The organism is Breznakia sp. PF5-3 (assembly GCF_029504745.1).
In the GTDB taxonomy this organism is placed as follows: Bacteria; Bacillota_I; Bacilli_A; order Erysipelotrichales; family Erysipelotrichaceae; genus Breznakia.
The window spans coordinates 1-47,539 of the sequence record NZ_JAQFIQ010000015.1; the positions used below are offsets into that span (position 1 = coordinate 1).

The window sequence follows — 47,539 nt, forward strand, 5'->3', positions numbered from 1 at the left end:
TAAAAAGAAAGGCTCGCAAACGTGGCGGGCCTTCAAGATTTAGAGGATTATCTCATGAACAAGTATGTATCGTCACCACAACAGATAGAAATGGCCATGAGATATATAAAGTAGTTGGATTTGGTAAACCAACTACTAATAGTATACTAGAAAACTTCAATGGAATGCTAGTAGAAAAATCAATTGTATATACAGATGGAGCATTCTGCTATGATCAATTAGTAGAAAAGCATAAATGTAGGTTAGTTCAACTAAAGACATATACAGCATATAACCAAGTTGAACATTTAAATACATTGAACAGTGTTCATTCACTTATAAAAACACAATTAGCAGTATTTCGAGGTGTGGCAACAAAATATATGAATCGTTATATGAGTTTATTTGTATTTATTCGTAGATTTTTAGATATGGATGATAACGAAAAACTTCCACTTATACTGAGGAAGTTCAAAGTCTTACATTTTAACATTTCAAGACAAACCTTAAAGAAGCTCAATTTATTACCTGTTTGTAACGTTTTTTAATACTTTAGGTATTCCTTAGTTGAATTAAGCGTATTTGTTTTAAAATGAATTTAAATATAATATAAGAGTCGTTCTTTGAAGAACGGCTTTTTATTAATCAGGTTTTACACTGGTTTTATACATGCTATAATAGGTTAAGAATGGAGTGTACCATAATTGAAAAAACTATTTATTTGTGAGTCTTGCAAACAACCTGTGCCAAGTAAAGGGATTCGTGGATTTTCGCATATTACTTGCCCACACTGCAAAAGTGAATATGAATTATCAAGTATGTCGTTAAAGTACTATGCACTGTTTCCTTTCTTTGCTGTGGGAATAAGTGTTTTCTTAAGTATTCAGTTTATTAAGACAAATGATATTTTTCTAAAAGGGTTGTTTATTTTTTCAATATCATATATGATTTATTACCTATTATGTATTATAATGATACACATACATAGACTTCAATATGTAAAGCGTTAGGAGGTTTCTATGGCCGATAATTTAGAGCAAAAGAAAAAAAGGTTTCGTGGGAAGTTAAAAAACAGATCTTTAGAATATAATCGTTATGGACGTTACTTAGTGAAAGATTTCGATTTTAAAACATTGATTTTACGGTTTTTGGGACAATGTGGAGATATCATTCTAATGTTGTTGCCAATGTGGCTTTGGCTAATTTTATTTTTATTAGCTGCTAGTGGATTGATTAAAATTGAACTTTTTTATGCATCGACGTTTGTAATAGGTATTTTAATCTTGCTTTTTGTGGTTATAGGAAATACTTATTTATCAGTGCTTTTTAGAGGTCAGTCTTTTGGGAAATTGGCATTGCGAATGAAGGTTGTAGATGAAGATAACGGAGAATTGGATCGTAATACTATAATTATTCGTGAAGCAGTGGGAAAAGAAATTCCACTTATTTTGTTGTATATTTTCTTTGGTGTATTAGGAGTGTTAGGGTTCTTATGCTTAAATGGACTTGTTGTATTAATCGATAGAAAACATCGAAGTATTATTGATATATTATTGAAAACCAAAGTAGTGGTTTTGAGTGAAAAAGGGCGTAAACCAGTTGAAGAAAAAGTAAAAGAACAAACGATTGAAGTTCCTAAAACGGAGAATAAAATTGATTTACATATTGTTTCTTCTTTCTCCCATGATGGAGAGTATGGAGTTGAAGATTTATTTCAAAAGGCACAAAAGGCAGGATTACAGACGGTATCAATATGTGATCACAATAGTGTGAAAGCAAATTTGATTGCCAAACGAGCTGCACCACTCTATAACATAAACTATGTTCCTGGAATTAATATAGATTGTAACTATAATGGTAAACATGTTCGTTTGTTGGGATACTATATAAATTCTAATGATCAACGTTTTGCAACAATTGAATATGAGAATCTAGCTAAAGAGAAAGCAGTTTCAATGCGTCGTATTCAATTGTTTGAAGAATTTACAGGAATTATGATTAATAGTGATAATTTAGTTAAGCATAGCCGTTTCCAAGTAATTTCTCCAGCACTTATAGCACGCTACGTATTAACGAATGTAGAAAATAGAAATGAGAAAATATTACAACCGTATTTAAAAGGAAATAAACGAGATCAACCGATTAAACATTTTGTTCAAGATTTCTTTGCCGAAGGAAAGCCAGCCTATGTTCCAATCGTACATCCAACATTGAAAGATATGATTGCTGCGATAAAGGCAGCTGGTGGAGTATGTGTATTGGCACATCCGATGTATTCTTTCCATAAAGACATAGGATTGATTGAAGAAGTTATAAAAGAAAACAGGGATGGATTAAGTGGGATTGAAGTATTTAATCCACGTCATACATTAGCGGATGAAAAGCAACTATTAGAGTTGGCGAAGAAATATCATTTGGATATTACAGCAGGAAGTGAATACCACGGAGAAAATAAAAAAACTTTTGCCTTGGGCCAAACAACTTGTCCTGTAGATGTGGAAGTGGTTATTCAGAACTTTGTAGATAAGTATAAAACACACAGTGCATAATGTGTGTTTTATTTTGACGTTCAAAGAAAATTGAAGTAAATATGTGAAACTTTGGGATAAGGTTGAGGCATAAAGTCTAATATGCTAAAATAAATATTGCAAATGTAAAATCAAAGGAGTGAGAAAATGGATTCTGAGAAAAAATTCATAGATCTAGTCAATGATTTTAAAAACAAAGGGATAAATAAAATCAATGATATTATGAAATATCTAAGTATTAAGTTAACAAAGGGAACTGAAGTTTTAATAAAAATTTCAAAAGCATGTTTAATTAAAGCAATGGTTGGCTATAAAGTTGCAGAACCAATCTTCATAAGTATAGCAAATGCTTGTCGAGTAAAAGCGGCTGTAGCTTATAAAGAACTTGAACCAGTAGTTATTAGAGCTGCAAAAAACTTTGCAACTGTAATGGAAACTGGAGCAAGAAATATTGTAAGTCGTGTGGAAGAAAGATTTGGGAAGATACATTTCGACTTCCGTCACTTTGTAATGACAAGTGGTGTAGCAGTAGTTGTATTTGCATTGACATTCACTGTAACGGGTATGAATCGTTCAAAAGTAAGTGCTGCTGTATTAGAACCACAAGAAGTGGAAACTTACAATGAGGAAGTAATTAATATCAACTATGGTGATGACAGTGCAATTGTAGATGTTGTGAAAGACATCTTGGCAGATGACACAGGAAATGTGAATGAAGCAAAAGCTGTTACATTAAATGATGGTAGCTTAGGTTATGAAATTGGTAACTATATTGTAGAAGTTGACCAAGAACCTACAAGAGAATTGAAAAAAGATGAAATTACCATCAAGGCTCAAACAAAAGAAACATATGAAGCTGATGAATTCGGGAAAGTAGAAGTTACAGATCCTGAAGTAGCTAGTGAAAAAGTAGATGGAGCAGTATATACATATAAGTTAGATGTACAATATGTAGATACACAAGCACCAGCAGTGATGTTGAAAACAAATGAAGTAAAAATTGAAGATGTAGATAACTTTAATCCAAAGAAGTTTGTAAGTTCAATTGTAGATAACTATGATGGAGAAATTGCAAACTACACAATCGATGGAGAAGTAGAAATCAAAGACGAAGACAGATGGGAACCAGGTGAATATACATTAGTATATAAAGCAAAGGACTCAAATGGAAACGTTGGAGAAGCAAAATTAAAAGTTATTGTTAAAGAAACAAAAGACGAAGATGAAGATGAAAGTGTAGAATCTTCTGATAGCGATACTGAAGAAGAAGTAAAAGAAGAAGCACCAGCAAGTACATATGGTAACGCAATTGCAGATGCTGCTATGGCACAGTTAGGTGTTTACCAAGATTGTACAATGTTAGTAACAAATTCATTAGCAGCTGTAGGAATTTATCACCATGGCTGGCCAGTAAGTTACTTATCATTGGGTACAGTTGTATCGGCAGCTGAAGCACAACCTGGAGATATCATCTACTATGCAGATGGTGGAACAGGAATGGCTCATGTGGCAGTATATATTGGTGGAGGACAAGCAGTTCATGGTGGATGGCTTGGAAACCAAACCGTTGTATACTCAGCTTACGTTGGATCAGGACCAGTATTTATTCGAGTACAATAATTTATAAGTCAACACATAGTGTTGGCTTTTTTATTGTTTTCATATGAAAACCCCGTTATTGGTTTTACCAATTAACGGGGTTATTTTAAATGATGTATTCTTTATGTAGCTTATTTTCGTTTGTTTAAAAAATTTTCAATGCGGTCCAATGCAATTTTGATTTCATCGATACTGTAAGCATAGGAAACCCGAATGAATCCTTCACCAGCTTCACCGAATGCAGTTCCTGGCACACAAGCAACTTTCTGATCTTTTAATAGTTCCTCACAAAACTGCTCAGAAGTAAGTCCTGTGGAACGAATATCAGGGAAAATATAGAAAGCACCTTTAGGCATGTGTGTATTTAATCCTAATTTATTAAATCCTTCAACAATAAAATTTCTACGGCCTTTATAAGCTATTCGCATTTCTTCTACGTTATTTTCACCACTTTTAAATCCTTCAATTGCTGCATATTGTGACATAATTGGAGCACACATAATTGTATATTGATGAATTTTAGTGATGGCTTGGATAAAGGTTTTGTTACCTAGTATATAACCTAAACGCCATCCCGTCATTGCAAAGGCTTTACTACAACCACTAATAATAATAACTTGTTCCTTGATTTCATCAAAACATGCTAAGGAAGTATGTTTTCCCTCATATATTAAATCAGCATAAATTTCATCACTGATAACAATCAATTCATGTTCTTTGATGATAGGAACCAGTTCTGCATAGTCTTGCTTGCTCATTGTTCCACCAGTAGGGTTAGAAGGATAATTTAATAGAATTGCTTTGGTTTTATCACTGATACAAGATAATAGCATTTCTTTTGTAATCTTAAATTCATGTTCACTTGTCAATTCCAAATGTTTACATACACCGCCAGCTAAAATGACAGCGGGTTCATAAGCTACATAACTTGGCATTGGAACAATTACCTCATCACCTGGATTTAAGATTGCTCGAAAACAAGTATCAATAGCTTCACTTCCACCAACGGTGACCAGAGCTTCATTTTGTGGGTCATAGGTTAGTCCAAAACGACGTTCTTGATATTTACAGATTTCTTCTCTTAGTTCCAAAAGACCAGCATTTTCTGTGTAAGTAGTCTTGCCTGTTTCAATTGCATAAATGGCAGCTTCACGGATATGCCATGGAGTATCAAAGTCAGGTTCTCCAACACCTAGTGATATTGCCCCCTCTACTTGCTTGGCAACATCAAAAAATTTTCGTATCCCACTTGGTTTAATTGTATTTACTAACGTACTTAATTTTTTTGAATTGTCCATTATGGTGTAATCAATAACCTTTCATTTGGTTTTTCTTCTTCACACATAATGACTCCATTATATTTGTACGTTTGTAAAACAAAGAGGGTTGAAGTGGATGTAACACCATCAATACATGCAAGTTTAGTGGCAATAAAATTTGCAATTTCTTTCATTGTTTTTCCATGTACAGTAAGGATAAAATCACTTTTACCACTTGTCAGATACATGGATTCCACTTCTGGGTAATTGTATATCTTTCTAGCAATTGCATCATATCCACTATCTCTTTGTGGGATAGCATCCACATAAATGATAGAAGTTACTTTTTCATTATGTGTTTTATCCCAATTGATAATAGTGTGATAGCCACAAATTATTTTATCTTTCTCAAAGGCGGCGAGTTTATCCAAAACTTCTTTTTCATCAGTTTGTAAAATTACAGCCAAATCTTTTGTCTCATATCTAGCATTGGTTTCTAAAAAACTTAATAATTCCATATCGTTCATAATTTCGCCTCCATTTTTTTGTTTATATTGTACCGCTTTGTGAAAGAATAGTAAATCTTTTTCTTATACAAGAGTTGTTAGGAAATGATATTGAAAAGTTGAATATAAGAATGGTGATGGTTTTGGAGTGTAAAAGATGTGGCGCAAGAGATAAACAATATTTTTATACCTTTAAACAACAGACATATTGTCGACGATGTATTCAATTTGGGAAAATGAATATAGGCGAAGAGGTGAAAGCACAAAAACTTTCACAGAAATCATTAAACGTACAGTATACACTCGCATATGATCTGACAACAGAACAAGAAAAAATTGTACATTTAATTAGAAAAAACCGAAAAGAACAACAGAAGATATTAATTTATGCAGCGTGTGGTGCAGGGAAAACAGAAATCACAATGGAAAGTATTGAAACATATTTATGTGAAGGGAAGAAAGTTGGTTATGCAATTGCAAGACGACAGGTTGTATTGGAAATTGCTGAGCGCTTTCGTCAGGCTTTTCCTAATATAAAAGTAACGCAGGTTTGTGCAGGATATACAAGTGAAATTGATGGTGATATTATCGTCTGTACAATGCATCAATTATATCGTTATCCAAAAGTATTTGATTTGTTGATTTTAGATGAGATAGATGCTTTTCCATATGCTGGCAATCCTTTGTTGGAAAGAATTGCTGAGCAAGCGTGTAGAGGAGAGATGTTATTGCTTACAGCAACACCGGATCAAAAATTGAAGCAGCAAGTGCAACAAAAAGAGATTCTTCAATTTACGTTGTTTAAAAGACCACATGGATATCCATTAGTTGAGCCAAAGGTAAAAGTAAGACCAACTACATTTCAGTATTTTAGTATGTTTTTGGTTTTATGGAAATTTAGAAAACAAAAATGGATTGTATTTGTTCCTACGATACGATTGGCTAAGGGGTTATATATGCTTTTTAAACATGCTGTAAAATGTAATTATATTACCTCAAAAACGTTGAATAACGAGAAAACGATGTTAGATTTTAAAGATGGTAGGTATAATCTTTTGATTGCTACCACAATTTTAGAAAGGGGAATTACAATTAGCGGGGTAAATGTTTTAATCTTACATGGGGAACATATTGTGTATCAGGAATCGAGTTTGATTCAAATGGTAGGGCGTGTAGGACGTAAGATAGAAGCACCGACTGGATATGCATATATTTTGTCAACAAAGCGCACAAAGGCAATTCGTGCATGTGTGAAAACAATTAGAGAGATGAATCAGCATGAAGGATAAATGTTTACTTTGCTTTGGAGATATTCAAAACGGTTTGACACTATATGAGTATGTTATGAAGCAAGACTGCATTTGTGGAACATGTAGAAAACAATTTGAACTTTGTAATCAAATAGTTAAAATAGGAGAAATTGAAGTATACGCACTTTATTTTTATAATGATTTTTTTGAAAATAGTATGTTTAATTATAAAGAAAATCATGATGTAGTGTTAGCAAAAATATTTTTGTTTCCTCACCTTAAACGCTTGAAAAAGATGTATGAGGATTATGTTTTTGTTTTTGCACCATCCAGTAAAGGGAAAGAAGAGGAAAGAGGCTTTTCTAGTTTACCACTGTTATTTGCTGATCTTAAAGTTGAAAAGCAATACTTGTTTGAAAAAACAAAAGAATATAAGCAATCATCACAACCTTATCAAAAACGATATCAGGTTAAAGATATCATTGTTCGTAATAAGCATATGCTTCCAACAAAAAAAATATTATTAGTTGATGATATGTGTACGAGTGGGGCTACATTAAAACGGATGTATGAACTTGTAAAAAATCACGAGTTTGAAGTTGCATTGCTTACCATTGGAATTAATAAAAAACTAACTACTTTGCAATAAAAAACATGGAGTTTTTACGTTTTTACTTCCATGTTTTATTTTTTTATAAATGTTTGATTGTGAGGAATCTCAATTCCTTCTTTATCAAAACGTTTTTTTATAGTAAAACGCAAGTCAGATAGCATTTCAAATCCTTTGAAACTATTGGCTGAATTAATTGTACATCTTAGCATCATTCCAATTTGTCCAAAATCAATGCAACGAACAACAACAGGTTTTACATTTTGTTGTTTCTCTTGAGGAGTTCGTACATCGATAAAATCTGGATGTTTCTCGCATTCTTCCTCAATAATTTTTACTGCTAAATCAATGTCGGATGAATAAGCGACAGGAATTGAAAAGTAATTACCTTTGGTCGAATCAACTAAATTGGCATTTTCAATGGTTGCTTTGCTTATTTCGTTGTTAGGGACAATAATTCGGTTGCTTTCGTAAGTGCGAATAATTGTATGTCTCAGTGTAATTTCTTCCACAAAACCAATGAGTTGCTCTCCATTGATTTTGATTAGGTCGCCAACAATAAATGGTTTTGATATTACAACCATGATTCCACTTACTAAGTTACCAATCGTATCTTGTGCTGCTACTCCAACAATTAAAGCGATAATTCCAGAACTGGCAATTAATGCAGTAGCGATTCCTTCAAACATTTTAAATCGTGATAAAAGTGATAATACCAAAACGATAATCATCAAACCACGAATAATATTTAGTATACTTTGTCGGTTTTCAATGGTTTTGCTTTTCATAAATCTCTCTAATACTTTATATATAGCATAGAGGATGAGTGTTAAAATTGTAATTGTAATGATGGAACCAACGAGCCCGTCATATAGAACAGATTCTCCAAATGAGAAAATGGTTTCTTCGCTTATTGTGTTATTCATAATAGTCACCTTCTACAAAAGTATTATACTACAACTTATTAAATAGACAAGGAATAGGATGGAACAAAAAGCTTTAAAACGTATATTAAGTCGGCAAAAAGTTGCCTTTTCTAAGAAATAATAGTAAAATATGTTTATGTAGTATAGTTATTGCATAGAAAGGTCATAGGTTTATAGTTTAATGCAAGGAAAAGTGAAAATGTTTAACCCTGAAAAGGGTTATGGTTTCATCACTATTGAAGATGGTAGTGACGTTTTCTTCCACTATTCTCAGTTAATGATGGAAGGATTCAAAACAATCGAAGCAGATACTGAGGTTGAATTTGAAGTAATTGAAACTGACCGTGGATTACAAGCGCAAGATATCAAACCAGCCGCTTAATTCACAAATAAGAGTAAGAAAAAATCTTACTCTTATTTTTTTGTTTTTCTCAAACAAATGCGTTATAATGTTGTATGGTATATTATATTACCTGGAGGTACGATAATGGGTATATTAAATAAGCTATTTAATGGAGAAACAAAGCGTTTATCAAAGCTTGAAAAAGTTGCATCTGAGGTAGAATCATTAGCTACTCAAATGGAGAGTTTGAGCGATGAGGCTTTAAAAGATAAAACAACGGAATTTAAGGATCGTTATCAAGCTGGTGAGACGCTTGATGATTTGATGGTAGAAGCTTTTGCTACTTCACGTGAAGCAGCACGCAGAGTAATTGGTGAGTATCCTTACCCTGTGCAAATTATGGGGGCAGCAGTAATGCATGGTGGAGATATTGCCGAAATGAAAACAGGTGAAGGTAAAACCCTTACATCTACAATGGCTGTGTATCTTAATGCATTAGCTGGTGAAGGAGTCCATGTAGTTACAGTAAATGAATACTTGGCATCACGTGATGCGGAGTGGATGGGACAAATTTATCAATTTTTAGGATTAAGTGTGGGTGTTAACATGAGAGCATTGACAGCTTCTGAAAAAAGAGAAGCATATAATTGTGATATCATGTATACAACAAACTCAGAATTGGGGTTTGATTATCTTCGTGATAACATGGTTACAGATAAGAAAGATCGTGTTATGCGTGGATTGAAAACAGCACTTGTCGATGAGGTCGATTCTATTTTGGTCGATGAATCAAGAACACCACTTATTATTTCAGGTGGAGCTAAAAAGACTGCAAACTTATATCAGACAGCAGATCGTTTTGCGAAATCATTAAAACCTAGTGATTATGAAGTAGATGTGAAAACGCGTCAAGTTAGTTTAAATGAGAGCGGAGTTGCAAGAGCAGAACGTTCTTATAAAGTAAAAAATTTATATGATGTAGAACATACACAATTGGTGCATCATATTACAATGGCATTGCGAGCAAATTACATTATGCAAAAAGATGTTGAATATGTGGTAAGTGAAGGTGAGATTGTTATCGTTGACCAATTTACGGGACGTTTGATGAAAGGACGTGCATATTCAGATGGGTTGCATCAAGCGATTGAAGCCAAAGAAGGCGTTGAAATCAAGGAAGAAACAGCTACATTAGCTACAATTACATACCAAAATTTCTTCCGTCTTTATGACAAATTGGCAGGTATGACAGGAACAGCGAAAACAGAGGAAGAGGAATTCTTATCAATTTATAATATGTATGTTGTAGAAATTCCTACCAATCGTCCAGTTGTTAGAACCGATTATCCTGATGCAATATTTTCATCCCCAGAATACAAATATTTAGCACTTATTGAAGAAGTTAAAATGTTACATGAAAAAGGACAACCAGTACTTGTTGGTACAATTTCGGTTGAAGTATCAGAATTGCTTTCGAAAATGATGAAAAAAGAACGTATTAAACATGAAGTGTTAAATGCGAAAAATCATGAACGAGAAGCAGATATTATTAAAAAGGCTGGGCAAGTAGGTGCTGTTACAATTGCAACGAACATGGCTGGTCGTGGGACCGATATTAAATTGTCAGATGAATCAAGAGTACTTGGTGGTTTGGCTGTATTAGGTAGTGAACGTCATGAGTCAAGACGTATTGATAATCAGTTGCGTGGACGTTCAGGGCGTCAAGGAGACCCAGGGTTTTCTAGATTCTATGTATCATTAAAAGATAGTTTAATGGTTCGTTTTGGTAAAGAAGGCTTACTGGATAGTGCATTTGCGTCACTTGAAGGCGAAGCAATTGAATCAAAAATGGTTACTAAAGCAATCGGAAATGCTCAAAAACGAGTAGAGGGACAAAACTTTGATATTCGTAAACAATTGCTTGAATATGATGATGTATTACGTCAACAACGTGAAATTATTTATGATTTAAGAAATCATATTCTTGAAAATGAAAATGTGCATGATATCGTGAAAGATATGTTTACAAAAGTTACAGAAAATGTAGTAAATGCAAACATTGATAACAATGGTGATGTTGACGCAGTTTCATTGGTAAAAGGGTTTGATGTTCTTGGATTTGAAGAAGGTAGTGTCAACACAGGCTTGTTTGATGGAAAATCAGTAGATGAAGTGAAAGAAGCAGCTTTCGATTATGCATGGAATTTCTATGATTCTAAATTGGATGGGATTATGGATCAATATGCGAAGTTTGAACGTAATGTAGTACTTCGTACCATTGACCGCAACTGGATTGAACATATTGATACAATGAGTAAATTGCGTGATGGTATTCATTTACGTAGCTATGCACAAGGAAATCCTTTACAACAGTATGTAGAAGAAGGATTTGAAATGTTTGATGATATGACACAAAACATAGCTAGAGAAATCGTATTTTTTGCGATTAAGATAAAAATCGAAAGAAAAGAGGCCTAATATGGAGTTGTATGAGATAAAAGCTCATTTACAAACATATCGTGAGAAGCTAAAACAGCTTGGTGATTCACTTTGACTTAGCTGCGAAAAGTCAAAGAATTGAGATACTTGAAAAAGAACAGTTAGCAGAAGGATTCTGGGATAATTATAAAAAAGCACAGAATGTGGTTCGTGAACTGAAGATTTTAAAAGATTATGTACAAAGCTATGAACATTTAAAAACATCTTTTCAGGAGTTAGAAGATGTTTATGAAATGTTGAAAGTAGATGCAGATGATGAAATGCAGATAATCTTAGAAGAAGATTTTAAACAATTTGAAAAAGAAATGGAGGATTTTGAAATAAAAGTCCTTCTTTCTAATGAATATGACCAATCTAATTGTGTTTTAGAACTTCACCCAGGAGCTGGTGGAACGGAGTCATGTGATTGGTGTGAAATGCTTTATCGAATGTATACAAAATATGCAGAAAATAAAGGTTTTAAAGTTACTGTATTAGATTATCTTCCAGGAGAAGTAGCTGGAATAAAATCGGTTACTGTGTTAGTGGAAGGTGAAATGGCATACGGGTATTTAAAAGGTGAAAAGGGTGTCCATCGTTTGGTGAGAATATCACCTTTTGATTCAGGTGGCAGAAGACATACATCATTTGCCTCTGTGGATGTAATTCCTGAATTTAATGATGATGTGGAAATTGACTTAGAAGATAAAGATTTAGAGATTGATACAATGCGTTCTAGTGGAGCTGGAGGGCAACATGTCAATAAAACGGATTCTGCTGTGCGGATTACGCATATTCCAACAGGGATTAGTGTAAAATGTCAAAGTGGTCGTAGTCAACACGATAATAAAGAACAAGCAATGTTACTTTTAAAAAGTAAATTGTATCAATTACAAGTAGAAGAACAGATGAAGAAGGTCGCTGAAATAAAAGGAGATCAGAAATTGATTGAATGGGGTTCACAAATTCGTTCTTATGTTTTTCAACCATATAAATTGGTAAAAGATAATCGTACAAACTATGAAACAACAGATGTACAAGGTGTAATGGATGGAAAACTAGATGATTTTATTTTTGCTTATTTAAAATCGTTAGTGAAGTAGGTGGTTTATGATAAAGAAGGATTTAGTAAAAGACTTAGGTATTGTAGTTTTAGGTAATATTATATTAGCTATTGGTGTAGCTTTCTTTTTAGTACCAAATGCAATTTTATCTGGTGGTGTTGCAGGGATTGCAATTGCAATTGAACCCATTGTTCATCTCCATCCAAATACAATGATTTATATTTTGACAATTTGTTTGTTTATCATAGGGGCAATTTTCCTAGGAAAAGGTTTTATGATTAAAACAGCATTGTCGAGTGTTTTGTATCCTACTTTTGTTTCCCTTTTTGGGGAAATGGCAGAAAAAGTTTATATCACTGATGATCCACTTTTAGCTTCTATCTATGGTGGGATTTTTATCGGTTTTGGTTTAGGTCTTGTTTTTCGAACAGGAGCATCAACAGGTGGAATGGATATTCCGCCATTGATTATTCATAAATATACACATATTCCTGTGCATACATTGGTTTTGATTGTAGATGGGCTTACGGTATTGTTAGGGATGGCAATCCATGGTATTGAGCCTGCTCTGATTGGGATTATTTCAGTATGGGTTTCATCTTATATGGTAAATAAGGCAATGATGATTGGCTTACGAGAAGCACAATCAATCATGATTATTTCTGAGAAATATGAAGAAATTCTAGATGAAATTTCTAAGAATCTTGATCGTGGTGCTACCTTGATTGATGCAAAAGGTGTTTATACAAGACAAGAGCGTCCTGTTATTATGGTCGTTATTTTTAGGAAGCAATTTCCAATTTTGAATAGAATCGTACAAGCAATTGATCCAAGTGCATTTGTAATTGTATATGATGTAAATGAAGTTCAAGGTGAAGGTTTTACATTTGATGAATTGGATAATGGAGGAAGCTATGAGATTTAGTGAACTATCAAAAACAGAGTATCGAGAATTTCAGTTGCGTCATCCATATTCAAACTTTCTAAATAGTACAGAATCTATGGATTTAGAAGAAGCTATCAATTTAAAGGTAACATATGTAGGTTTGAAGATAGATGACAAGGTTGTGTGCGCTACAGCATTAGTTAAAATGCCAGCAATGAAAAAGTTTTTTTATTATTATTCTCCTAGAGGAATGCTAGTTAATTATGAACAGATGGAGCAACTCTCTTTTTTCGCAAAAGAACTTGAGCATTATGGGAAAAAACAAGGTGCTATGTATATTGTTGTGGATCCATATGTGCTATATCAACAACGCGATATCGATGGTAATCCAGTTGCTGGAGGTTTTTACAACCAATCAGTAATTGATACTTTAGAAAAGGTAGGATTCCAACATACCGGATTTACTCGCGGTTATGGAAAGAATATGCAATATATTAGATGGATGTTTGCTTTATCTTTAAATGGGAAAACAGAAGAAGAGATATGGAAAAATTTGCATCAACAAACACGTTGGAGTATTAATAAGACTTTAAAGTATAGTATGCAAGTAAGAGAAATAGCATATGATGAGATGAATATTTTCTATGAAATTATGAAACATACTGGAGAACGTAGACACTTCGCTAATCGCGATGTAACGTTCTATCAAAAGCAATATAAAGCATATGGTGAACATCTAAAAGTGTTATTGGCATATTTGGATGTGGATAAATATTTATCGAGTATTAATATAGAATATGATAAATCTTTAAAGGATAAAGAACATGTTGAACAAGAATTGGAGAAAACGCCAAATAATAAGAAGTTTATCAAACGTAAAAAAGTGATTGATGAAGCAATACAAGTGGCAGAAAAAAGACGCAAGGAAGCATTGGAGTTACAGGAAAAACATGGAAGTATAATTCCAATGGCTGCAAGTATGTTTATGTTTTATGGAGATGAAGTAACCTATCTTACAAGTGGTTCTTATGATGAATTTAAAGGTTTTTATGCCTCTTATGCATTGCAGTGGGAAATCATTCAAAGAGCATTGAAAGAAGGCTATAAAACATATAATTTTTATGGAATCAGTGGTGAATTTGATGAGACGTCACCAGACTTTGGTGTTTATAAATTCAAACGTGGGTTTGATGGCCAAGTAGAAGAATTGATTGGTGATTTTATAATGGTAACAAAACCTATATTATATAAGGTTTATAAGACTTTGAAAAAAGGAAATATTTAAAGCATAAAGTCTATAAGATAGAGTACTATCTGGATAGACTTTTTATTTGTGAAAATGCTGTGAATTATCGATTCATCTCGTTGTGGTTTTATATAAAGTTTGTTATAATTACTTAAGTTGGGAGTGATATCAATGATTAATTTGGTTGGTGTATCAAAAATTTATGATAATGGTGTACATGCAATAAAAAATATGACTCTTCATATTGATGAAGGAGAGTTTGTTTATATAATAGGTCCGACAGGATCTGGGAAATCAACATTTATTAAATTGTTAGATGGAGAAGAAATCCCTGATGCTGGGACAGTTGAAGTGGCAGGTATTGATGTAGGAAAATTAAAATTTAAGAAAGTACCGTATTATCGTCGGAATATTGGAGTTGTATTTCAAGATTATCGGTTGTTACCAAATCTGACGATTTTTGAAAATATTGCATTCGCTTTAGAGGCAATTGGTGAAAATAAGGTAAAGATTAGAAGACGTGTAAGAGAAGTGCTAGAATTGGTTTCATTAGAAGAAAAGGCTCGTTGTTTTCCACGAGAACTTAGTGGTGGTCAACAACAAAGGGCTACAATTGGTAGAGCAATTGCAAACAAACCGAAAGTTTTGATTGCAGATGAACCAACAGGAAACCTAGATCCAGAAAAATCAAATGATATTATGCGACTTTTAGAAAAAATTAACACAGAAGAAAAAACTACGATTGTAATGGTTACTCATGATCAAAATCTAGTTGATAATTTCAAGAAAAGAACAATAGCTTTAGATGAAGGATATATTGTTGCAGATATGATGAAGGGTGGCTATATTCAGCATGATTGAGTTTTTTAAAACTTTACCAATGCACTTCAAAAGAGCATGGAACAGTGTAAGAAGAAATTTTGCCGAAACATTATCTAGTGTATTTGCTGTAACTGTAACATCAATTCTAATTGCTATTTTTGTGATTGTCGGATTTAATATTGGAGGTTTCACACAAAATGTTGAAGATAGTGTGAGAGTAGTTGCTCAAATTGATCTTTCTGTTGAAGGAGATAAAATCAAAGAGCTTCAAAAAGAAATTGAAAATCTTCCCCATGTCACAAGTGTAATTTATTCAGATAAGGAAGAACAACTTGAGAAACTTATTGATAATCCTCAAGGGGGAGAAGGGTATGTGGACTTCAGAGATGATAACCCACTTAGTGCTGTTTTCTATGTAGAACCAACGAGTGGAGACTATTTAAATCAAATTGAAACTAGAGTATCTCAGATAGACGGTATTGATAAAGTTTTTTTTGGTGGAGAGAGCGTAGCACAGATGGTTTCAGCATTTAATTCAGCTAGATTAGGTGGTGGAATATTTATAGGAGCATTGTGTTTATTAGCGATTTTCTTAATTTCAAATACAATTAAAATTAATATCCAAAATCGTAAAGAAGAAATTGCAATCATGCGAAATGTTGGTGCTAGTAATTTATTTATTAAGATGCCATTTTTGATTGAAGGGGTTATTATAGGCGCTATAGGTGCAATTATACCAATCCTTGTATCAATTTTTGGTTATGGTTTCTTATATGACTCCATGAATGGACAATTCTTTACAATCCTCTTTAAAATGTATGCACCGATGCCGTTTATTTATTTAGTTAGTTTATTTTTGCTTGCGGTTGGTATGATTGTTGGATTGATTGGAAGTTTTGTATCCGTTACAAGATATTTACGTTGGAAAAGATAATATTATGTTTGAAAAGGTTGAGGGGCACTCAGCCTTTTTTTGTGGGGATATGATACAATAAATGAAATGAAGGTGATAGTATGAGAAGAACAAGAATATTTGAGGCTTATTTAGATGATTTTAACCTTATACGCATTTATCGTAAGAAGGATACGTATGCAGAAGATAAAGCTTTCTTTTATATGGAAGATTGTGATAATAAAATGTATTCTATTCATGTTTTAAAAACATATGAACAGAATGAATATTGTTGTTTTGAGTGTTTCTTTAATGGTGATATACAATTTGGGAAACAATACGAAATTATAAATGAGCATGGAAGAAAAACATCATTAATATTTGCTGATATTGTAAAAAGTGAGCGCTTTGATCAAATGTTTTATTATAAAGGTAGTGATTTAGGATGTACATACATGGGAGAGCAGAGTGTTTTTAAAGTATGGGCACCAACCGCATATGATATGTACTTAGAAGTATATGATCACGGCGTTCAAATATTTCCTATGGAGCGTAGTGAGAATGGTGTTTATACGATTTGTGTTAAACAAGATTTAAAAAATAAAAAGTATCTATATTTGGTAAGTGTAAATGGAGAAATTCATAGAGCACTTGACCCTTATGCTAAAGCAGTGGACATTAATTCGAAACATAGCGTAGTTATAGATGTACCAAACATAAGGAGAGACTACGATCTTCCGACTTTAAAAACTTATTGTGATGCCATTATATATGAAGCGAGTGTTCGTGATTTTACATTGGGAAAAACATTTAAAAGTTTTACAGAAGAGAATAATGAAGGAACAGGCTTTTCATATGTTAAGAACTTAGGAATTACGCATATACAATTGCTTCCAACCTTTGATTTTAGTGGAGTAAATGAAAGTAATCCATCACTTATGTATAATTGGGGATACGATGTAAATCAGTGGATGGCCTTAGAAAATTCTTATAGTAGTAATCTGTTGGAACCTATACAAGGAATCTTAGATTTGCAAAACCTAGTAAATAAGTGTCACGAAGTAGGGATAAGAGTAAATTTAGATGTTGTTTATAATCATGTGTTTGAACTTGAAACATCTTGTTTACAACAGTTAGTCCCTTTCTACTATTTTCAACTACATTCTGATCACACATTTTCTAATGCAACAATGTGTGGAAATGATATTGATTCTAAACGATTGATGTGTCGCAAGTTAATTGTTGATTCTTGCATGTACTTAATAGACACCTTTAATATTGATGGATTACGATTTGATTTAATGGGGATCTTGGATATTGAAACAATGAATAAGATTGTTGCAGAAGCAAAGCTTAGAAAGTTAGATTTCATGATATATGGAGAAGGGTGGAATATGCCTTCAACTTTACCAGAAAAGGAAAGAGCAACAATTGATAACAATTGGGAAATGCCACAAGTGGCACACTTCTCAGATGTTTTTAGAGATGTTATAAAAGGGAAGCAGATTGATAAATATTTGGAATATGGATATGCATTGGGAAATACGGGGATGATTTATCAAGCTATGAATGTATTGAGTGCAAGTGTCGGTGATTTTGGATATCGTAAAGTGTTTACAACCCCAATGAATGTTATTAATTATGTAGAATGCCATGATAATATGACAAGTTGGGATCAAATCGATGCTGCGATGGATGAAACAGAGGAAGATAAGGTAAAACGTCATAAAATGCTATTAGCATTCGTATTGCTAGCACAAGGAATTCCATTTCTACAAAGTGGGCAGGAATTTTTGCGTACAAAATATGGACATAATAATACATATAATTTAGGAGATGATATCAATCACATTGATTATAATCGTAAAGATAAATATATTGATGTTGTCAATTATACAAAAGACTTAATAGCGATACGTAAACAACATATGTTATTTCGAATGAATGATGTTGATAAGATTTATCATAATATATATTATGAACATATCAGTGAAAGAGTATTATTTTATATTTTAGAAGGTAAAGACTATAAATTGCAGGTAGTTTTTAATCCAACGCGTGAAAAATACACAAAAGTTTTAGATGAAGAGTGGGAAATTATTTTCTATAATGGGAAAATAAATGGCAGAATAGTGAAAAAATTTGATATTTTTCCATTAGATGTTATAATTTTAAAGGTTAAAAAGGAGGAGACTGAATGATTCAAAAGAAAAGTATTGTAACGAGCGTTATTTTAGGAATCGTTACATGTGGAATTTATAATCTATACTGGATGAGTCAAATTACTAACAATGTTGCAGATATTAAACGCGATAATAGCTATCGTACAGGTAGTAGTGTAGTGTTATTGACAATCGTAACTTGTGGTATTTATGGGTACTATTGGGTATATGTAACAAGCCGTGATATTTTCTATCTTGAGCAAGATTATAATATGCGTACAAGTGATAATAGTGTTATCAATGTTATTTTTGCAATTTTCACTATGCAACTTGTACCGTTGGCAATTATGCAATCATCGATTAATAACTTAAGCGATGAAATTTATTCAGCTTAAAAATATTATATTTGGATGTTTGGCTATTGCATTGTTGATATTTGTAGTGGATGTGTATTGTCCATTAGAAACAATATTTGGAATACCATGTCCAGGCTGTGGAATGAGTACGGCATTGTATTATGTGCTACGCTTAGACTTTGCTACAGCGATTTATTTTCATCCAATGGTATTGGTTTGCATTTTATATTTTATGGGTATTGGAATTGTATATTTGAAATATCATACATTTCAAGTAAAGATAGTGAAGATATTTACCATAATCTTTGTAGGCTTGTTAATCATTACTTATATTTATCGAATGATTAATATATTTCCAGAATATCCAATGCTATATAATGAAGACAGTATATTAGGGAGAATAATAAAGTAGAGATGGGGAAACCCATCTCTATTTTATTTCTATTAGTTTTACTTCACCTTTTTTGAAAGGTAAAAATAAAGTATTTTGATTTTGTACAGGAGGTATTGGATTATCAGCTGTAGAATATATTTCTTTGATACTTTTTATTTGTTGTTTGGTTTTATTTGTTAATACCTCAAGGTTACTAGTATATTCATGTTCGTTATTTAAATCTGTATTTGCAACGATTAATAGAGTTTTATCTTTATTGATTAAATAAGAACCAAGAGCATAAATATCGTCACTTTGAAAACTGGCCGCAATATGTCTATTTCTTGTGGAAATCGCAACAAGATATTCCTTACGTATATCTTTTAATATTTTCAACATATTAATTAGTCTTGGATCATAATCATTATAAGTAAAATAGAATGGATCAAAAAGAGCAAGCTTATTATAGCGAGGGTCATCCTTAGGGAGATTGTAGCGTTCGCTTTCTTCGCAATCTAGTCCAAGATTCATCGGTTGTACTTCAAAGAGTTCTTGTCCAGAGTTTATAAAAGCAACGCCGTTAGGTAAGAAAAGGTTTAGTGCGCTGAGCATGATATTTAATTCTTTTTTTCCTGTTTTTGCACTTACTCGAGAAGTGTCATGAGATTCGCTTAATGCAAATACAGGACAAGCAAGATTAGGAACACGACGATAAAAGGCTTGTAGTTTTCCTTGTTGAATACGGCTTTCTTCACTGAAACCATTGCCTAAAATCATATTATATCCTTGCTTCTTCAAAGTTTTCGCATTTGAAATGTCTAACTCCTCTGCGATAAAACAAATATCAGAATCTATTTTTTTGGCTTCTTTAATAATTCCATCGACTAAAGCAAGCGGTAGGGCATGCCCCATGTCAATTCTTACACCATCAAGTCCCAATTCTTTTTGATAGAAAGGAACAATGTTTGTTAGTTTATTCCATAACTCAGTATTTATTTTTAGGCAGGGATGCATACTTGATTTAGCACTGTCAAAAAACAAATATGGAGGATGTCCTTCTTCAATATGACACATGGCTAATTCATTGTTATCTAAATACATTCTAGTGTATGTTACATCACTCCAAACGGGTTGTGGATCATTGATCCAATCTGAAAATGCAGGAGCGACAATAACTCCAAATTCTTTTTCAATAGCTTCTAATAAGTTTTCATTCGTTGCTTCGCATTGTTTTACTAAATTTGTATATTTTTCAGAATCACTCGTTTTGGGATCATAACAGAAGTGACTTAAGAATTTTTTGGTACTAGGATCTTGATATACAAGTTCCATATTTTTTTTGTTTGGTGGTACTAGTTGCTTGATATGTTTATAGTAAGGTAACTTGTAATCATCTTTGAATGCAGCATCAATCCAATAAAACCAATCAGGATTTTCTTTTATTAACGTTGAATCAATAGCAGCAGTTCTTGGGATGATATCAATGATTACTCGCATATCAAGAATATGGCAAGCTTCAAAGAATGCTTTTGCTTGTTCTAATAATGTCAATTCATCTAATAGTGGATCATACAATGTATCATCAAGAGTAAAAATGTTTCGAATCGCATAACAAGATCCGAATTCACCTTTTTTGAATTCTTTACTGTTTTCAAAAAATGGCAGTAGATAAATCGTATCAATCCCCATATCTTTTAGATAGGAAAGAATGAAAATCTGCTTTAAAAAGGTTCCACTTTCTTTAAATCCGTCATCATTACAAAGTTTTATTTGTCCATCTTGATCATGGTCATAACTACTGCTACTGCGAATCATAGATGAATAAACAAAAGCTTGCTTAATCCAATCCCCATTTTTACTTTTTATTTGTTTCAATTGTGATAAAGACTGTAGATAGTCTTTATTTGGTTTATTTTTTATAATTGCTTTTAATCCTTCTGCATAAAAAGCATAAGGATTTACATTCATTTGGTTATGTTTAAATTCCTTGTAATCCTCATAATTGAAAAAGTTAAAATTATAAGGAAGGATATAATTTTTATCCAGTTTACAATTCACTTTCTTTTTTTCTAAATTTTTAATTGCTTTTTTAATATATTTCATACGTTGCCCCTTACTACTATTATAGAATATTGTGCGTTTAAAATAAATAAATATGATATAATTGCAACGATGAGGTGATGTACATGGATATCGAGGCAATTGTCCAAGAAGAAAAAGAAAAAGAATATTTTAAAAAATTGGCAAAATATATAAATAGTCGCTATATTAATTCTACGGTATATCCACCAAAAGAAAAGCTATTTGCCTGTTTAAAAGAGTGTGATATGAATGATGTGAAAGTGGTTATCTTGGGGCAGGATCCATATCATCAAAAAGGGCAAGCTATGGGCTTATCTTTTTCGGTACCAAAAGGTGTTAAAGTACCACCAAGCTTAGTGAACATCTACAAAGAATTACAAGATGATTTGGGGGTTGATTTACCTAATCATGGAGATTTAACAAGCTGGACAAAACAAGGTGTGTTATTAATGAATACGGTATTAAGTGTTGAAGATAGTAATGCTAATTGTCATAAAGGAAAAGGTTGGGAAATTTTCACGGATCGAATTATGCGTGAATTAAATGACTATGATAAACCATTGGTGTTTATTTTGTGGGGTAAGCCAGCACAAGAAAAAGCAAGGTTAATAGATAATCCTAAGCATTTATTGTTGAAGAGTGTACATCCATCGCCGTTGAGTGCTTATCGAGGTTTCTTTGGTAGTAAACCATTTTCTAAAGCAAATACTTTTTTGAAAGCAAACGGAAGAAATGAAATAGATTGGAGAATTGTATAGTGGTTTTTAAAAATTCATATGAAGTGATTGAAGCGATAGAAGTGAAAAAGCGCAATGGAATTGATTTGAAAAGCTTTAAAGCTTTTATGGATTCGCTAGACAATCCACAGTGGAAACTGAAATGTATTCATGTTGGTGGTACAAATGGAAAAGGTAGTACTACCAATGTAATGAGAAGTATTTTACAAAAAGCAGGGTATAAAGTAGGAACATTTACTTCTCCCTATTTGGAAAGACATCATGATCGTATTCGTATCAACGATGTTTTCATTGAAGATGAAGTAATTACTCAATATGCTAATGTATATTATGAAGAATGGTTAAAATTTGATTTGAGTATGTTTGAGATTGATATGTTTATAGCAGTGAAATATTTTCTTGATCATCAAGTTGATATTGCCATTTTTGAAGTAGGACTTGGTGGAGATCAAGACGCAACCAATATTGTTGATCCTATGGTAAGTGTTATTACGAATATAGGATTGGATCACATGGAGTTTTTAGGTAATACATATGCTTCCATTGCTACTGCAAAAGCAGGAATTATTAAAAAAAATAGAGCCTTGGTAACAAGTGAAAAAAGAGAAGAATGTCTTACTATTTTTAAAAATAAATGCAAAGAAATGAATGTGAAGATGTTGGAATGTGGTGAAATAGAAAATATTATAGTAGATAAAGAATTAGCTTTTGACTATAAGGGGTTTCATGTAAAACAAAATACATTGGCAAAGTATCAAGCTTTGAACACAGCATTAGCGATAGAAACGATGCTTTATTTAAGAAACCATGATTTGGTTGATATAAGTGATGAGGATATTTTAAAGGGTATTTATGATGCAAAATGGAAAGGACGTTTTGAAGTTATTCAAAAACATCCATTGGTAATTATTGATGGCGCTCACAATGAAGAAGGCATAAAGGCGCTTGTTGACTCATGTCAAAACTATGATAATATAAGAATATTGTTTAGTGCATTAGTAGATAAACCTTATGATAAGATGTTAGATGCACTTCTAAGCTTAACAGAGGATGTAACGGTATGTGAATTTCCATTTGTACGAGCAGCAAGTGCAGAAACGATTAGCAAAGATCATGATGTGAGAATCATCAAAGATTATAAAGAAGCAATTCATGCTTTGATGGATGAAGCACATACACTATTAATTTGTGGATCTTTATATTTTATCTCTGATGTAAGAAACTATTTTTTTGAGAAAGGAGAGTCTACTCTTAAGTAGAAGTCTTAGAATGTACGCATTGTGAAAGAATGCGGAATTTACGCCTGTGGAGTGTACGCACGTCAGAAGCAGGAATTCTAATACTCATGTAGTGAGTAGCATTAGTAAAATGAATGCAGGAATTGTTCAAGTAGTTTGTATTGTTTTTTTAATTGTATTGTTTGGTTTGGTTTTTAAGAGGTACCCTCTTGAAATGACGATTCGAAATCTAGTATTGGCATCGTTATTTGTTTTGATAAGTGTCATCTTAAATGCTATTTCAATTATGATTCCCTTCTTTGGGGTTCCAAGTGTAAAAATTACATTTGCATTATTACCATTGATGATTTCAGGTGCTGTATTATCACCAAGTTGGGCATATTTGGTTGGATTTGTAACAGATTTGGTTGGCTTGTTAATTACACCAACGGGGTTTCCCTTCTTTGGGTTTACTTTAAATCATGTATTAGTAGCAACTTTGCCAGCAATCTGGTATCAAAGAAGTGTTAAGTTAAAACCAAAAATAATTCAAAGGTTAATAAATATTAGCTTTGTTTCATTAGCAGTATTAGCTTCGCTTTATATTTTAAGCATTAATCAAGTGTCAATAGAAAAAAAGGTGATTGAAATAACATTGCTCATAAAAATATCCTTGATTACTTTTATCTTTTTATTCGTGATTGTGATGTTTATTATTTTGCATTATGTTCGAAAACGCTTAAGTGAAGAAGCGGCAGAAGAATTAGCTAAATGGATGGTGGTTGCCTTGAGTATGGAATTGTTGATATCGTTGATGTTAACGCCTTTCTGGCTAGATGTCATGTATGGTATTCCTTGGTTTATCTCAACCTTTATTCGGGTGGTTAAAGCTTGTGTAATGATACCGATAAACATTACTGTTGGATATAGTTTAGTAAAAATAGTCAAAAGGATATCTTTTTCATAAGATATCCTTTTTTTAATGGAAAAATAAGAGTATAATGTAGTCGGTGAGTCAATTATAAAGGAAAAGAGGTAATTTATAAATGTTAACTTGTATGCTTGATAAGATTAAAGGAAAAGATGTGAAAATTGTTTTTCCTGAAGGTAATGATGAGCGTGTGTTAGAAGCAGCAATTCGTTTGTATCGGGAAAAGATACTCATTCCAATTTTGTTAGGAAATAAGATGGAAGTGAAAGTAAAAGCAGAGGAATATGGATTCAATATTGATGGTATTGAAATTATAGATCCTCTAACATATCCAGATTTAGAAAGTATGATTCAGAAGATGATTGATCTTCGTAAAGGAAAAATGAATGCCCAACAATGTCGTGAAGCTTTGGAAAAAACAAACTACTTCGGGACGATGTATGTGGCAATGGGATTAGCTGATGGACTTGTAGGAGGGGCTACATATTCTACAGCGGATACTGTAAGACCAGCATTACAGCTGATTAAAACGAAACCAACATCACATATTGTATCAAGTGCTTTTATTTTGGTGCGTGGAGATGAAAAGTATGTAATGAGTGATTGTGCGATTAATATTTCACCAAGTGAAGATGATTTGGTAGAGATTGCAATCGAAACTGCAAATACAGCAAGAGTGTTTGGGGTTGAACCAATTATGGGATTACTTTCTTATTCAACGCTAGGTTCTGGTAAGGGAGAAGCAGTTGATAAAGTGCGTAATGCAACGGAACGTTTAAAACTTATGGATTTGGATTTCAAAGTAGATGGAGAATTTCAATTTGATGCAGCGATTTCGCCTGGTGTCGCGAAAACCAAAGCGCCAGATTCAGAAGTTGCAGGAAAATGTAATACGTTTATATTCCCGTCAATTGAAGCTGGGAACATTGGGTATAAAATCGCCCAGCGTTTAGGTGGGTTTGAAGCATGTGGACCAATTCTACAAGGATTAAATGCGCCTATTAACGATTTAAGTCGTGGTTGTAATGCAGAAGAAATCTATAAGCTAGGAATTATTACAGCAGCACAAAAATATATTTAAATCACTCAATGAGTGATTTTTTTAATATCTCTGTAGAAAAGATACTATAAAAATTTAGGTTTTAGAAAAAGGAGAGTGTATCTACAAGTGAATTTATGAAGTTATGTCTTCTAGGCATACCAAAAATTCCAAATATCGACCAAAAAGAACTCATTTTCGTTTGTCTGCGTAGTATTTATGATAAGAACATAGTATGATAGTTATAATAAATAACAAATTTCCAAAAGGGGGGAAAAACATGCGAGCAAACAATATGATTGCTATGATTTTGGCTGGTGGAAGAGGGTCAAGGTTACACGCTTTGACAAGTAAGGTTGCGAAACCAGCTGTTTATTTTGGTGGGAAATATCGAATTATTGATTTTCCACTTAGTAACTGTGCGAATTCAAATATTGATATCGTCGGAGTACTTACACAATATGAATCGGTTTTACTAAATGCATATGCAAGTCAAGGGATACGATGGGGGCTTGATACCTTTGATAGTGGTGTTTATGTATTACCACCAAGAGAAAAAGCGGATTCAGACTTAGATGTTTATCGAGGAACGGCAGATGCAATTACGCAAAATATTGATTTTTTAGATCAATATAATCCAGAGTATATTTTAGTATTGTCTGGGGATCACATCTATAAGATGAACTATGAAGAGATGTTACGTTATCATGTGAGTGAAAAAGCTGATGTGACAATTGCGGTTCTTGAGGTTGATATGAAAGAAGCTAGTCGTTTTGGAATTATGAATACAGATAGTGAAGGAAGAATTGTAGAGTTTGAAGAAAAACCCGAGCATCCTAAAAGTAATTTGGCAAGTATGGGAATTTATATTTTTAATTGGAAACTATTACGTAAAGAGTTAATTGAAGATGCTAAAGATGAAACATCTTCACATGATTTTGGAAAAGATATTATTCCTAAATTGTTGGAAGAACATAAGCGATTGTATGCATTTACTTATTCTGGATATTGGAAGGATGTAGGAACCATTGATTCTTTATGGGAGGCAAACATGGATCTCTTATATAAGAATGAAGAAATAAATTTGAATGATTCTTCATGGAAAATCTATACAGAAGACACATCTTCTCTTCCTCAATATATTAGTGATACAGGTGAGGTTATTCACTCCTATATCAATCAAGGGTGTGTAATCAATGGAAAAGTAGAACGTTCCGTATTGTTTACAGATGTGAAGATTGGAAAGGGTGCTAAAGTTAGAGATGCAGTATTGATGCCAGGTGCAGAGGTTGGCGAAAATGCGATCGTTGATCGTTGTATCGTAGCTGAAAATGTACACATTGGTGCAGGGTGTAAAGCTGGAGATGCAAAAGGTGAACATATTGAATTAATATCTAAGAATGTGAAGAAAGAGCGTCCAAAAAAGACGAAAGTAAAAAGGGGGAATAGATAATGTGTGATGCATTTGGTGTTGTGATTTTCTCGGGAACGAATGTACATATCGATGGAATTGAAGATTATCGTTCTATAGGATCCATTTCTTTTTTAGGAAGATATAGAGTTATTGATATTCCTTTATCAAATCTTACGAATTCGGGGATTGAAACAATTCAGTTGTATGTGAAAAATAACCCTCGTAGTATTATTGATCACGTTGGTACAGGTAGACATTACAATATTAATTCAAAACGGGGATCATTAGATATTTTATTTGGTAATGGGAAATCACTTTCGGAGTTTTATCGTAGTGATATTGCAACGTTTGATTATAATCGCTCAGCTATTGAAAATATGAGTCAAAAATATGTTGTAGTAGCAGCGAACTTTATGTTATATAGTATTGATTATAATGATGTAATTGAAGAACATATCAAAACGGGTGCAGATGTAACAGTGCTATATAAGAATGTTGATAATGCGAAAGAAGCATTTATTAATTGTGATGTTTTAAATTTAAATAAGCAAAAAGGAGTTTTATCGATTGATCGCAATCGAGGAAATTTCAAAAATAAAAATATCTCAATGGAATCTTATGTTATGAGTAAAGAAATATTCTTAGCGATGGTTGATCAAGCAGTAAATACAAGTTCTTTATATTGGATGCGTGATATTTTGAATGATGCATCAACATATTTAGATATTCGTGGGTATCAATATAAGGGATACTTAGCAGCAATTAATTCTTTTGCTTCATATTATCGTTGTAATATGGAGTTATTGAATCCAAGAAATCGATCTCGATTATTTAAAGAGGATTGGCCAATTTATACAAAAACCAATGACTCATCACCAACACATTATTTTTCAACAGGTAGTGCAACAAATTCTTTGGTGTCCAATGGATGTTGTATTGAAGGGCGTGTTGAAAATAGTGTAATTGGTCGTGGCTGCAATATTAAAAAAGGTGCGATTGTTAAAAACTCAATTATTTTTCCTGGTAGTGTAGTCGGGGAAGATGTGAGTATTGATTATACAGTTATTGATAAGAAAGTAATCATATCAAAAGTAAAAGAGGTTAATGGAACCCTTGATCAGCCAGCGTATGTAAAACGCGATGATCGTATTTAGGTAAATGTTATGAAAAGTGCATTATATGTTGCGGCAGAAGGTTTGCCATATATTAAAAGTGGAGGTTTAGCAGATGTAATTGGATCGCTTCCTAAAGCGATTCAATCACATGGAGTAGAAGTAAGAGTTGTTATTCCTCTTTATTTAAAGATTGCTGAAAAATATCATGAGGAATTAAAATTTATTAAAGAGTACTTTGTAAGCATCAATTATCAAGAAGTTCCTGTACGATTGTTACAGAGTGAATATGAAGGTGTAACATATTATTTTATTGAACACCAAGGTTATTTTGAAAGAGAAGCTATGTATGGGTATGGAGATGATGGAGAACGGTTTGCATATTTTCAAAAAGCAGTATTGGAAATGTTGAATCAGTTGGATTATTTTCCCGATATTCTTCATTGTCATGATTGGCATACGGGAATGATTCCTGTTATGTGTAAAGAGAATTATCAACACGATAAACGTTATCGTCAAATGAAGCATGTGTATACTATTCATAATCTTGCATATCAAGGAAACTTTTCAAAAGACATGTTGGATAGTTGTTTAGGATTATCAATGCAATTATATGATAATGGAAATGTACGCTTTGATACAGGAATTAGCTTCATGAAAAGTGGTATCGTATATGCAGATCAAGTGACAACGGTTTCACCTACATATGCACAAGAGATATTAACATCAGAATATGGTGAACACTTGGAGCATGTATTGCAAATGCGTGCTCAGAATTTAACTGGAATTGTCAACGGAATCGATACTGTAATGTGGGATCCCAAAACAGATGTGAATATTGATGTTAATTTTAATCAAGTAAATGTATTTAAGAAAAAAAGTGAAAATAAAACAGCATTACAAAAAGAACTTGGTTTAAAAGTGGATCCAGATGTCTTCTTGTTAGGTATGGTAACAAGACTAACGGGGCAAAAAGGATTAAACTTGGTTCAAGAACAAATGTCATGGTTAATTGATTCCAATATCCAGATGATTATCTTAGGAAGTGGAGATCAATATCTAGAGGATGAATTTAATGCTGTGGAAGCTGGAAATAAAGGAAAGTTTGTATTTTATTGTGGCTATAATGAAACGTTGGCACATAAAATATATGCAAGTTGTGATGGCTTTTTGATGCCATCGAAGTTTGAACCTTGTGGGATATCACAATTAATTTCTTTACATTATGGAACCTTACCAATTGTTAGAGAGACAGGTGGATTGAAAGATACCATCACCCCATATAATGAGTTTACAGGAGAAGGAAATGGATTCTCTTTTGCTAATTTTAATGGTTGGGAGATGATGGAGTGTGTCAAGCGAGCACTTCATGTATATTATGATAACCCAGCAGCATACCGTAAGCTTATTAAAAATGCAATGAAGGGTGATGTTAGTTGGGATAAAAGTGCAGTAGAATACATTGAAATGTATAAAAAAGTAATAAAATGAAGCAGATTTTTATAAATCTGCTTTTTAAGTATCGATAAAGAGTTGACTTCCTTTTTTAAAGCTTTATAATATAAACAACAAATTTAATAAAAACAATAAGGAGGACTATAATTCATGGCATTTTATTTTAAAGAACCATCACGCACTTTTAGTGAATATTTATTGGTACCAGGGTATTCTTCTAGAGAATGTACACCAGACAGTGTTTCATTAGCGACACCACTTGTGAAGTATAAGAAAGGTGAGAAACCTGCAATTACAATGAACATTCCTCTTGTAAGTGCAATTATGCAATCTGTATCAGGTGAAAAGATGGCGGTTGCATTAGCAAAAGAGGGTGGTATCGCTTTTATTTATGGATCACAAACAATCGAGGAAGAAGCAAATATGATTCGTCGTGTAAAAGCAACAAAAGCAGGTTTTGTGCCTAGTGATTCTAATATCAAACCAACGGATACATTAAAAGATGTTATCGCATTAAAAAAACGCACAGGACATGGAACGATTGCAGTAACGGATGATGGAACTTCAGAAGGAAAAATCGTAGGAATTGTAACAACAAGAGACTATCGTGTATCAAGAATGGATTTGAATACGAAAGTGGAAAGTTTTATGACACCTTATGAGAAGTTGATTTATGGAGATGATGGTATTTCTTTATCCGAAGCAAATGACATTATTTGGGATAATAAATTAAATGCATTACCAATTATAGATAAGAATCAACGTTTAAAATATTTTGTGTTTAGAAAAGATTATGATTCTCATAAAGAAAATCCAAATGAATTATTAGATTCTCATAAACGATATATTGTAGGAGCTGGAATTAATACTCGTGATTATGAACAACGGATTCCTGCATTGATTGAAGCAGGGGCAGACGTACTTTGTATTGACTCAAGTGAAGGATTCTCAGAATGGCAGAAAATCACATTGGCTTGGGTTCGTGAAAAGTATGGAGACAAGGTAAAAGTTGGGGCAGGAAATGTTGTTGATCGTGAAGGGTTTAGATTCTTAGCAGAAGCTGGAGCAGATTTTATCAAAGTTGGAATTGGTGGAGGTAGTATCTGTATCACACGTGAACAAAAAGGAATTGGACGTGGACAGGCAACTGCTTTGCAAGAAGTTGCAGCAGCACGTGATGAATATTATGAAGAAACAGGGGTATATGTACCAATTTGTAGTGATGGTGGAATTGTCCATGATTATCATATTACGCTAGCACTTGCCATGGGTTCAGATTTCTTAATGTTGGGACGTTATTTTTCAAGATTTGATGAATCACCAACAAAGAAAATTAGTGTAAATGGAACATATATGAAAGAATATTGGGGTGAAGGTAGCGCCCGCGCTCGTAACTGGCAACGTTATGATATGGGTGGAGAAGATGAGCTTTCTTTTGTGGAAGGTGTTGATTCTTATGTACCTTATGCAGGACGTTTGAAAGATAATGTTGGCTTAACCCTTAGTAAAGTAAGACATACGATGTGTAACTGTGGATCACTTAGTATTGATGAACTTCAACAAAATGCTAAGATTACCCTTGTATCTTCTACAAGTATTGTAGAAGGTGGAGCACATGATGTTGTGGTAAAAGAAGGAAATTATGATCAAAAAAAATAACTCTTTAGAGTTGTTTTTTGTTGCAATTACCTTGATTGCAATGTTCTTTTATTTTCCGGTCATATGAATAGAGTTCCATATGTAGTGGTGATAGAATAAAATTAAGATAAAAAGGAGATTTAAAGATGAAATTTATTAAATGTGAAGATTGCGATTCAGTTGCGTTAGTATTAAGTGATGGCAAAGTGTGCAGCGGTGAAGAAAATGAGTTAGTGCCAAATACAGTGGATGCTGCGCAAGAAAAACATGTTCCATATGTGGTGAAAGAAGGTAATATTTTAAAAGTTCAAGTTGGTGAAGTTGAACATCCAATGTTGCAAGAACATCATATCGAATGGATTTTGGTAGAAACAAAAGCTGGAAGTATGATGAAACGTTTAAATCCAGGTGAAAAGCCATATGCGGAATTTAACATTGAAGGTGAAGAAGTTATCGCAGTATATGAATATTGTAATTTACATGGTCTTTGGAAAAAAGAAATGTAATCTGTTATTTATTATATATTAATGAACTTTTATGATGAAACTTAGAGAGATGAAAAACATTGGTAAAACAATGGAAGAAAAACTTAATTCAATTGGTGTATTTACGCCAGAAGAATTAATTGATATGGGTAGTAAATGTGCTTATGAAGAATTGAAAAAAGAATATTCAAATGTTTGCTTAGTGCATTTATATACTTTAGAGGCCGCAATTTGTGATATTGAAATATCCGAGTTGCCAGAAAATATAAGAAGAAATTTAAAAGATTTTTCAGATGCAATAAATTAAAAGCTGTTGATCATTAAGATCAGCAGCTTTTTTAGATATCCAATAAATTGTTAAGTTCTTTGACAACAATGTTTGCATCTATATTTGAATATAGATCATCATAATATTGAACATATTTAATTTCGTCATATTCATTGATGATAAAGATAGATTTTACTAGAGAACTAATTTCATAAATATAAGTTCCAGTATAGCGTGCAAAATTACGTAATTTAAAATCTGATAAAAACTTAAATGTTTTTAATTTTTTTGAAGAGCCTAAACGTTTTTGCGTGTAAACGGGTTCGTTAGAAATTAAATAAAAATCAATGTCTTCAAAATCTTTAAAAATGGTATCAAGTTTTGCAATTTCATTCATGATTGCATGGTTCCCAAATGAAGGTACCGTGATGTATACTTTGTTTTTCTTAATCATATGTAAATCAATTTCTTCTTCATGGTTATCAAAGATAACGATATTTGGTAATCTAGTACCAGCTGTGATAGGTTCTAGATTTCTAGTATATAAATGTTTTTTCTGCATAAAAATCTCCTTGATACTATTATATTATAAATAAAGAAAATATAGTAGTTTAAAAATGTGAAAAAATTCTCAATAAGCCTTTAACAAAAAAATGTAAAGTGATATAATTATATCGATTTGAAAAATAGGAGGCTATTATGGCAAAGAGAACTGTAAAAGATTTAGATGTTGCTGGAAAGCGCGTCATTTGTCGAGTTGACTTCAATGTTCCTAGAAAAGATGGAGTCATCACAAACGATAACCGTATCGTTCAAGCGTTACCAACAATTAACTATTTAATTGAAAATAATGCAAAAATTATTTTAATGTCACACTTAGGTAAAATTAAGACTGAGGAAGATAAAGCAAAGAACAACATGGATGTTGTAGCAAAAGCTTTAGCAGAAAAAGTGAACACAAAGGTTACTTTCTCTAATGCAACAAGAGGGAAAGAATTAGAAGATGCTGTTGCAAACTTAAAAGATGGTGAAATTGTAGTTGTACAAAATACTCGCTATGAACCAGGAGAAACAAAAAATGATCCTGAATTATCAAAATATTGGGCTAGTTTAGGTGACTTATTTGTTGAAGATGCTTTTGGGTCTGTGCATAGAGCGCATGCTTCAACAGTAGGAATTCCTTCTATTTTACCAAATGCATTAGGTTTCTTGGTAGAAAAAGAAGTTACAATGCTTGGTAAAGCAGTGGATAATCCAGAAAGACCATTTGTTGCAATTATTGGAGGAGCGAAGGTTTCTGATAAAATTGCAGTTGTTGATAATTTATTGAAGAAAGCTGATAAAGTTATTATTGGTGGAGGTATGGCATATACTTTCATGAAAGCTATGGGTGGCGAAATTGGTACTTCTCTACTTGAAGAAGACAAAGTAGCATTAGCGAAAGAATATTTGGAAAAAGCTGGTGATAAATTAGTATTGCCTGTAGATAATGTATGTGCAGATAAATTTGCTGCTGATGCAAACACACAAGTATGTGAAAGTGGAAAAATTCCAGCAGATTGGATGGGATTGGATATTGGTCCTAAAACAATTGAATTATTTACAAAAACACTACAAGGTGCTAAAACCGTTGTATGGAATGGTCCTATGGGTGTATTTGAAATGGAACCATTTGCTAAAGGAACATTGGCTGTATGTACAGCAATTTCTGAATTACCAGGAGCTACAACCGTAATTGGTGGTGGTGACAGTGCAGCTGCTGCAATTCAATTAGGGTTTGCAGATAAGTTCTCTCATATTTCAACTGGAGGGGGAGCTTCATTAGAATATATGGAAGGAAAAGAATTACCAGGTATTGCGGTAATTTCTGATAAATAAGGAGAAATATAATGAGAAAACCTATTATTGTTGGAAACTGGAAAATGAATAAAACAATTGCTGAAGCAAAAGCTTTTATTGAAGCTTGTGATGGCAATGCACATGATGGGGCTACATTTGGAGTAGCAACTTCATTTATTGCATTAAATGATGCAAATAAAGCAGCTAAGAATTTAATTGTGGCTGCCGAAAACTGTCATTTTGAAGACAATGGTGCCTTTACTGGTGAAGTGTCTGTACCAATGTTGGAAGAAATCAATGTAAAATACTGTATTATCGGACACTCTGAAAGAAGAGAAATGTTTGGGGATACAGATGAAACAGTGAATAAAAAAGCAAAACGTTTAATTGATGCTAATATTACACCAATTCTTTGTATTGGTGAAACAGAAGCACAATATGATGCTGGCGAAACAGAAGCAGTGATTCGTAAACAATTAACTGGATCATTGGCTGATCTTTGTTCAAAATGTGTTTCAAATATGGTAATTGCATATGAACCAATTTGGGCAATTGGAACGGGAAAAAGTGCTACGAAAGAAGATGCTCAAAAGTGTTGTGCAATCGTTCGTGACCAAGTAAAAGTTATGTATGGTGAAGATGCAGCGAATGCTGTAAGAATTCAATATGGTGGATCAGTAAAACCTGATAACATTGTTGAATACATGGCTTGTCCAGATATTGATGGTGCATTAATTGGTGGTGCTTCATTAAAAGAAGACTCATTTAATGATATTATGTCAAAAGTAAAATAATAGTAATCTAAGGATCAAATTCGAAATGGATTTGATCTTTTTTATTTTGATAAACAGTATTTCTATGTAAGCTCTTACATTAATTGTTTTTACATTTTTCATTAACCTGAAAAATATTCTTTGTTTTTTACATTTTATGTATTATAATTATAGTAATATTTAAAATATAAATTGTGATTATACGGAGGAGAGTAAAATGAAAAAGATTTTTAGTGTTTTAGCTGTTTCATTTTTAGCACTATTCGCACTTGCTGGATGTGATGATGGCGGTTCGGATTCGGATACGATTCGTGTTGGTGTTAATTATGGAACAACAGGTCCATACGCAACGTATGGAACATCTAGTGTTGAAGGAACAAAATTAGCTGTTAAAGAAATTAATAAAAACGGTGGAATTAACGGTAAGAAAATTGAACTTGTTGAAATGGATAACAAATCAGATACAAATGAAGCAGTTAATATTGCAACAAAGCTTACAACAGAAGAAGATGTTGTTTTAACTTTAGGACCAGAAGTATCAGGGAATACAAAGGCAGCAATTTCGGTTGCAAATAAAAATAAAATTCCTTTGATTTCTCCATCTGCTACAGATGATAAAGTAACTGTGAATAAAGATGGTTCAGTTACTGAATATGGATATAAGATGTGTTTTAACGATTCTTATCAAGGAAAAGCATTGGCTCAATATGCAATTGCTCAAGGTAAAACAAAAGCGGTTATTTATGGAGATAGTTCAAGTGACTACTCAAAAGGTTTAACCAAAGCTTTTGAAGAAGAGTTCAAAAAACAAAATGGAACAATTGTAGCTAGTGAAAACTATGTTGAAGGTGATACAGATTTCAATGCTGCTCTTACTAATATCAAAGGTAAGGATTTTGATGTTTTATTTATTCCAGGATATTATAATGAAGCAGGTTTGATTATTAAACAAGCAAGAACGCAAGGAATTAATCAAATGATTTTAGGAGCAGATGGTTTTGATTCACCTACTCTAATTGAATTGGGTGGTACAGAAAACTTAAAGGATGTATTCTTTACAACGCATTTCTCAATTGCAGAGGAAAACAAAGACATTGATAACTTTATTGCTGCATACAAAGATGAATTTGGAAAAGAACCAGATGCGTTTGCTGCATTAGGATATGACCTAGGATATTACATGGCAGATTCTATTGAAAGAGCTGGAGATGATATAACACCTGAAACAGTAAATAAAGCATTATCAGATACAAAAGCAAAATTTTCTGGAATTACGGGAAGTTTCTCAATGGGGAAAGATCATGTTCCTGTGAAAACAATCAAGATTGTTGAGTTACAAGCTGGCGAGCCTGTGAATGTAGTTAACTTTGATGTGAAGTAAAAGCATATCAAATAAATATATAAATAGGTGAAATGTAAATTTCACCTATCTTTATTTTTAGAAAGTGAGGAATATGTGTGAGTCAATTTATTCAGCAATTGATTAATGGATTGTCCATTGGTAGTGTGTTTGCTTTAATTGCACTTGGATATACCATGGTATATGGAATCATTAAATTAATCAATTTTGCGCATGGGGACATTTATATGGTAGGAGCCTTTGTTGGCTATTTTTGTATTACAAGATTGGCGAGTGGGTTCTTTGGACTGATTTTAGCCTTGGTGATAGCAATGGCAGCTTGTGCCATACTAGGTGTCATTATTGAAAAGGTGGCGTATAAGCCATTGCGAAACGCTTCGAGGATAACAGCGCTTATTACAGCGATGGGAGTGTCCTATTTTCTACAATACACAATGGTGTATTTCGTAGGACCATCAAAACGGGTTATGCCAGCACCATTTGAAAATACGGTTTTTAAAATTGGTGGAATTACCTTTAATTTATCTACAGTTATTATTATTGCTGTTACAATATTTTTAATGTTGTTATTGCAATATGTAGTAAAACGTACAAAGATGGGAAAAGCGATGCGTGCCGTATCGGCAGATCCAGATGCAGCTCGTTTGATGGGAATTAATGTAAATCAAACAATTTCATTTACGTTTGCGATTGGAAGCGCCTTAGCGGGTGCTGCAGGAGTACTAATTGGTATTCATTATAATTCAATTGAACCTTTAATGGGAACAATACCAGGGTTAAAGGCGTTTATTGCTGCTGTTTTTGGTGGGATTGGTATTATTCCTGGAGCAATGTTTGGAGGGATATCGATTGGTGTTATTCAAACGTTTGCGGCAGGGTATATTAGTTCTTTATGGCAGGATGCGGTTGTGTATGCACTTTTGATTTTTATTCTTGTTGTAAAACCAAGTGGTTTACTTGGCAAGAACGTGAAAGAGAAGGTGTAGTATATGAAACATTTATTTACGAAGAAGAATTTGATGTGGCTATTGTTTGGAGCTCTTATTTGTATTGCGATGTATTTTGTATTTGGAGTCGTTACGCAGAAATGGCAAAAAACATTGATTACAGCTGCTTATTATATAATTGGGGCATTGGGACTTAATTTAATTATTGGTGTCAGTGGACAGTTTTCATTAGGACACGCAGGATTTATTGCTATTGGTGCATATAGTGTAGGTGTTGTTTTTCAAGGGGATGCGACATTAGCGAATTTTGCATTAGGAATTGCAATTGGGGTAGTAATCACTTGTGCGGTAGCACTTATTATAGCAGTACCTACGTTTCGTTTGCGTGGGGATTATCTAGCTATTGCAACGCTTGGTTTTTCAGAAATTATTAGAATTGCAATTCAAAATATGAAAATTACAGGTGGTGCTAGTGGTCTTAGTTATTTGAGTTTTGAAAACATTAATGATCATGGAATGTTTTTAATGATGTTGATTACGATAGTGCTTAGTATTTTATTGATTGTAAACTTTGTTAAGTCTTCACATGGCCGGGCAACTATTTCGGTTCGCGAAGATGAAATTGCATCTGAGGCAATGGGAGTAAATACAACAAAATATAAGACAATTGCTTTCTTAATTGGAGCAAGTTTAGCAGCCATTGCAGGTGCTTATGTTGGACCGATGAACTTCTTTATCAAACCTGGAGATTTTGGATTTCAAAAATCAATTGATGTTTTGGTAATTGTTGTTCTTGGTGGTATGGGGTCTTTAAGTGGTACCGTAATTGCAGGTATTTTTATTGCTGTAATTAATACGCTATTACAAAATTATTCAGATATTCGAATGATCCTATATGCTATTATTCTTGTGACAACGATGATTTTTAGACCAAAAGGGCTTTTTGGAAATAAAGAAATCACAGATATTTTTTCAAAGAAACGTAAGGAGGCTGAATAACATGGCAATTCTATCGGTAAAGAGTTTAACGAAGAATTTTGGTGGGTTATGTGCAAACTCCAATATAAATATGGAAATTGAAAAGGATGAACTAATAGGTTTGATTGGTCCTAATGGTGCTGGAAAAACAACTCTGTTTAATATGCTAACAGGCGTTTATGAGCCAAGCGAAGGACAGATTGTAATTAATTTTGATGGAAAAGAAAAGGACATAGCTGGAAAAAAACCTTATGTGATAACTAAAATGGGGATTGCTAGAACTTTTCAAAACATTCGTTTATTTAAGGATTTAACGGTTCTTGATAATGTGAAGATCGCTATGCATAAAGATGTGCAGTACAATCTTTTGCAAGCAATTTTTCGAACACCAAAGTTCTTTAAAGAAGAAGAGCGTATGGAAAAAGAAGCTAATGAGCTTTTGAAAATATTAAAGTTGGATACAAAAATAGGGGAGTTAGCTTCTAACTTGCCTTATGGAGAGCAACGACGCCTAGAAATAGCGAGGGCACTTGCAACAAATCCTAAATTATTATTTTTAGATGAACCAGCAGCTGGTATGAATCCACAGGAAACGGCAGAGTTGACAGAACTTATTCGGTTTATCAAAGAAAAGTTTGAAATCAGTGTTGTATTAATTGAACATGATATGTCGCTTGTAATGAATTTGTGTGAACGTATTTATGTACTTGATTATGGAAAGTTAATCGCTTCTGGAAATCCTGAAGAAATTGCGCAAAATCCACGCGTAATTGAAGCTTATCTAGGGGAGGAAATTTAATATGGCAATGTTGGAAATAAAAAAATTGGAATTGAACTATGGCGTTATAAAAGCTTTAAAAGGAATTGATATGGAAGTTAATCAAGGTGAAATTGTTACTTTGATTGGAGCGAATGGAGCTGGAAAATCTTCTACATTAAAAGCAATTTCAGGAATTGAAAAAATCAGTGGTGGTGAAATTTTGTTCAATGGGGAAGAACTTTCAAAAATGAATGCCCAGGATATTGTGAAGGTTGGTGTATCGCAGGTTCCTGAAGGAAGGCGTATCTTTGCTGGGATGAGTGTATTAGAAAATTTAGAGATGGGCGCTTATCTTCGTAAGGATGCGGAAGAAATAAAAGAAAGCTTAGAACTTGTATATAAGCATTTTCCAATTCTAAAAGATCGAAGCAAGCAAAATGCTGCAACATTATCTGGTGGTGAACAACAGATGCTAGCTATGGGAAGGGCATTGATGTCCAAACCGAAGTTATTATTATTGGATGAGCCAAGTATGGGATTGGCACCAATTTTGGTGAAATCAATTTTCTCTATTATAAGCGACATCAAGGAACAAGGGACAACAGTATTGCTTGTTGAACAAAATGCAAGGATGGCATTGTCGATTGCAGATCGGGCGTATGTTATGGAAACAGGTAAAATTGTACTTAGTGGGAATGGAAAAGAATTGATGGATAGTGAAGAAATCCAGAAAGCATATCTAGGAGGATAAAAGATGATTGTAAAGGAAAGAATGAGTAAAAACTTATTAACGATTACCAAAGAAGATAAAATTGATAAAGCCATCGACATCATGACGAGTCATGGATTACATCGTCTACCTGTTGTAGAAGGAAAACAATTGGTTGGGTTGCTGACAGAGGGTATGATTTCTCAACGTGGGGCAAGTAAAGCAACAAGTTTAAGTATCTTTGAATTGAATTATTTACTTTCAAAAACAAGTGTGGAAACAATCATGGAAAAGCATGTTCATACAATTTATGAAAATCAATTCATTGAAGATGCTGCAGTTAAAATGTTGGAATATAATATTGGTTGTCTTTTGGTTCTTGATGAAAAAGATGAGTTAGTAGGAATTATAACGCAAAACGATTTGTTTAAATCGTTTATTGAAATTCTTGGGTACCATGACAAAGGTACACGTTTAAGTGTTGAAGTTGTAGATGGACTTGGAGTTTTGGAAAAGATTACCAAAATCATTGGAAAGTATAATTGTAATATTCTTCATATTGGTGTGTATGATGGTGAAGATGGAAAAACAAATATTATTTTTAGAATTGATAGTTTGGATACAGATGGAATTAAATCAGAATTAGAAGAAAATGGATATAAAGTATTGAATATTACAAAAAATGAAGTATAATTATTACAGTAAGAATGTTCAATGGGGAATAACATTGGGCATTTTTTATTATTTATATATGGTTTTCAGATAAACAAAAAAGATTTATGAAAGAAAGAAAAAAAGTTAAAAAATACTTAAAATTTTTACATTTTTTAGTGAAACGCTTACATAAATTATGAAATGACATAACATTAGGGGTCATAAATTCTTGAAAATGGTGTATAATTAGTGTATTCTAAAGAAATAGAAAAGGTTTGGTGAATTATGGCAAAATATATTACAAAACGTGTCTTGATAGGAATACTGACATTGTTTGTACTAACAACAGCGACTTTCTTTTTAGCAAAAGCCACGCCAGGGTCGCCGTTTAGTGCGGAACGATATCGTAATGAAGAGGCACGTGAAAAGGCTATGGCCAAGTATAACTTGGATAAGCCGGTTATGGAGCAGTATTTCCTGTATCTACAAGGTATTACTGAAGGAGATCTTGGAGAAAGTTATATTCAACAAGGACGTACTGTTAATTATTATATAGAGGAGGGGTTTCCAGTAACGGCTAGACTAGGGTCGATAGCTTTCATTATTGCGTTAATTGCTGGTATCGGAATTGGTACTGGTGCAGCGTTATCCAAGAAGCGATGGATCAATAATGTGTGTATGTTTATTGCAACGATTGGGGTTAGTATACCATCTTTTCTGATTGCATTATTATTACAGTTATTCATAGGAGTCCAGTTAGGATTGTTACCGTTCATAGGTTTATATGGACCTGAATATTACATTATGCCTGCATTCTCTTTAGCACTTTATCCAATTGCGATGATTGCGCGTTTGACGCGTAGTAGTTTGTTAGAGGTAATGCGACAAGATTATATTGTATTAGCAAGATCAAAAGGAACACCATATCGTATGGTGGTTTTACGACATGCATTAAAAAATGCAATGTTACCAGTTATTACGTATGCAGGACCAATGTTTGCATTTTTGTTAACTGGTAGTTTTGTTGTTGAGACAATCTATTCAATTCCTGGAATTGGGGCAACCTTTGTTCAATGTGTAGTAAATCGTGACTATCCATTGATTATGGGGATGACCATTTTCTTAGGATTTATCATTATCACATTCAATATATTGACAGATTTAATATCTGCAGCGGTTGATCCAAGGATCAAGTTGAAGTAAAAAGGAGGCGATTGATATGGAAGAAAATAAAACAAATGAAATACAATTAAATCCTGAGCTGTTTGAAAAGTTAGATGATTCTGAAAAAAATGCTGAGAAAATAGCATATGAGAGTAAAACTTACTTTGCAGATGCATGGTCAAGATTTAAACAAAATAAATTAGCTTTAGTAGGATTAACATTTTTAGTAATTATGATATTAGCTTGTATATTTATTCCAATGATATCATCTTATTCATTTGATGAAGGTGATAAACTTGCGAAAAACTTGGCGCCAAGTATGGCACACTTTATGGGTACTGATAAATTTGGTCGTGACATCTTTATTCGTATTCTATATGGTGGACGAATTTCATTGAGTGTTGGATTCATTGCTGCATTCATTTCGTTAGCTGTTGGAGTAGTGTATGGTGGAATTGCAGGATATGTCGGTGGAAAAGTGGATATGCTTATGATGCGTTTTGTCGACATGATGTATTCCATTCCAGACTTATTATATGTTATTATGATATTAGTAGTGCTAGGATCAAATTTGACTTCACTTTTAATTGGTATCAGTGTGTCTTCTTGGATGGGAATGGCAAGACAGGTACGTGCACAAATTATGACATTAAAGGAACAAGAATTTTCACTTGCTGCGTATGTATTGGGGGCAAGTAGAACAAGAATTTTATTTAAACATTTATTAATCAATAGTATGGGACCAATCATTGTGTCAGTAACAATGCTTGTACCAAGTGCGATTTTTTATGAAGCGGTATTAGGATATTTGGGTATTGGGTTAGCACCTCCTCAAGCAAGTTGGGGAACGTTAGCGAACGATGCGAGAAGAATGCTTTCAAGTGCACCACTTCAAACATTCTGGCCAATTATTGCAATTTGTTTAACAATGTTGGCATTAAACTTTATTGGTGATGGATTAGGCGATGCCTTAGATCCTAAGAAGAAGTAGGGGGTTGATTTAGAAATGAGTATGTTAGAAATAAAAAACCTCTCTACTGAATTTAGTACTGAAAATGGAACTGTACAAGCAGTTAGAGATGTTTCATTGCATGTTGAAAAAGGTGAGGTTTTAGGTGTTGTAGGTGAGTCAGGATCTGGAAAGAGTCAGACGATGTTCTCCGTAATGGGGTTATTGGCTGGTAATGGAAAGGTCGTAGAAGGTGAAATTCACATTGATGGTAAAGACATCTCACCACTTAGTTTTAAAAAAGCAAAAGAATATGATGCGGTTATGAGTGATATTCGGGGAAATGATATGGCAATGATTTTCCAAGATCCAATGACGTTCTTGAATCCTGTATTACGGATTGAAAAACAATTGATTGAACCGATTTTGAACCATAATGATATTTCGAAAGCGGAAGCTAAAGAAAGAGCAATCGAATTGATGCGTAAGGTAGGAATTCCTTCACCAGAGAAGCGAATTCGCCAATATCCATTCCAGTTTTCTGGGGGAATGCGTCAACGTATTATTATTGCCATTGCCTTGGCATGTAATCCAAAAGTAATTATTGCGGATGAACCAACAACGGCTTTGGATGTTACTATTCAAGCACAGGTGTTGGATTTAATTGGAAATTTGAAAGATGAATTAGATTCGGGAATCATTATGATTACCCATGACTTAGGAGTTGTTGCAAGTATTTGTGATCGAATCGCTATCATGTATGGTGGTAAGATTGTTGAAATTGGGACAGCAGATGAAATTTTCTATGAACCAAAGCATCCATATACAAAAGGATTACTGGATTGTATTTCAAATCCAGAAGATTTAGATAAGAAAGAATTGCGACCAATACCAGGTTCGCCTCCAGATTTATTGAATATTGGAAAGGGATGTCCATTTACAGATCGTTGTGAAAAAGCCATGAAGATTTGTAAGCTGGAAATGCCTGACACAAAAGTGTTTAGTGATACGCACAGTTGTGCTTGTTGGCTAACACATCCAATGGCAAAGAAGGAGGGGAATTAGATGAGTGATCCAATTCTTACAATAGAAAACTTAAAAGTACACTTCCAAATTGCTGGTGGATTGTTTACTAAAAAACAGATTGTTAAAGCAGTTGATGGAATAAGCTTCTCAATAATGCCAAAGGAAACATTTGGTCTTGTTGGAGAAAGTGGTTGTGGAAAGAGTACAACCGGTAGAGCGATTGTTAAGATCAATCAACCTACAGATGGAAAAATATTTTTTGAAGGAAGAGACATTACGAAGATCAAAGGTGCAGAATTAAGACAATTCCGCAAGGATGTTCAAATGATTTTCCAAGATCCTTATGCGAGTTTAAATCCGCGTATGACAGTTGGTGAAATTATCCGTGAACCAATGGATATTCACAACATATTTAAAACAAAACAAGAAAGAGAAAATAGAGTTCGTGAACTTCTTGAGATTGTTGGTCTAAAACCAGACCATATTCGTCGTTACCCACATGAGTTCTCAGGTGGGCAAAGACAACGTATTGGGATCGCTAGAACATTAGCATTGAATCCGAAATTTGTTGTCTGTGATGAGCCGATTTCTGCTTTGGATGTTTCTATTCAGGCGCAAGTTATAAACCTGTTGGAAGATATTCAAGAAGAAATGGGGATTTCTTATTTATTCATTGCTCATGATTTAAGTATGGTGAAACATATCTCAGATCGTATTGGAGTAATGTACTTAGGAAATCTAGTTGAAGTTGGGGAAAGTGACGATGTTTATCGCCGTCCACTTCATCCATATACACAAGCATTATTGTCGTCAGTGCCAATTCCTGACCCAAAAACTGCTCGTGAAAAGAAAAGGATTGTATTGGAAGGGGAACTTCCTAGTCCAATCGATCCACCTAGTGGTTGTGTGTTTCGTACACGCTGTCCAAGTGCCACAGAAAAGTGTGCACAATCTAAGCCTCCTACAGTAAAAGTAGGAAATCGCTTAGTAGCATGTTTCTTGTATGATGAAAACTAAGGAGGAGAAAGATTCAAATGAAAAAACTATTTAGTGTTTTAGGATGTTTCCTACTTGCTGCAACAGTTCTAACTGGTTGTGGTGGTGGCGGAGACGACAAAGAAACAAAAGCCAAAACCGAATTAAATGTTGCAATTGGTGGGGATGCAGAATTTCTTGACCCAGCAGTAGTTGATGATTCAATCACTGCTAACATTCTTAACCAAATGTATGATGGATTATATACATTAGATCAAGAAGGAAATGCAGTTCCTGATCTTGCAGAAGCTGAGCCAGAAATCAGCGAAGACGGATTAACTTATACAATTAAATTAAAAGAAGGAATTAAATGGAGTGATGGTGAAGAATTAAAAGCGAGTGACTTCATCTATGCTTGGAAAAGAGCAGTTGCAATTGGTGCTGCTGAAGCATACTACTCTACATTTATTTCTGACAATGTAGCAAATGCTGAAGATGGAAAAGCAGTAGCTGATGAAGACTTTGGTGCAAAAGCAATTGATGATTACACAATTGAAATTACATTGAAAAAGAAAACACCATACTTCACAGCATTGATGACAAATACTGTATTCTACCCAGTGCGTGAAGACTTTATTAAAGATGGTAAATTTGATGAATTAGAAAGTAAATGGGCTGATGAAGCAAAATTCCCAACGAATGGTGCTTTCTATGCTTCAAAAATCAACTCTAAGAGTAAAGTTACATTAAGTAAAAACAAAGAATACTATGAAGCTGATGACGTTAAATTGAAAAAAATTAACTTTATCGTTATGGCAGATACAGATGCACAAACAAATGGATTCAAGAGTGGTGAAATTGATTTCGCAACACAAGTAAACAATGAAACTGTACAAGCTGATGCAGACTTAGGTGAAAAAGTTTACTTAATTGATCCATATGTAATTAACTACTTCGTATTGTTCAATGCAGGAGAAGAAAACACTGTTCCTGAATTGAAAGATCCAGAAATTAGATTGGCAATTTCTCAAGCGATTGACCGTGAAGAAGTATTAGATGTATTTGGATATGGAGATTATTCTTATGAACTTAAAGGTTTAGTTCCAAAAGGAATCCCAGGTGTTGATGGTGACTTCCGTGAAGAAGCAGATAAAGAAGAAGAATATTCAGGATCTGACTTAGAAAATGCTAAGAAAATCATGGAAAAGAAAGGTTTCAATAAAGATAACAGATTGAAATTATCTTACAAATACAATGACTTACCACAACATAAAGATGTTGCTCAAGCGTTACAAGCATCATTAAAAGATGCTTATATCGATCTTGAATTAATCGGTAGTGAAAAAGAAGTATTCTTTACTGAAAGAGATAAAGGAGACTTTGAATTAGCTCGTCATGCTATGTCAGCTGACTTTATTGACCCAATGGCATACTTAGATATGTACAATGGATTTACTAAAGCTGGAAACACAGTAGATGATGCAGAATACGAAAAATTATTAGCTGAAGCAAATGCAGAAGATGATGCAGACAAACGTTTAGAAAAATTGCATGCAGCAGAAAAATACCTAGTTAAAGATATGAACTATGTAGTTCCTTTATTAGGATATTCTGATCCAATTTTAAAAGCTTCTAACTTAGAAGGTGTATTCTCTTCTCCAGAGGGACATTACAACTTAACTAGAGCAGAATTTAAATAAAATTAATCTATATATTCTTCCTTTTATAGGAAGAATATATAAAATAAAGCATTCACTTTATGAATTGGATATTTTTATACTAATAAAAATATGGAATAGTGAATGTTTTATTTTATATAGGAGGTAGAATATGAAAATCAAATCTATTCAAGAACAGTATAAAATAAAAGACATTTGTTTACAGGAGCGTTTAGATGATATTGTTCCAAGTGTAATGTTGGAGTATGATGTGGATGCTTGGTTAGTTGCATCAAAGGAATATCATGAAGATCTTGTATTTGATGCTTTGACACCAGCTAGTTATCTTACGGCAAGAAGAATTACGATGGTTGTCTTTGTGAAACGTGATGGAGTTGTCAGTAGACACTCTTTAAGCATGCCTGACAGTGAATTGAATAAGTTTTATCCCCAATATTGGGATATGAGTAAAGAAACACAGCTAGAGGCCTTAAAACGCTTTTTGGAGGAATATGATCCAAAATCAATTGCTATTAATATATCAAAAGACTTTACCTTTGCTGATGGTCTTAGTTATGGATTGTATACACTTTTTAATGAAGCACTACCAAAAACATACACAGATCGTTTTGTAATTGAACCAATGATTCCAATCAAGGTAATGGAAATTAGAACTAAAAGTGAATTGTCATTATATCCTGAAGTATTAGAAGTTGCTTTTTCTGTAATGGAAGAGATGTTTAGTACAAAGCAAGTAACACCAGGGAAAACAACATGTGCAGATTTAGAATTTTTTATGATGCAAAAAGTAAGTGATCTAGGATTAACATATTGGTTTAGTCCAACTGTGGATATTCAAAGAGAAGGTCATGAAGGTGTTATCTATGATGGTGTAATTGAAGAAGGCGATTTATTACATTGTGATTTTGGGTTGAAGTATTTAAATCTATGTACGGATACACAACGCTTAGCCTATGTTGCAAAACAAGGAGAGAATGAAGTTCCTAAATGGATGTGTGATGGATTTGTAATCAATAATCGTTTTCAAGATATAGTATGTGAAACAATGCAAATTGGGAAATCAGGAAATGAGGTATTGGCTGAGTCTTTGGCGAAAGCCAAAGCAGAAGGAATTGATGTAACACTATATTCTCATCCATGTAATATCTATGGACATGGACCAGGGCCAACAATTGGTTTATGGAACAATCAAAATTCAATTCCATATAGTGGTGATATTAAAATGTCAGCAAATACAGTTTATGCATTAGAATTGAATATAAAAGAAACGCATGATAATATCAGTTATACATTTTTCAGTGAAGAAACTATCGCTTTTTTGGAAAATAGTGTACAATTTTTATATAGAGGTAGAAAACAAATTTACCTTATAAAATAGAGAGGTGATAATCATGGGTAAAAAAGGAATTTTGGTTATCTTAACAGGAGCCAGTAGTGTAGGGAAGAGTAAGATTCGTGATCTACTGATGCAGGATAAAGATTTAAAATTATTCTATTCTATTTCGATGACCACAAGAAAACAAAGAGCAAATGAGGAAGATGGAAAAGATTATTACTTTGTCGATTTCAAAGCTTTTGCGGAGGCGCTTAAAAATCATGAATTATTAGAATTTACAGAATTCGATGGTTATTATTATGGTACGCCAAAAGAGCAGGTTGACTTTTTACTATCTACAGGAAAGAATGTTCTTGTTGAAGTGGAAGCACAAGGAGTTGGACAAATAAAATTGCAATATCCTGATAGTATTGCATTCTTTGTAAAACCGAGAACGATGGAAGAGTTAAAAGAACAAATTTTAGAGCGCTATAAAGATAACGATGCTAGTGCAGCGCGAAGAATTTCTAAAGCAAGTGTAGAAATGGATCTTGAACCACTTTTTAAACATGTTGTAGATAATAGTGACCCTGAAAAAGCAAAAACTGAAATTAAGAAAGTTATTCTTGAAAAAATGACAAATAAGTAAGAACTACATGTTTGATGTGAACCCATAAAGTTGGACACGTTATTATTTAAGCGCTTAAACTTGAGGATTGTTCTCTGTATGCTACAGGGGATAATCCTTTTAGTT

45 protein-coding genes are annotated in these 47,539 nt (G+C 33.3%); 40 read left to right on the forward strand and 5 right to left on the reverse strand.

The annotated features are described in order from the left end of the window. From M2475_RS05000 to M2475_RS05010, 3 genes are all read left to right on the forward strand, one after another. Positions 1-527, forward strand: a 527-nt coding sequence (locus M2475_RS05000; protein ID WP_277490015.1) for an IS1595 family transposase, incomplete at its 5' end; no start/stop codon positions are given. A gap of 471 nt (positions 528-998) precedes the next feature. Beyond that, the gene (locus M2475_RS05005; RefSeq protein ID WP_277490017.1) at positions 999-2,528 is read left to right on the forward strand and encodes an RDD family protein; all 1,530 of its coding nucleotides are present in this window, start codon (positions 999-1,001) and stop codon (positions 2,526-2,528) included. Positions 2,529-2,654: 126 nt separating this feature from the next. Further along, positions 2,655-4,127 carry an NlpC/P60 family protein gene (locus M2475_RS05010; protein WP_277490018.1) on the forward strand — a complete coding sequence of 491 codons (1,473 nt, stop codon included), beginning with the start codon at positions 2,655-2,657 and terminating at the stop codon, positions 4,125-4,127. Positions 4,128-4,237: 110 nt separating this feature from the next. Here M2475_RS05010 and M2475_RS05015 read toward each other — a convergent pair whose 3' ends face one another. After that, positions 4,238-5,404, reverse strand: a complete 1,167-nt coding sequence (locus tag M2475_RS05015; RefSeq protein ID WP_277490019.1) for an aminotransferase class I/II-fold pyridoxal phosphate-dependent enzyme — start codon at positions 5,402-5,404, stop codon at positions 4,238-4,240. Further along, entirely contained in the window at positions 5,404-5,892 is a 489-nt protein-coding gene (locus M2475_RS05020) for an Lrp/AsnC family transcriptional regulator (protein WP_277490021.1), read from the reverse strand. The genes M2475_RS05015 and M2475_RS05020 overlap by 1 nt, the downstream gene beginning before the upstream one ends. 116 nt (positions 5,893-6,008) lie before the next feature. On the opposite strand from M2475_RS05020, the gene M2475_RS05025 reads away from it, so the two are divergent. After that, the gene (locus M2475_RS05025; RefSeq protein ID WP_277490068.1) at positions 6,009-7,160 is read left to right on the forward strand and encodes a helicase-related protein; all 1,152 of its coding nucleotides are present in this window, start codon (positions 6,009-6,011) and stop codon (positions 7,158-7,160) included. Next, a complete protein-coding gene (locus M2475_RS05030) occupies positions 7,150-7,770 on the forward strand; it encodes a phosphoribosyltransferase (protein WP_277490022.1) in 621 nt (206 codons plus the stop codon). The genes M2475_RS05025 and M2475_RS05030 overlap by 11 nt, the downstream gene beginning before the upstream one ends. Positions 7,771-7,805: 35 nt before the next feature. Here M2475_RS05030 and M2475_RS05035 read toward each other — a convergent pair whose 3' ends face one another. Beyond that, positions 7,806-8,657, reverse strand: coding sequence for a mechanosensitive ion channel domain-containing protein (locus M2475_RS05035; protein ID WP_277490023.1), 852 nt, complete (start codon positions 8,655-8,657; stop codon positions 7,806-7,808). 181 nt (positions 8,658-8,838) lie between these two features. Here M2475_RS05035 and M2475_RS05040 point away from each other — a divergent pair, with 181 nt between their 5' ends. From M2475_RS05040 to M2475_RS05085, 10 genes are all read left to right on the forward strand, one after another. Next, a complete protein-coding gene (locus M2475_RS05040; RefSeq protein WP_277490024.1) occupies positions 8,839-9,039 on the forward strand; it encodes a cold shock domain-containing protein in 201 nt (66 codons plus the stop codon). A 102-nt stretch (positions 9,040-9,141) separates the two neighbouring features. Then, positions 9,142-11,478 carry a preprotein translocase subunit SecA gene (gene secA, locus M2475_RS05045; RefSeq protein WP_277490069.1) on the forward strand — a complete coding sequence of 779 codons (2,337 nt, stop codon included), beginning with the start codon at positions 9,142-9,144 and terminating at the stop codon, positions 11,476-11,478. Between the two features lies 1 nt (position 11,479). Further along, positions 11,480-12,581, forward strand: a protein-coding gene (gene prfB / locus M2475_RS05050) for a peptide chain release factor 2 (RefSeq protein WP_277490025.1) whose coding sequence is annotated in 2 segments (ribosomal slippage) — positions 11,480-11,548 and positions 11,550-12,581 — 1,101 coding nt in all. Because the reading frame shifts where the segments join, the coding sequence is not laid out codon by codon here. 7 nt (positions 12,582-12,588) lie between these two features. Continuing rightward, on the forward strand, positions 12,589-13,467 hold the full coding sequence (locus tag M2475_RS05055; RefSeq protein WP_277490027.1) for a YitT family protein: 879 nt from the start codon (positions 12,589-12,591) through the stop codon (positions 13,465-13,467). Next, positions 13,457-14,713, forward strand: coding sequence for an aminoacyltransferase (locus M2475_RS05060; protein ID WP_277490028.1), 1,257 nt, complete (start codon positions 13,457-13,459; stop codon positions 14,711-14,713). The genes M2475_RS05055 and M2475_RS05060 overlap by 11 nt, the downstream gene beginning before the upstream one ends. A gap of 132 nt (positions 14,714-14,845) precedes the next feature. Then, positions 14,846-15,535, forward strand: coding sequence for a cell division ATP-binding protein FtsE (gene ftsE / locus M2475_RS05065; RefSeq protein ID WP_277490029.1), 690 nt, complete (start codon positions 14,846-14,848; stop codon positions 15,533-15,535). Further along, positions 15,528-16,430 carry a permease-like cell division protein FtsX gene (gene ftsX, locus M2475_RS05070; protein WP_277490030.1) on the forward strand — a complete coding sequence of 301 codons (903 nt, stop codon included), beginning with the start codon at positions 15,528-15,530 and terminating at the stop codon, positions 16,428-16,430. The genes ftsE and ftsX overlap by 8 nt, the downstream gene beginning before the upstream one ends. 80 nt (positions 16,431-16,510) lie before the next feature. Beyond that, on the forward strand, positions 16,511-18,589 hold the full coding sequence (gene pulA / locus M2475_RS05075) for a type I pullulanase (RefSeq protein WP_277490032.1): 2,079 nt from the start codon (positions 16,511-16,513) through the stop codon (positions 18,587-18,589). Further along, positions 18,586-18,945: a DUF4234 domain-containing protein gene (locus tag M2475_RS05080; RefSeq protein ID WP_277490033.1), complete on the forward strand. Its 360-nt coding sequence runs from the start codon at positions 18,586-18,588 to the stop codon at positions 18,943-18,945. Before pulA ends, M2475_RS05080 begins: the two co-directional genes overlap by 4 nt. A 31-nt stretch (positions 18,946-18,976) precedes the next feature. Next, complete coding sequence (locus tag M2475_RS05085) at positions 18,977-19,318, forward strand: DUF2752 domain-containing protein (protein ID WP_277490034.1); 342 nt, start codon at positions 18,977-18,979, stop codon at positions 19,316-19,318. 18 nt (positions 19,319-19,336) lie between these two features. Here M2475_RS05085 and M2475_RS05090 read toward each other — a convergent pair whose 3' ends face one another. Then, positions 19,337-21,382, reverse strand: a complete 2,046-nt coding sequence (locus M2475_RS05090) for an alpha-amylase family glycosyl hydrolase (RefSeq protein ID WP_277490036.1) — start codon at positions 21,380-21,382, stop codon at positions 19,337-19,339. Positions 21,383-21,465: 83 nt separating this feature from the next. Here M2475_RS05090 and M2475_RS05095 point away from each other — a divergent pair, with 83 nt between their 5' ends. The 10 genes from M2475_RS05095 (at position 21,466) to M2475_RS05140 (ending at position 31,696) form a co-directional block, all read left to right on the forward strand. Then, positions 21,466-22,119, forward strand: coding sequence for a uracil-DNA glycosylase (locus M2475_RS05095; RefSeq protein WP_277490037.1), 654 nt, complete (start codon positions 21,466-21,468; stop codon positions 22,117-22,119). Continuing rightward, a complete protein-coding gene (locus M2475_RS05100; protein ID WP_277490038.1) occupies positions 22,119-23,357 on the forward strand; it encodes a folylpolyglutamate synthase/dihydrofolate synthase family protein in 1,239 nt (412 codons plus the stop codon). The genes M2475_RS05095 and M2475_RS05100 overlap by 1 nt, the downstream gene beginning before the upstream one ends. Before the next feature lie 109 nt (positions 23,358-23,466). After that, positions 23,467-24,282 carry a folate family ECF transporter S component gene (locus M2475_RS05105; RefSeq protein ID WP_277490039.1) on the forward strand — a complete coding sequence of 272 codons (816 nt, stop codon included), beginning with the start codon at positions 23,467-23,469 and terminating at the stop codon, positions 24,280-24,282. Positions 24,283-24,361: 79 nt separating this feature from the next. Next, positions 24,362-25,327, forward strand: a complete 966-nt coding sequence (pta, locus tag M2475_RS05110) for a phosphate acetyltransferase (protein ID WP_277490040.1) — start codon at positions 24,362-24,364, stop codon at positions 25,325-25,327. A 238-nt stretch (positions 25,328-25,565) separates the two neighbouring features. Further along, positions 25,566-26,738, forward strand: a complete 1,173-nt coding sequence (locus M2475_RS05115; protein WP_277490041.1) for a glucose-1-phosphate adenylyltransferase — start codon at positions 25,566-25,568, stop codon at positions 26,736-26,738. Then, positions 26,738-27,853, forward strand: a complete 1,116-nt coding sequence (gene glgD, locus M2475_RS05120; RefSeq protein ID WP_277490042.1) for a glucose-1-phosphate adenylyltransferase subunit GlgD — start codon at positions 26,738-26,740, stop codon at positions 27,851-27,853. The genes M2475_RS05115 and glgD overlap by 1 nt, the downstream gene beginning before the upstream one ends. A gap of 9 nt (positions 27,854-27,862) precedes the next feature. Then, a complete protein-coding gene (gene glgA, locus M2475_RS05125) occupies positions 27,863-29,302 on the forward strand; it encodes a glycogen synthase GlgA (protein ID WP_277490043.1) in 1,440 nt (479 codons plus the stop codon). Positions 29,303-29,416: 114 nt separating this feature from the next. Beyond that, positions 29,417-30,925: an IMP dehydrogenase gene (locus M2475_RS05130; protein ID WP_277490044.1), complete on the forward strand. Its 1,509-nt coding sequence runs from the start codon at positions 29,417-29,419 to the stop codon at positions 30,923-30,925. 125 nt (positions 30,926-31,050) lie between these two features. Then, positions 31,051-31,410: a desulfoferrodoxin family protein gene (locus tag M2475_RS05135; protein ID WP_277490045.1), complete on the forward strand. Its 360-nt coding sequence runs from the start codon at positions 31,051-31,053 to the stop codon at positions 31,408-31,410. A gap of 31 nt (positions 31,411-31,441) precedes the next feature. Next, positions 31,442-31,696, forward strand: a complete 255-nt coding sequence (locus tag M2475_RS05140; RefSeq protein ID WP_277490046.1) for a TfoX/Sxy family DNA transformation protein — start codon at positions 31,442-31,444, stop codon at positions 31,694-31,696. 31 nt (positions 31,697-31,727) lie between these two features. On the opposite strand, the gene M2475_RS05145 is transcribed toward M2475_RS05140, so the two are convergent. Then, on the reverse strand, positions 31,728-32,219 hold the full coding sequence (locus M2475_RS05145; RefSeq protein ID WP_277490048.1) for a hypothetical protein: 492 nt from the start codon (positions 32,217-32,219) through the stop codon (positions 31,728-31,730). Between the two features lie 137 nt (positions 32,220-32,356). Between M2475_RS05145 and M2475_RS05150 the strand changes: the two genes are divergently transcribed. From M2475_RS05150 to gmk, 15 genes are all read left to right on the forward strand, one after another. After that, positions 32,357-33,535, forward strand: a complete 1,179-nt coding sequence (locus M2475_RS05150) for a phosphoglycerate kinase (protein WP_277490049.1) — start codon at positions 32,357-32,359, stop codon at positions 33,533-33,535. Positions 33,536-33,546: 11 nt separating this feature from the next. After that, positions 33,547-34,290, forward strand: coding sequence for a triose-phosphate isomerase (gene tpiA / locus M2475_RS05155; protein WP_277490050.1), 744 nt, complete (start codon positions 33,547-33,549; stop codon positions 34,288-34,290). Positions 34,291-34,486: 196 nt separating this feature from the next. After that, positions 34,487-35,650, forward strand: a complete 1,164-nt coding sequence (locus tag M2475_RS05160) for an ABC transporter substrate-binding protein (protein ID WP_277490051.1) — start codon at positions 34,487-34,489, stop codon at positions 35,648-35,650. 77 nt (positions 35,651-35,727) lie between these two features. Further along, positions 35,728-36,615: a branched-chain amino acid ABC transporter permease gene (locus M2475_RS05165; protein WP_277490052.1), complete on the forward strand. Its 888-nt coding sequence runs from the start codon at positions 35,728-35,730 to the stop codon at positions 36,613-36,615. A 3-nt stretch (positions 36,616-36,618) separates the two neighbouring features. Then, on the forward strand, positions 36,619-37,575 hold the full coding sequence (locus M2475_RS05170) for a branched-chain amino acid ABC transporter permease (RefSeq protein WP_277490053.1): 957 nt from the start codon (positions 36,619-36,621) through the stop codon (positions 37,573-37,575). A 1-nt stretch (position 37,576) separates the two neighbouring features. Further along, on the forward strand, positions 37,577-38,353 hold the full coding sequence (locus tag M2475_RS05175; RefSeq protein ID WP_277490055.1) for an ABC transporter ATP-binding protein: 777 nt from the start codon (positions 37,577-37,579) through the stop codon (positions 38,351-38,353). A gap of 7 nt (positions 38,354-38,360) precedes the next feature. Next, positions 38,361-39,065 carry an ABC transporter ATP-binding protein gene (locus M2475_RS05180; protein WP_277490070.1) on the forward strand — a complete coding sequence of 235 codons (705 nt, stop codon included), beginning with the start codon at positions 38,361-38,363 and terminating at the stop codon, positions 39,063-39,065. 3 nt (positions 39,066-39,068) lie between these two features. After that, on the forward strand, positions 39,069-39,716 hold the full coding sequence (locus M2475_RS05185; protein WP_277490056.1) for a CBS and ACT domain-containing protein: 648 nt from the start codon (positions 39,069-39,071) through the stop codon (positions 39,714-39,716). Between the two features lie 246 nt (positions 39,717-39,962). Continuing rightward, positions 39,963-40,880 carry an ABC transporter permease gene (locus M2475_RS05190; protein WP_277490057.1) on the forward strand — a complete coding sequence of 306 codons (918 nt, stop codon included), beginning with the start codon at positions 39,963-39,965 and terminating at the stop codon, positions 40,878-40,880. Between the two features lie 16 nt (positions 40,881-40,896). Further along, on the forward strand, positions 40,897-41,832 hold the full coding sequence (locus M2475_RS05195; RefSeq protein WP_277490059.1) for an ABC transporter permease: 936 nt from the start codon (positions 40,897-40,899) through the stop codon (positions 41,830-41,832). A 15-nt stretch (positions 41,833-41,847) separates the two neighbouring features. After that, positions 41,848-42,855 carry an ABC transporter ATP-binding protein gene (locus M2475_RS05200; RefSeq protein WP_277490061.1) on the forward strand — a complete coding sequence of 336 codons (1,008 nt, stop codon included), beginning with the start codon at positions 41,848-41,850 and terminating at the stop codon, positions 42,853-42,855. After that, on the forward strand, positions 42,856-43,833 hold the full coding sequence (locus tag M2475_RS05205; RefSeq protein ID WP_277490062.1) for a dipeptide ABC transporter ATP-binding protein: 978 nt from the start codon (positions 42,856-42,858) through the stop codon (positions 43,831-43,833). Between the two features lie 17 nt (positions 43,834-43,850). Then, a complete protein-coding gene (locus M2475_RS05210; RefSeq protein WP_277490064.1) occupies positions 43,851-45,491 on the forward strand; it encodes a peptide ABC transporter substrate-binding protein in 1,641 nt (546 codons plus the stop codon). A 130-nt stretch (positions 45,492-45,621) separates the two neighbouring features. Beyond that, the gene (locus M2475_RS05215; protein ID WP_277490066.1) at positions 45,622-46,848 is read left to right on the forward strand and encodes a M24 family metallopeptidase; all 1,227 of its coding nucleotides are present in this window, start codon (positions 45,622-45,624) and stop codon (positions 46,846-46,848) included. A 13-nt stretch (positions 46,849-46,861) separates the two neighbouring features. After that, positions 46,862-47,434 (forward strand): guanylate kinase, encoded by a 573-nt coding sequence (gmk, locus tag M2475_RS05220; RefSeq protein WP_277490067.1) that lies wholly within the window; start codon positions 46,862-46,864, stop codon positions 47,432-47,434. Positions 47,435-47,539 lie beyond the last annotated feature (105 nt).

Coding starts and splice junctions, on each gene's coding strand:
- M2475_RS05005 (WP_277490017.1), top strand. CDS start 999: ATGGCCGATAATTTAGAGCAAAAGAAAAAAAGGTTTCGTGGGAAGTTA.
- M2475_RS05010 (WP_277490018.1), top strand. CDS start 2,655: ATGGATTCTGAGAAAAAATTCATAGATCTAGTCAATGATTTTAAAAAC.
- M2475_RS05015 (WP_277490019.1), bottom strand. CDS start 5,404: ATGGACAATTCAAAAAAATTAAGTACGTTAGTAAATACAATTAAACCA.
- M2475_RS05020 (WP_277490021.1), bottom strand. CDS start 5,892: ATGAACGATATGGAATTATTAAGTTTTTTAGAAACCAATGCTAGATAT.
- M2475_RS05025 (WP_277490068.1), top strand. CDS start 6,009: ATGGTTTTGGAGTGTAAAAGATGTGGCGCAAGAGATAAACAATATTTT.
- M2475_RS05030 (WP_277490022.1), top strand. CDS start 7,150: ATGAAGGATAAATGTTTACTTTGCTTTGGAGATATTCAAAACGGTTTG.
- M2475_RS05035 (WP_277490023.1), bottom strand. CDS start 8,657: ATGAATAACACAATAAGCGAAGAAACCATTTTCTCATTTGGAGAATCT.
- M2475_RS05040 (WP_277490024.1), top strand. CDS start 8,839: ATGCAAGGAAAAGTGAAAATGTTTAACCCTGAAAAGGGTTATGGTTTC.
- M2475_RS05055 (WP_277490027.1), top strand. CDS start 12,589: ATGATAAAGAAGGATTTAGTAAAAGACTTAGGTATTGTAGTTTTAGGT.
- M2475_RS05060 (WP_277490028.1), top strand. CDS start 13,457: ATGAGATTTAGTGAACTATCAAAAACAGAGTATCGAGAATTTCAGTTG.
- ftsE (WP_277490029.1), top strand. CDS start 14,846: ATGATTAATTTGGTTGGTGTATCAAAAATTTATGATAATGGTGTACAT.
- ftsX (WP_277490030.1), top strand. CDS start 15,528: ATGATTGAGTTTTTTAAAACTTTACCAATGCACTTCAAAAGAGCATGG.
- pulA (WP_277490032.1), top strand. CDS start 16,511: ATGAGAAGAACAAGAATATTTGAGGCTTATTTAGATGATTTTAACCTT.
- M2475_RS05080 (WP_277490033.1), top strand. CDS start 18,586: ATGATTCAAAAGAAAAGTATTGTAACGAGCGTTATTTTAGGAATCGTT.
- M2475_RS05090 (WP_277490036.1), bottom strand. CDS start 21,382: ATGAAATATATTAAAAAAGCAATTAAAAATTTAGAAAAAAAGAAAGTG.
- M2475_RS05095 (WP_277490037.1), top strand. CDS start 21,466: ATGGATATCGAGGCAATTGTCCAAGAAGAAAAAGAAAAAGAATATTTT.
- M2475_RS05105 (WP_277490039.1), top strand. CDS start 23,467: ATGAATGCAGGAATTGTTCAAGTAGTTTGTATTGTTTTTTTAATTGTA.
- pta (WP_277490040.1), top strand. CDS start 24,362: ATGTTAACTTGTATGCTTGATAAGATTAAAGGAAAAGATGTGAAAATT.
- M2475_RS05115 (WP_277490041.1), top strand. CDS start 25,566: ATGCGAGCAAACAATATGATTGCTATGATTTTGGCTGGTGGAAGAGGG.
- glgD (WP_277490042.1), top strand. CDS start 26,738: ATGTGTGATGCATTTGGTGTTGTGATTTTCTCGGGAACGAATGTACAT.
- glgA (WP_277490043.1), top strand. CDS start 27,863: ATGAAAAGTGCATTATATGTTGCGGCAGAAGGTTTGCCATATATTAAA.
- M2475_RS05130 (WP_277490044.1), top strand. CDS start 29,417: ATGGCATTTTATTTTAAAGAACCATCACGCACTTTTAGTGAATATTTA.
- M2475_RS05135 (WP_277490045.1), top strand. CDS start 31,051: ATGAAATTTATTAAATGTGAAGATTGCGATTCAGTTGCGTTAGTATTA.
- M2475_RS05140 (WP_277490046.1), top strand. CDS start 31,442: ATGATGAAACTTAGAGAGATGAAAAACATTGGTAAAACAATGGAAGAA.
- M2475_RS05145 (WP_277490048.1), bottom strand. CDS start 32,219: ATGCAGAAAAAACATTTATATACTAGAAATCTAGAACCTATCACAGCT.
- M2475_RS05150 (WP_277490049.1), top strand. CDS start 32,357: ATGGCAAAGAGAACTGTAAAAGATTTAGATGTTGCTGGAAAGCGCGTC.
- tpiA (WP_277490050.1), top strand. CDS start 33,547: ATGAGAAAACCTATTATTGTTGGAAACTGGAAAATGAATAAAACAATT.
- M2475_RS05160 (WP_277490051.1), top strand. CDS start 34,487: ATGAAAAAGATTTTTAGTGTTTTAGCTGTTTCATTTTTAGCACTATTC.
- M2475_RS05170 (WP_277490053.1), top strand. CDS start 36,619: ATGAAACATTTATTTACGAAGAAGAATTTGATGTGGCTATTGTTTGGA.
- M2475_RS05175 (WP_277490055.1), top strand. CDS start 37,577: ATGGCAATTCTATCGGTAAAGAGTTTAACGAAGAATTTTGGTGGGTTA.
- M2475_RS05180 (WP_277490070.1), top strand. CDS start 38,361: ATGTTGGAAATAAAAAAATTGGAATTGAACTATGGCGTTATAAAAGCT.
- M2475_RS05185 (WP_277490056.1), top strand. CDS start 39,069: ATGATTGTAAAGGAAAGAATGAGTAAAAACTTATTAACGATTACCAAA.
- M2475_RS05190 (WP_277490057.1), top strand. CDS start 39,963: ATGGCAAAATATATTACAAAACGTGTCTTGATAGGAATACTGACATTG.
- M2475_RS05195 (WP_277490059.1), top strand. CDS start 40,897: ATGGAAGAAAATAAAACAAATGAAATACAATTAAATCCTGAGCTGTTT.
- M2475_RS05200 (WP_277490061.1), top strand. CDS start 41,848: ATGAGTATGTTAGAAATAAAAAACCTCTCTACTGAATTTAGTACTGAA.
- M2475_RS05205 (WP_277490062.1), top strand. CDS start 42,856: ATGAGTGATCCAATTCTTACAATAGAAAACTTAAAAGTACACTTCCAA.
- M2475_RS05210 (WP_277490064.1), top strand. CDS start 43,851: ATGAAAAAACTATTTAGTGTTTTAGGATGTTTCCTACTTGCTGCAACA.
- M2475_RS05215 (WP_277490066.1), top strand. CDS start 45,622: ATGAAAATCAAATCTATTCAAGAACAGTATAAAATAAAAGACATTTGT.
- gmk (WP_277490067.1), top strand. CDS start 46,862: ATGGGTAAAAAAGGAATTTTGGTTATCTTAACAGGAGCCAGTAGTGTA.